Source organism: Streptomyces sp. NPDC055254, from assembly GCF_053606025.1.
On record NZ_JBSGQV010000042.1, the window covers coordinates 6,362 to 59,662 of the forward strand.

The 53,301-nt window shown below is 69.5% G+C and carries 56 protein-coding genes and 4 pseudogenes; 26 read left to right on the forward strand and 34 right to left on the reverse strand.

Annotated features, from left to right (window positions below; all coding sequences use genetic code 11):
• The first annotated feature begins 224 nt into the window (after positions 1-224).
• Both ACWFQ8_RS28315 and ACWFQ8_RS28320 read left to right on the forward strand, forming a co-directional pair.
• Positions 225-887 carry a ParA family protein gene (locus tag ACWFQ8_RS28315; RefSeq protein WP_365268382.1) on the forward strand — a complete coding sequence of 221 codons (663 nt, stop codon included), beginning with the start codon at positions 225-227 and terminating at the stop codon, positions 885-887.
• Positions 887-2,101: a ParB/RepB/Spo0J family partition protein gene (locus ACWFQ8_RS28320; RefSeq protein ID WP_453789119.1), complete on the forward strand. Its 1,215-nt coding sequence runs from the start codon at positions 887-889 to the stop codon at positions 2,099-2,101. Before ACWFQ8_RS28315 ends, ACWFQ8_RS28320 begins: the two co-directional genes overlap by 1 nt.
• A gap of 311 nt (positions 2,102-2,412) precedes the next feature.
• On the opposite strand, the gene ACWFQ8_RS28325 is transcribed toward ACWFQ8_RS28320, so the two are convergent.
• Together ACWFQ8_RS28325 and ACWFQ8_RS28330 are read right to left on the reverse strand one after the other, a co-directional pair.
• Positions 2,413-2,721: a hypothetical protein gene (locus tag ACWFQ8_RS28325; RefSeq protein WP_453789120.1), complete on the reverse strand. Its 309-nt coding sequence runs from the start codon at positions 2,719-2,721 to the stop codon at positions 2,413-2,415.
• Between the two features lie 224 nt (positions 2,722-2,945).
• Positions 2,946-4,197: pseudogene (locus ACWFQ8_RS28330) on the reverse strand (IS701 family transposase).
• Between the two features lie 107 nt (positions 4,198-4,304).
• On the opposite strand from ACWFQ8_RS28330, the gene ACWFQ8_RS28335 reads away from it, so the two are divergent.
• Entirely contained in the window at positions 4,305-5,186 is an 882-nt protein-coding gene (locus ACWFQ8_RS28335; RefSeq protein ID WP_453789162.1) for an IS5 family transposase, read from the forward strand.
• 15 nt (positions 5,187-5,201) lie between these two features.
• Here the strand turns inward: ACWFQ8_RS28335 and ACWFQ8_RS28340 are convergent, their stop codons facing one another.
• Positions 5,202-5,681 carry an SUKH-4 family immunity protein gene (locus tag ACWFQ8_RS28340; protein ID WP_453789163.1) on the reverse strand — a complete coding sequence of 160 codons (480 nt, stop codon included), beginning with the start codon at positions 5,679-5,681 and terminating at the stop codon, positions 5,202-5,204.
• A 634-nt stretch (positions 5,682-6,315) separates the two neighbouring features.
• Between ACWFQ8_RS28340 and ACWFQ8_RS28345 the strand changes: the two genes are divergently transcribed.
• On the forward strand, positions 6,316-7,623 hold the full coding sequence (locus ACWFQ8_RS28345; RefSeq protein WP_453789121.1) for an MFS transporter: 1,308 nt from the start codon (positions 6,316-6,318) through the stop codon (positions 7,621-7,623).
• A gap of 357 nt (positions 7,624-7,980) precedes the next feature.
• Here ACWFQ8_RS28345 and ACWFQ8_RS28350 read toward each other — a convergent pair whose 3' ends face one another.
• From ACWFQ8_RS28350 to ACWFQ8_RS28365, 4 genes and pseudogenes are all read right to left on the reverse strand, one after another.
• Positions 7,981-8,142, reverse strand: coding sequence for a hypothetical protein (locus tag ACWFQ8_RS28350; RefSeq protein WP_453789122.1), 162 nt, complete (start codon positions 8,140-8,142; stop codon positions 7,981-7,983).
• A complete protein-coding gene (locus ACWFQ8_RS28355; RefSeq protein ID WP_453789123.1) occupies positions 8,132-8,461 on the reverse strand; it encodes a hypothetical protein in 330 nt (109 codons plus the stop codon). The genes ACWFQ8_RS28350 and ACWFQ8_RS28355 overlap by 11 nt, the downstream gene beginning before the upstream one ends.
• Before the next feature lie 433 nt (positions 8,462-8,894).
• On the reverse strand, positions 8,895-9,077 hold the full coding sequence (locus ACWFQ8_RS28360) for a hypothetical protein (protein WP_453789124.1): 183 nt from the start codon (positions 9,075-9,077) through the stop codon (positions 8,895-8,897).
• A gap of 680 nt (positions 9,078-9,757) precedes the next feature.
• Positions 9,758-10,189 (reverse strand): annotated as a pseudogene (locus ACWFQ8_RS28365) (hypothetical protein); the annotation flags it as partial.
• 491 nt (positions 10,190-10,680) lie between these two features.
• On the opposite strand from ACWFQ8_RS28365, the gene ACWFQ8_RS28370 reads away from it, so the two are divergent.
• Positions 10,681-11,190 carry a GNAT family N-acetyltransferase gene (locus ACWFQ8_RS28370; protein WP_453789125.1) on the forward strand — a complete coding sequence of 170 codons (510 nt, stop codon included), beginning with the start codon at positions 10,681-10,683 and terminating at the stop codon, positions 11,188-11,190.
• Here ACWFQ8_RS28370 and ACWFQ8_RS28375 read toward each other — a convergent pair.
• Positions 11,162-11,398, reverse strand: coding sequence for a hypothetical protein (locus ACWFQ8_RS28375; RefSeq protein WP_453789126.1), 237 nt, complete (start codon positions 11,396-11,398; stop codon positions 11,162-11,164). The genes ACWFQ8_RS28370 and ACWFQ8_RS28375 overlap by 29 nt on opposite strands.
• A gap of 62 nt (positions 11,399-11,460) precedes the next feature.
• On the opposite strand from ACWFQ8_RS28375, the gene ACWFQ8_RS28380 reads away from it, so the two are divergent.
• The 4 genes from ACWFQ8_RS28380 (at position 11,461) to ACWFQ8_RS28395 (ending at position 17,116) form a co-directional block, all read left to right on the forward strand.
• Positions 11,461-12,393, forward strand: a complete 933-nt coding sequence (locus ACWFQ8_RS28380) for a hypothetical protein (protein ID WP_453789127.1) — start codon at positions 11,461-11,463, stop codon at positions 12,391-12,393.
• Positions 12,394-12,918: 525 nt separating this feature from the next.
• Positions 12,919-14,088: a tyrosine-type recombinase/integrase gene (locus ACWFQ8_RS28385; protein WP_383981771.1), complete on the forward strand. Its 1,170-nt coding sequence runs from the start codon at positions 12,919-12,921 to the stop codon at positions 14,086-14,088.
• Entirely contained in the window at positions 14,085-16,571 is a 2,487-nt protein-coding gene (locus ACWFQ8_RS28390) for a tyrosine-type recombinase/integrase (protein ID WP_383805142.1), read from the forward strand. The genes ACWFQ8_RS28385 and ACWFQ8_RS28390 overlap by 4 nt, the downstream gene beginning before the upstream one ends.
• Positions 16,568-17,116: a hypothetical protein gene (locus ACWFQ8_RS28395; RefSeq protein ID WP_383805144.1), complete on the forward strand. Its 549-nt coding sequence runs from the start codon at positions 16,568-16,570 to the stop codon at positions 17,114-17,116. The genes ACWFQ8_RS28390 and ACWFQ8_RS28395 overlap by 4 nt, the downstream gene beginning before the upstream one ends.
• Before the next feature lie 160 nt (positions 17,117-17,276).
• On the opposite strand, the gene ACWFQ8_RS28400 is transcribed toward ACWFQ8_RS28395, so the two are convergent.
• On the reverse strand, positions 17,277-18,782 hold the full coding sequence (locus tag ACWFQ8_RS28400; RefSeq protein ID WP_383805146.1) for a SulP family inorganic anion transporter: 1,506 nt from the start codon (positions 18,780-18,782) through the stop codon (positions 17,277-17,279).
• Positions 18,783-19,182: 400 nt separating this feature from the next.
• Here ACWFQ8_RS28400 and ACWFQ8_RS28405 point away from each other — a divergent pair, with 400 nt between their 5' ends.
• Positions 19,183-19,596 (forward strand): MerR family transcriptional regulator, encoded by a 414-nt coding sequence (locus tag ACWFQ8_RS28405; RefSeq protein WP_383805147.1) that lies wholly within the window; start codon positions 19,183-19,185, stop codon positions 19,594-19,596.
• A gap of 224 nt (positions 19,597-19,820) precedes the next feature.
• On the opposite strand, the gene ACWFQ8_RS28410 is transcribed toward ACWFQ8_RS28405, so the two are convergent.
• Together ACWFQ8_RS28410 and ACWFQ8_RS28415 are read right to left on the reverse strand one after the other, a co-directional pair.
• A complete protein-coding gene (locus ACWFQ8_RS28410) occupies positions 19,821-20,012 on the reverse strand; it encodes a hypothetical protein (protein ID WP_453789128.1) in 192 nt (63 codons plus the stop codon).
• A 182-nt stretch (positions 20,013-20,194) separates the two neighbouring features.
• Positions 20,195-20,317, reverse strand: a pseudogene (locus ACWFQ8_RS28415) (pRL2-8); the annotation flags it as partial.
• Here ACWFQ8_RS28415 and ACWFQ8_RS28420 point away from each other — a divergent pair.
• The 3 genes from ACWFQ8_RS28420 to ACWFQ8_RS28430 are packed head-to-tail and all read left to right on the forward strand — an operon-like array spanning position 20,267 to position 21,808.
• Positions 20,267-20,467 carry a sigma factor-like helix-turn-helix DNA-binding protein gene (locus ACWFQ8_RS28420; RefSeq protein ID WP_453789129.1) on the forward strand — a complete coding sequence of 67 codons (201 nt, stop codon included), beginning with the start codon at positions 20,267-20,269 and terminating at the stop codon, positions 20,465-20,467. The pseudogene ACWFQ8_RS28415 and the gene ACWFQ8_RS28420 sit on opposite strands and share 51 nt — an antisense overlap.
• Positions 20,468-20,472: 5 nt before the next feature.
• Positions 20,473-21,297, forward strand: a complete 825-nt coding sequence (locus tag ACWFQ8_RS28425) for a hypothetical protein (RefSeq protein ID WP_453789130.1) — start codon at positions 20,473-20,475, stop codon at positions 21,295-21,297.
• Between the two features lies 1 nt (position 21,298).
• A complete protein-coding gene (locus tag ACWFQ8_RS28430; protein WP_453789131.1) occupies positions 21,299-21,808 on the forward strand; it encodes a hypothetical protein in 510 nt (169 codons plus the stop codon).
• Here ACWFQ8_RS28430 and ACWFQ8_RS28435 read toward each other — a convergent pair.
• Together ACWFQ8_RS28435 and ACWFQ8_RS28440 are read right to left on the reverse strand one after the other, a co-directional pair.
• Positions 21,805-22,335: a hypothetical protein gene (locus ACWFQ8_RS28435; RefSeq protein ID WP_453789132.1), complete on the reverse strand. Its 531-nt coding sequence runs from the start codon at positions 22,333-22,335 to the stop codon at positions 21,805-21,807. The genes ACWFQ8_RS28430 and ACWFQ8_RS28435 overlap by 4 nt on opposite strands.
• Before the next feature lie 120 nt (positions 22,336-22,455).
• Positions 22,456-23,001 (reverse strand): DUF3885 domain-containing protein, encoded by a 546-nt coding sequence (locus ACWFQ8_RS28440; protein WP_453789133.1) that lies wholly within the window; start codon positions 22,999-23,001, stop codon positions 22,456-22,458.
• Between the two features lie 256 nt (positions 23,002-23,257).
• Here ACWFQ8_RS28440 and ACWFQ8_RS28445 point away from each other — a divergent pair, with 256 nt between their 5' ends.
• Positions 23,258-23,875 (forward strand): DUF6000 family protein, encoded by a 618-nt coding sequence (locus ACWFQ8_RS28445; protein ID WP_453789164.1) that lies wholly within the window; start codon positions 23,258-23,260, stop codon positions 23,873-23,875.
• 55 nt (positions 23,876-23,930) lie between these two features.
• On the opposite strand, the gene ACWFQ8_RS28450 is transcribed toward ACWFQ8_RS28445, so the two are convergent.
• From ACWFQ8_RS28450 to ACWFQ8_RS28525, 16 genes are all read right to left on the reverse strand, one after another.
• Entirely contained in the window at positions 23,931-24,323 is a 393-nt protein-coding gene (locus tag ACWFQ8_RS28450) for a hypothetical protein (RefSeq protein WP_453789134.1), read from the reverse strand.
• 139 nt (positions 24,324-24,462) lie between these two features.
• On the reverse strand, positions 24,463-24,681 hold the full coding sequence (locus ACWFQ8_RS28455) for a hypothetical protein (RefSeq protein ID WP_453789135.1): 219 nt from the start codon (positions 24,679-24,681) through the stop codon (positions 24,463-24,465).
• A 116-nt stretch (positions 24,682-24,797) separates the two neighbouring features.
• A complete protein-coding gene (locus ACWFQ8_RS28460) occupies positions 24,798-25,613 on the reverse strand; it encodes a hypothetical protein (protein WP_453789136.1) in 816 nt (271 codons plus the stop codon).
• 116 nt (positions 25,614-25,729) lie between these two features.
• Positions 25,730-26,275, reverse strand: coding sequence for a DUF6197 family protein (locus ACWFQ8_RS28465; RefSeq protein WP_453789137.1), 546 nt, complete (start codon positions 26,273-26,275; stop codon positions 25,730-25,732).
• A gap of 94 nt (positions 26,276-26,369) precedes the next feature.
• Positions 26,370-26,513, reverse strand: a complete 144-nt coding sequence (locus ACWFQ8_RS28470) for a hypothetical protein (RefSeq protein ID WP_158071272.1) — start codon at positions 26,511-26,513, stop codon at positions 26,370-26,372.
• Positions 26,514-26,614: 101 nt separating this feature from the next.
• The gene (locus tag ACWFQ8_RS28475; protein WP_453789138.1) at positions 26,615-26,803 is read right to left on the reverse strand and encodes a hypothetical protein; all 189 of its coding nucleotides are present in this window, start codon (positions 26,801-26,803) and stop codon (positions 26,615-26,617) included.
• Between the two features lie 83 nt (positions 26,804-26,886).
• Positions 26,887-29,034, reverse strand: a complete 2,148-nt coding sequence (locus ACWFQ8_RS28480; RefSeq protein ID WP_453789139.1) for a chromosome segregation protein ParM — start codon at positions 29,032-29,034, stop codon at positions 26,887-26,889.
• Positions 29,035-29,113: 79 nt separating this feature from the next.
• Positions 29,114-29,530 carry a conjugal transfer protein TraB gene (locus tag ACWFQ8_RS28485; RefSeq protein WP_453789140.1) on the reverse strand — a complete coding sequence of 139 codons (417 nt, stop codon included), beginning with the start codon at positions 29,528-29,530 and terminating at the stop codon, positions 29,114-29,116.
• Between the two features lie 18 nt (positions 29,531-29,548).
• Entirely contained in the window at positions 29,549-31,348 is a 1,800-nt protein-coding gene (locus ACWFQ8_RS28490; RefSeq protein WP_453789141.1) for an ATP/GTP-binding protein, read from the reverse strand.
• A 557-nt stretch (positions 31,349-31,905) separates the two neighbouring features.
• Complete coding sequence (locus tag ACWFQ8_RS28495) at positions 31,906-32,091, reverse strand: hypothetical protein (RefSeq protein ID WP_453789142.1); 186 nt, start codon at positions 32,089-32,091, stop codon at positions 31,906-31,908.
• 119 nt (positions 32,092-32,210) lie between these two features.
• The gene (locus ACWFQ8_RS28500; protein WP_453789143.1) at positions 32,211-32,687 is read right to left on the reverse strand and encodes a hypothetical protein; all 477 of its coding nucleotides are present in this window, start codon (positions 32,685-32,687) and stop codon (positions 32,211-32,213) included.
• A gap of 115 nt (positions 32,688-32,802) precedes the next feature.
• A complete protein-coding gene (locus ACWFQ8_RS28505; protein ID WP_453789144.1) occupies positions 32,803-34,974 on the reverse strand; it encodes a hypothetical protein in 2,172 nt (723 codons plus the stop codon).
• A gap of 63 nt (positions 34,975-35,037) precedes the next feature.
• The gene (locus ACWFQ8_RS28510) at positions 35,038-35,403 is read right to left on the reverse strand and encodes a hypothetical protein (RefSeq protein WP_453789145.1); all 366 of its coding nucleotides are present in this window, start codon (positions 35,401-35,403) and stop codon (positions 35,038-35,040) included.
• 101 nt (positions 35,404-35,504) lie between these two features.
• The gene (locus tag ACWFQ8_RS28515) at positions 35,505-35,693 is read right to left on the reverse strand and encodes a DUF5999 family protein (RefSeq protein ID WP_360895608.1); all 189 of its coding nucleotides are present in this window, start codon (positions 35,691-35,693) and stop codon (positions 35,505-35,507) included.
• 294 nt (positions 35,694-35,987) lie between these two features.
• A complete protein-coding gene (locus ACWFQ8_RS28520) occupies positions 35,988-36,257 on the reverse strand; it encodes a WhiB family transcriptional regulator (RefSeq protein WP_453789165.1) in 270 nt (89 codons plus the stop codon).
• Positions 36,258-37,100: 843 nt separating this feature from the next.
• On the reverse strand, positions 37,101-37,667 hold the full coding sequence (locus ACWFQ8_RS28525) for a hypothetical protein (protein WP_453789146.1): 567 nt from the start codon (positions 37,665-37,667) through the stop codon (positions 37,101-37,103).
• Between the two features lie 219 nt (positions 37,668-37,886).
• Between ACWFQ8_RS28525 and ACWFQ8_RS28530 the strand changes: the two genes are divergently transcribed.
• The 4 genes from ACWFQ8_RS28530 (at position 37,887) to ACWFQ8_RS28545 (ending at position 41,267) form a co-directional block, all read left to right on the forward strand.
• Positions 37,887-38,216, forward strand: coding sequence for a putative quinol monooxygenase (locus ACWFQ8_RS28530; protein ID WP_453789147.1), 330 nt, complete (start codon positions 37,887-37,889; stop codon positions 38,214-38,216).
• Complete coding sequence (locus ACWFQ8_RS28535) at positions 38,213-39,466, forward strand: helix-turn-helix domain-containing protein (RefSeq protein ID WP_453789148.1); 1,254 nt, start codon at positions 38,213-38,215, stop codon at positions 39,464-39,466. The genes ACWFQ8_RS28530 and ACWFQ8_RS28535 overlap by 4 nt, the downstream gene beginning before the upstream one ends.
• A 197-nt stretch (positions 39,467-39,663) precedes the next feature.
• Positions 39,664-40,701 carry an AAA family ATPase gene (locus tag ACWFQ8_RS28540; protein WP_453789149.1) on the forward strand — a complete coding sequence of 346 codons (1,038 nt, stop codon included), beginning with the start codon at positions 39,664-39,666 and terminating at the stop codon, positions 40,699-40,701.
• Positions 40,698-41,267 carry a phosphotransferase-like protein gene (locus tag ACWFQ8_RS28545; protein ID WP_453789150.1) on the forward strand — a complete coding sequence of 190 codons (570 nt, stop codon included), beginning with the start codon at positions 40,698-40,700 and terminating at the stop codon, positions 41,265-41,267. The genes ACWFQ8_RS28540 and ACWFQ8_RS28545 overlap by 4 nt, the downstream gene beginning before the upstream one ends.
• Positions 41,268-41,274: 7 nt before the next feature.
• Here the strand turns inward: ACWFQ8_RS28545 and ACWFQ8_RS28550 are convergent, their stop codons facing one another.
• A complete protein-coding gene (locus ACWFQ8_RS28550) occupies positions 41,275-42,114 on the reverse strand; it encodes a DUF1932 domain-containing protein (protein ID WP_453789151.1) in 840 nt (279 codons plus the stop codon).
• Positions 42,115-42,118: 4 nt separating this feature from the next.
• Positions 42,119-42,766 carry an HAD family hydrolase gene (locus ACWFQ8_RS28555; RefSeq protein ID WP_453789152.1) on the reverse strand — a complete coding sequence of 216 codons (648 nt, stop codon included), beginning with the start codon at positions 42,764-42,766 and terminating at the stop codon, positions 42,119-42,121.
• A gap of 114 nt (positions 42,767-42,880) precedes the next feature.
• Between ACWFQ8_RS28555 and ACWFQ8_RS28560 the strand changes: the two genes are divergently transcribed.
• The 5 genes from ACWFQ8_RS28560 (at position 42,881) to ACWFQ8_RS28580 (ending at position 49,335) form a co-directional block, all read left to right on the forward strand.
• Positions 42,881-43,186, forward strand: a complete 306-nt coding sequence (locus tag ACWFQ8_RS28560; protein WP_453789153.1) for a helix-turn-helix transcriptional regulator — start codon at positions 42,881-42,883, stop codon at positions 43,184-43,186.
• 840 nt (positions 43,187-44,026) lie between these two features.
• Positions 44,027-45,484 carry a helix-turn-helix domain-containing protein gene (locus tag ACWFQ8_RS28565; RefSeq protein ID WP_453789154.1) on the forward strand — a complete coding sequence of 486 codons (1,458 nt, stop codon included), beginning with the start codon at positions 44,027-44,029 and terminating at the stop codon, positions 45,482-45,484.
• 10 nt (positions 45,485-45,494) lie between these two features.
• A complete protein-coding gene (locus tag ACWFQ8_RS28570) occupies positions 45,495-46,346 on the forward strand; it encodes a DUF721 domain-containing protein (RefSeq protein WP_453789155.1) in 852 nt (283 codons plus the stop codon).
• 124 nt (positions 46,347-46,470) lie between these two features.
• Positions 46,471-47,310, forward strand: a complete 840-nt coding sequence (locus tag ACWFQ8_RS28575) for a hypothetical protein (protein WP_453789156.1) — start codon at positions 46,471-46,473, stop codon at positions 47,308-47,310.
• Positions 47,311-47,754: 444 nt separating this feature from the next.
• Positions 47,755-49,335 carry a zinc finger domain-containing protein gene (locus tag ACWFQ8_RS28580; protein WP_453789157.1) on the forward strand — a complete coding sequence of 527 codons (1,581 nt, stop codon included), beginning with the start codon at positions 47,755-47,757 and terminating at the stop codon, positions 49,333-49,335.
• A 28-nt stretch (positions 49,336-49,363) separates the two neighbouring features.
• Here the strand turns inward: ACWFQ8_RS28580 and ACWFQ8_RS28585 are convergent, their stop codons facing one another.
• Together ACWFQ8_RS28585 and ACWFQ8_RS28590 are read right to left on the reverse strand one after the other, a co-directional pair.
• Positions 49,364-50,260, reverse strand: a complete 897-nt coding sequence (locus ACWFQ8_RS28585; RefSeq protein WP_453789158.1) for a hypothetical protein — start codon at positions 50,258-50,260, stop codon at positions 49,364-49,366.
• 350 nt (positions 50,261-50,610) lie between these two features.
• A complete protein-coding gene (locus tag ACWFQ8_RS28590; RefSeq protein ID WP_453789159.1) occupies positions 50,611-51,639 on the reverse strand; it encodes a hypothetical protein in 1,029 nt (342 codons plus the stop codon).
• A 227-nt stretch (positions 51,640-51,866) separates the two neighbouring features.
• Between ACWFQ8_RS28590 and ACWFQ8_RS28595 the strand changes: the two genes are divergently transcribed.
• Genes ACWFQ8_RS28595 through ACWFQ8_RS28605 form a run of 3 tightly spaced genes read left to right on the forward strand, consistent with a single transcriptional unit; the run spans position 51,867 to position 53,215 of the window.
• Positions 51,867-52,580 carry a hypothetical protein gene (locus tag ACWFQ8_RS28595; protein WP_453789160.1) on the forward strand — a complete coding sequence of 238 codons (714 nt, stop codon included), beginning with the start codon at positions 51,867-51,869 and terminating at the stop codon, positions 52,578-52,580.
• 42 nt (positions 52,581-52,622) lie between these two features.
• Positions 52,623-53,066, forward strand: a complete 444-nt coding sequence (locus ACWFQ8_RS28600) for a hypothetical protein (RefSeq protein ID WP_267829239.1) — start codon at positions 52,623-52,625, stop codon at positions 53,064-53,066.
• A gap of 17 nt (positions 53,067-53,083) precedes the next feature.
• Positions 53,084-53,215, forward strand: coding sequence for a hypothetical protein (locus tag ACWFQ8_RS28605; protein ID WP_453789161.1), 132 nt, complete (start codon positions 53,084-53,086; stop codon positions 53,213-53,215).
• Here the strand turns inward: ACWFQ8_RS28605 and ACWFQ8_RS28610 are convergent.
• A pseudogene (locus ACWFQ8_RS28610) lies at positions 53,185-53,301 on the reverse strand (IS5/IS1182 family transposase); the annotation flags it as partial. The gene ACWFQ8_RS28605 and the pseudogene ACWFQ8_RS28610 overlap by 31 nt on opposite strands.

Genomic DNA, 53,301 nt, shown 5'->3' on the forward strand with positions numbered 1-53,301 from the left:
CGCGTGCGGTCCCCCCCAACACCGGGGGCGTTGGTGAACCCCCCCCTCCCCCCCCTCGGGCCGCCCGCGGTGTTTTACCCGCTAAACACCCCGGGGGCACGACAAAAGCGACACTAGCCTCCATCCCTGCTTGCGCCGACGCAACCCGGATAGTCGAGATCTGGCATCATTCCGTCCAGCCCGAAGTACCGGAACCATCGGGAAGCAAACGGAGCGAGCATCAAATGCCAGCAAGCGTGTACGTCGTATCCATCGACCCCCAGGCCTCAACCGTGTGGTGGGCCAACCGCATCACGGACCTGCCCTTCGACTTCTCGCAGGAACACGAGTCGCCCGAGAACCTGCGGATCCTCCAGGAGACCGGGGCCAGGGTCCACGTGATTGCCAATCAGAAGGGCGGGGTGGGGAAGACCACCACCACTCTCAACCTCGGTGCGGTGGTCGCCGACGTCCTCAAGAACAGCAAGGACGGACTGCAGCACGTCTTCATCGACACCCCGGGCAGCCTCCAGGACGAGAACCTTCTCCTGGAAGCCTTGAAGTACGCGCACGACGTGATCGTGCCGATGCCGCCCGAGGGGCTCGCGTTCGACCCCACCGCGCGCACGATCGCCAAGGTCATCGAGCCCACGGGTCTGCCGTACAAGGTAGTGATCAACAACTGGGACCCGCGCGACGGAACGGCCGACCTCGTGGACACCCAGGAGTACATCGACGCGCAGGGGTGGCCGCGGACCGAGACGGTGATAAGGCGGTACAAGGTCCACACCCGGGCCTCGGTGGAGGGCAAGGTCGTCACCCAGTACGCCAAGAACCGGGTCGCCATGGAAGCACGCGAGGACTTCTTCCGCCTCGCTCTGGAGATGGGTTATGGAGGTCGCGCCTGATGGCCGCCGGACGCCGCACCAGTCTCGCGTCACTCGCCGGCCAGAAGGTCGACGACGTTCCCGGTCGGAGCGATCCGCTCCTGCTGACGTTGCCGCTGTCGCAGATGGTGCCCACCCGCTTCAATCCCCGCCGCAACTTCGGCAGTGAGGAAGAGCTCAGGGAGTTCGGTCTCAAGCTCAAGAAGCGTCAGCTGCAGCCGGCCGTCGTGGTCTCGCGTGCCGCCTACCTGAAGCTTTGGCCTGAGGAAGCGGAGAGTGTCGGGATACTGCCGTACGTCATCGCCAACGGTGAGCGCCGCTTCCGCGGCTCCCTGGCTGCCGGACTGACGACGCTCAACGTCGTACACAACGAGGACGTCGCGAAGTCCCGGGCCGATTTCCTAGACGCGGTGTTGTCCGAGAACGTTGATCGTGAGGACCTGGACCCGATCGAGCGAGCCATCGGTATCGAGACGATGGTCGCGCAGCTCGGGGGAGCTGATCAGGTCGCCAGCCACTACGGGAAGACCAAGGGGTGGGTGAGTCAGCAGCGCAAGCTCCTGAAGCTCACCCCTGCCCTCCAGGCCATTGTCTCCCAGGGCGAGATGCCTGTCCGTGTGGCTCGTGATATCGCCGGGTTGCCTCATGCCGAACAGGAAGAGGCGTGGGAGCGCGAGGTCCAGCGCCGAGCAGCAGCCGAGCGGGCTCCGCGCACCCCCCGGGCTCGTGAAGCCGCAGAGAGGCCCATCACGCAGCCGTCGCCCCAGCCGTCACCGGAAGCAGCCGATCGGTTTACCGCGGTAAACCAGACCACGCCGTCGGCCCCCCGGTCGGATGCAGCTGCGGCTACGACGGGCACCGACTCGTCTCGGTTTACCGCGGTAAACCGGACCGCCTCGGACAACGGAGGCCCACCCGATCCTGAGCAGGCTCTGGGAAGCAGCGATCCGGGCAACGTCCTGCAGAACCTGCCGGACGTACCTGACCCTCGCGCAGAGCCGGTGAACGTCGACGTACAGGACTTCCCGAAGCCTGTCGTGAAGATGCCGTGGGACGATGGCGTGGCCAGCATGGACATCATCTTCGAGAAGCTCGGAGAGACTCAGCGGCGCAAGGCCATCGCCCGCTACGTCGAGCTGCTGGGCACGGCGGAGGCATTCATAGGAGACCTCGCCGCAGCCACCGATCCGTCTTTCCGAGCTCAGGTGGCCGACCTGCTACTCAAGGAGATGTAGCCGGTGGGAGTCGGTTAGTTAGCCAGCCGGGTTCCGCCTGACACTCCGGCGCAGCCGCCCTGCACGCAAAGGAGCCCTTGCCCCGACATACGTCGGACCAAGGGCTTCTTTCGTGCTTCGACAAAATTCGAAAGACGGAAGGAGCCGGACCACCAGGTCCGCCCACGAGCTGGCAGCCGCATCGATCGAGCAGTCCCCGCACAGCGAGTTTTACGGCCGTAAAACCAACCAGGAGCTGACCGCTCCAGAAACGCAAATGCGGTCCCCACCACCCGGATCGAGGTCCGGACGGCGGGGGCCGCTTCGTGTGCTCAGGCGCTGAGGTCGATGCCGAGTGGGAGGCCGCGCCCGGCGACCGCGGCGGCCAAGTGTGCGGTGGCGTCGTTGTCGTACGGGTTGCTGTAGCTCTCGTGGCTGCTCACATCGAAGGGCGCACTCGTCGCAGTGATCGTGAACCCGGGGAGGACGGTGGCCACCCTGCCCCTCAATTCTGTGTTGAGACGGTCGGCGTCGCGGGAGGCGAGCCAGGTCTGGGTGTAGGGGCCGAGGCGGAGCAGGGTGTAGCCGGTGCCGTCGGGCTTACGTGCTTCGACGTGGACGCCGTAGTGCGCGGGGGTCATGCCAACGTCGTCGGGGAGGTCGAGGCCCGCCGCGGTGTGGGTGAGGATCGCGTAGGCCGGCTGCCAGGCACCGAGGATCGCGGCCGTCTCGCAGCGCAGCCAGCCCTTGCTGGCGTAGCGGTGGGCTTAGTACTCCAGCAGCGGATCGTGTCCTGAGCTGGTTCTTCTCAGGTAGTGGCTGCGTTGGGCAGTGGCCTGGTGGCGTCGGCGCCAGTGGGACCAGTTCAGTGCGTGATCTTGTGGGCGAGGTCGGCGGGTTCGGTGGTGGGGCAGGAGATGTTCCATGAGTCGTCGGATCTCTGCCACGGTGAGAGCGACGACGCTGCAGGTGGGGTCGTTTCTGCTGCCCCCTTTACCATCTCGTCGGCGGCGAGGCCGGCGAGGAAGGCGTGGGCGAGCATGGCCAGGGTGATGTGCCGGTACCAGCCGATATAGCGGCGGACCTCGTACTGGTCCAGGCCGCACTCGTTCTTCGCGGCCTGGAAGCATTCCTCGATGGCCCATCGCATCCCGGCCACCCTCGCCAGGTCCGTGACCGTGCAGGCCACGGGCGCGTAGGCGAAGTAGTAGGCGATCTCGTCAGGGCGCTTCAGGCTGCGGCGGGCCAGGATCCAGCGGTGGTGGGTGGGCTCGTCACCGTCGAAGAAGCTGATCGACGGCAGTCGCGCGCTGGCCCAGTCGTAGATGCGCGGGCCCTTCACCCCGTCACCGCAGGAGAGCCGCTGCCAGGCATCCTCCGGCGCCTGGGCTATGAGCTCGTCGATCCGCCAGAACCCGGCCAGGCTCTTGACCTGCTGCGACTTCGGAACCGCCACCACATAGCCCACCCCGAGTTCCTCGAGCAGGCGCCGGAACTTCCATTCCTGGCCATAGGCCTCGTCCGCCGTCACCCACGTAGCGGGCAAGCCCGCGGCCAGACAGCGGGTAACCATCGCCTTCGCGAGCTCGCCCTTGGTCGCGAACTCCCGCTCGTCAGGAATCTTGGCGGCCCGGCAGCGTTCCAGGTCGCCGGTCCAGGCCTTGGGCAGATACAACTCCCGGTCCACAAGGGCCCGCCCACGGCTGGTGGCATAGGCGGCGAACACCCCGATCTGACAGTTGTCGATCTTCCCCGAGGTACCGGTGTACTGCCGGCCCACCCCGGCCGAGGTGGTGCCCTTCTTGATGAATCCGGTGTCGTCGATGACCAGCACACCACCCGGCCCGAGCTTGCCGACGACGTACTCCCGGACGTCGTCACGCAGTGCGTCCGCGTCCCACACGCTGGAGTTCAGAAGCCTCTGGAACCCGTCCGGTGTGCGGTGACCTGCGTACTCGGCCAGCTGCCAGCCGTTCTTCCGGGCCACCGGAGCCAGCAGCCCCCGCAGGTAATCGCATCCGCCACCGCAGATCCGCCCGGCCGAACCGGCCCGCAACCCGAGCGAACACCACATCCAACTCCGCAGCCCACCCCTGGGCCTCAACAATCCCCACCATGCCCTGACAACGACAACAGCCAGCTCAGGACACGATCCGCTGCTGGAGTATTAGGCCGTGTCCGATGGGTCCTGTGACTCGCCTTGCGCTGGATCGTTGCGGTCGGTGTGGGGCGAGGTGATCTTTCAGATGACGAGTGGATGCGGCTGGAGCGGCATCTTCCGCGTAACCGTGGTCGGGGCGGGCGTTGGCAGTGCCACCGCCGAGTGATCAATGGGATTCTGTTCCGGCAGCGGATCGGCCTGCCCTGGCGGGATCTGCCGCCGCAGTTCGGCAAGTGGAAGACGGTTCACGATCGTCATCGCAGATGGTCGGCGGACGAGACGTGGGAGAAGATCCTGCGGGCCGTCCAAGCCGACGCTGATGCAGAGGGCCGAATGGACTGGAGCATGGTGAGCGTCGACTCGACGTCCTGCCGAGCACACCAGCACGCAGCCGGCGCCCTCACCCGCGCGCCACGAATTCCGGGCCGCCGCAGTCGCCCGGCCAGACACCGTTCCGACGAAGGCCTGGGCCGCTCCAGGGGCGGGCTGAACTGCAAAATCCACCTGGCCAGCGAGGGTGGTCGTCGCCCGTTGGCCTTCGTCATCACGCCCGGACAGTGGGGTGACGCCCCGCAGTTCATACCTGTGCTCGAACAGGTCAAAGTCCCAAGGCCGGGCGGCGGACGCCCACGCACCCGACCAGACCACGTCGGGGGAGACAAAGCGTATTCCTCTCGCCGAAACCGCCGATACCTGCGGCGCCGACAGATCAAGCACACGATCCCTGAACCCAGGGACCAGCGGGCCAACCGCCAACGACGGGGCAGCAAGGGCGGCCGACCCACCGGCTTCGACACAACGGTCTACCGGCGCCGCAATGAGGTCGAGCGCACCATCAACCGACTCAAGACGTTCCGCGCGGTCGCCACCCGCTACGACAAGCGGGCCTACGTCTTCCACGGGACAGTCACGATCGCGGCGATCCGACTGTGGCTCCGCCCGTGACCATCGCGTTCGCGGCTATACCTCTTCCGGGACCAAGACGCCGAGCTCGACTTCCTCGAAAACGCGTGACCACCAGGCTTCGTCGTCCTCGAACACCCTCGGATCGCTCCGCCGGGCCCGCTCAAGCACGTCTTCGACGTAGTCCTCGTAGTCGTCGTCCGCATCGCTCTTTCCCGAGCAAGCGAACGCCTCCCACACCTCCAGGACGTTCTGCAGACCAGCCACCGAAGAGCTGACCAGCCCGTACTGCTGATCCCCATCGCCTTCATAGCCGCGGGCCATCCACACTTCACCGCTGTCGATCAGCAGCCAGTACGTGTTGACGCCGTCCTCGAACGCACCGAGGAACGCAGCCCGACCCGGCGGAAGCTCGCGGACATCCAGCTCCCGACCCGAGTCCCGCACGAACATGCGATTGCAGTCGGCTGGCAACCCTCGCTCGACCAGCCCAGACACCGCCTCACCGCCCACACCCAGGCGCGCGAGAGAACTCACGTCATATGGCAGCCACAGCGCGCTCGGCAACCGGCACCCCCTACTCAATCTGTCTATCCGATCCTCTCAGACCGCGTGGACGACCCATCGGACAGGACCTAGGCCGCGGCGTGCGGGGTGTCGGGGTGGACCAGGGCGACGGCGATCGTCTCGGTGCCGTGGTCGTCGCCGGGCCGGGTGTGCGCGCGCTCGATGAACGGGCCCACGCGTACGGCGACGTCCTGGCCGTGGCCGGGTCCAGGGCTGCGGGTCGCGTACGGCGGTGAGCATCGCGCGGAACTGGCCGACGGCGGCCTGGTCCTCGGGGGTGAGTGCGCCGGGGGCGTGGCCGCAGCGGCGGAAGCGTCGGATCATCGGGCGGTCTCCTGCTCGATGGTGGCGGTGCGAGGGCCGGCGGGCGTCTTGAGGACGCGCGGCAGATGAACGTGCAGGTGCTCGACTACGACCTCACGGCCGCGAGCGCGGAGTGCTTGGGCCAGGAATTCGGAAGACCGCTGGCACGGTGCCGGCCGCCAGTTCTCTCGCCGATTGCGAGCTGTTGCTTCCAACGTCAATCGATCACGGCTGTAGGACCGCACTGGAGATCAAGTACCCGGCTGCGGTCATCCACCCGTAGTCACGCAGGATTGTCTGCATGGAAAAGATGGAGTACGGCGGGGTGTTGCGGCAGCGCGACTTCCGATTGCTGTGGTTCGGAGAGACAGCGCGCACGCTCGGCAACAGCGTGACCTCCGTGGCACTTCCGCTGATCGCCGTCGTAGTGCTGGACACGAATGCCACTGCGGTGGGTCTGCTGTCCGCGGCGGTCTGGCTGCCCTGGTTGGTGGTTGGTCTGCCGGCGGGCGCATGGCTGGACCGGGTGCGCCGGCGCCCCGTGATGCTCGCCTGCAACCTGGTGTCGGCGGGTCTGTACGCGAGCGTGCCGGCCCTTGCCTGGCTCGACGCCCTGACCTTCACCCACCTGCTGATCGTCGCGCTGGCCGGAGGCACGGCCGCGGTGTTCTTCAACACCGCCAACCATGTCTACCTGCCCACCGTCCTGGCCGAGCGGGATCTGTTGGAGGGCAACTCCAAACTCCAGGTGAGCGAAGCCGGGACCAGTGTGGCCGGCCCCGGACTGGCCGGTCTGATCGCCCATGCCTTCGGCGCGGTGGCCGGGCTGCTCGTGGACGCGCTCACATTCCTCGTCTCGGCGTGGTGCCTCCGTTCGATCCACGCGCAGGAGACACCGCCCGAGAAGGACGGACGGCACGAAAACCTGCGCAGCCAAGTCGCCGAGGGGCTGCGATTCGTCCTGCAAGACCGCTACCTACGCCCGATGGTGTTCTACGGGGCCATCGTCAACCTGGCTCTGATGGGTTACCAGGCGGTGCAGGTCGTCTTCCTGGTCCGCACCATCGAAATCACCCCGGGAACGGTTGGGCTGGTTCTGATAGCAGGCAGCCTCGGGGGCATCCTGGGCGCGATGCTCGCCCAGTCCATCGGGCGCCGGTTCGGCACCGCTCGCGGAATGCTGGTGATCCAGATGCTCACCGGGCCGTGGGCGCTGCTCATGCCGCTGACGTCTGGCGGGGCGGGCTTGCTGTTCTTCGCGTCCGGCGCCTTCGTGATCGGTGTCGGCATCGTCTCCTGCAACGTCATCCTGGGCAGCTTCCGCCAGATGTACTGCCCTCCCCATCTCCTGGGGAGGGTGGTGGCCACCAGCATGATGCTCAACCACAGCACCATTCCGCTCGGCTCCCTGCTCGGTGGCTTCCTGGGCGACGCCCTAGGTCCTCGAACCGCCATGTGGATCATGACGGGTCTCCTCGCCCCCTGTTGGCTGATCCTCGCCTTCAGCCCGATGCGAACCCAGCGCGACCTTCCCACCAGCTACCGACCCACCGAAGCCGCAAAGGGCACGGTGGGTACAGCGGACATCCCAGACAAGAACAGAAGGTGACGGTGAACCTTCGCGAACACTGAAACCTTTCGTGCAGGCCGACAACGGCTCAGCTGCCGCTCCCGCGTACCAACCAACTTGGGAAACGGTCAACGCCCCGGTCGCCTATCGCTTCAGGTGGTGCTGGTGGGAAGGCTCCGGACGGGGCTGCGCTGGGTGGTGTTGTCGGTGCGCCGGTCCAGCTCGGTGCGGAGTTCGTGGATGACCTGGGCATAGACGGCGACGTGCTCGCGGAGCTGGTCGGTGTCCTCCCGCAGTGCGTGGGACGCGGCTCCGGCGTCGACGGCGCGGGCGTGCAGGTGCTGGAAGGCCGACGGGATGCCATTCGCCTCGGTCTTTCGGCGGCGAATTCTTCTTTCAGGTCAACGTGCTTGTGGGTGAGGACCAGCGCTTGACGCCTGCCTCGACGGCGAGTTGCAGCGTGGTGAGCGCCCCAGTGGACCGGGTTGGATGGCCTTCGCGCAGCCGCTGCATCGCTGCTGTGATGGCGTTGCGCTCGGCGTCGCGGTCAGTGGCCATCGTGGGGTTCTCCGGCGTGGTCGTGGGCGGTGACGATGTGTTCCAGGCGGTCGAGCTCGTACTGTTCGCGGGCGTGTCGGAAGGCGGGGGCCAGCGGGTCGTCGACGAGCGGCCGTAGCCGCTCGATCTGAACGAAGACGTGTTCGATGTCGCGATCGGTCCGCGCGATATTGACGCAGTTCGGGCGGCAATCATCGAGGTCGGGGGTGCGGCGGGCGCCGTCCTCCTCGCTGCGGAGGCGGCAGGCCGCCCGCTTCGGATCCAGGACGCAGGTCATGCCCTTGCCGAGAAAGATCTGCAAGTCGGGGTTGGCGAGCATGGCGTTGGCGGGCCGCTTGGTGCGCCGGACTCGGCCGGCGAAGCGAGTGGCGGCATGGACGCGGTGCCGCCTGCACAGCCGATGGCGATGTGGCTGGGGCCGGCGGGGAGGTCGGCGTAGTTAGCGAGGTTGGCAAGCAGCTCGCGGGCGCCGGGGGTTTCGGGACGACTTCCCGGACGCGGGGGTGGAAGCCGTCGAGGTCGAGGATGTCGCGGGCGGCGGCCGGATCGCGGAGCCGGTCGCGGACGTCTTCGATCCGGCCGGCGGCGGGCGGGACGGGGGAGCCGTCCGGGCCGGTGGGCAGGTGCAGGTAGCCGAACGAGGTCAGACGGATCGGTCGCAAGGCAGTCTGCTGCTCGGTGGTGAAAGAGGGTTGGCGTGCGGAGCTACGCGCCCAGCCGGGAAGGGCAGGGCGCGGAGCTCCGGGGTGGTGTTACTGGGTGGTGGTCTCGGTGACCACGAGGACCTGGTCGGTGGGCAGGTCCATCACGACCTGCGCCTGCGTGCCTTGGGCGCGTTGGGCGGCGGCGTACTCCTCGGCCGGCCAGGAGCCGTGGGGGCCTCCGGCGGGGAACCGCTCCAGGACGGTGCGGGCCTGCGCGGTGATGGCGGCCATCAGGCGTCGCCGCCGTTCACGCGCTCGTGGATGTCGATGAGCGTGGTGATGGCGTCGGGGTTGTCCGCCAGGCCGACCCATGTCCCGTGTGCGGTGAAGACGGGGACCTGGTCGCGGTCAGCGTCGAATATGACGGCGTAGTCGCCGTACCGGTCGAGCATCATGTCCCGCAGGAAGCTGGCCTCCGCCAGGGTCTCGGTGGGGCGAGGGGAGCGGGGTCGGGGGGTGTACTGCGCGAGCACCAGTAGCTCGCGGTTGCGCTTCTTCTCCGCGTCGGTGAGGGGCCGGGCCTGCACGGCGCCGTGGCGGTGCCAGAGCGGGGAGGCGGGCGGCTCAGGGTAGGCGAGAGCGTGGTCGACGTTGCGGTCGGTGCTGCTCATGGGGGCCTCCGGGGGGAGGGGTTCAGGCGTGGGTGGCGCGCTGGCTGCTCTTGGGCTGGGTGTCGGAGGCGAACCGGCCGAGGCGGGCCTCAACCGGGTTCGCGGCGACCCAGTTCTCCGCGCACGCCTTGTGCACGGGCTCCCCTGCGTGGGAGCGCAGCGGCGTGGGCTTGTCGCACAGCACGCAGGGGCGGTCCTGCCAGCGGTCGAAGTGCTGGCTGTCACGCCATTCGAGGAGAGCGCCGGGAGCCGGGACCAGGCCCGGCTCGAACGGCGGCTTCTTGCCTCGGGTAAGGGGCACGGCCGGAAGTCGGGCAGCTGCTGGAACACGCGCTCCAGCAGGTCCGGCGTCGGCTTCCAGGGCACGACCTGCCCGCGTGCGGGGACGGGCAGGGGCAGCTCCTGGACGTCGGCGAGCACCAGGTGCCAGACGCCGGGGAGGACCCAGTCCGAGCAGAGCGGTGCTCCTTCGGGGTCCTGGTGGCAGTCGGTGATCCGGGCGATGCCGACGACCGCGCCGGTGACCAGCTGGCGGTCGCGGACCGTGCGGCCGATCAGCGGGGCGCGCAGGGCGGGCCGGTCGACGGTCTTGCTCGTGTGCAGCAGCACCCAGCCGGTCCGCCACCTGCCGGGCCGGTTCTCCACGGTCTTGGCACCGGCGAGAATGCAGGCCGCGTACGGCTGCCGGATGCTGATGCCGCGGATCCAGTCGCCCGCTGCTCGCCCCCACACGGCTGTCCCCGGCCTGCCCGCCCGGCGCCCGTTGATGGATGGCACCGTGACGTGCTGCCTGGTCGCCAGGACCGCCCGGCCGGAGTGTTCGCCGTCGTAGAGGGCGGCCTCGGCGGCCCTCTGCAGCACGGTCAGGTCGCGGGAGCCGACCGAGGCCGGGGTCGCGGCGCCGACCGAGGCGGCGATGTCGACGGTGCGGCCGTCGTCCAGGGTGACCGGGGTGTGCAGCATCCGGACCAGCTGCTCCAGGCGGTGCTCACGGCGGTCGGCGGTCAGCTCCAGGATTTCGACGTGATCGTCCCGTTGACCGTCTTCGGGATCGACATTGCCGACCTGACGCCGGAGGCCCTGCTCTTGGCCCAGTCTCGCTCGGGCTTCCCGTCGTCCCACATCAGAAGTCGCAGCTCACAGGAGAGTGAGGGGAGCACAGACCCCAGCAGCGCGGGCTGCGTGATCACATTGGACAATCGCTGCCAACCAGGAGGCACAGAATGCTGTTGCGCAATGTGGTGCTTGATGATGTCGACGCTTACATCCGCATGCGATGCGATCCTGACATGATGAAAGATCTCGGGGGTCCACTGCCGCGAGAAGGCATGGATGAGAAGGTGCAGCGCGATGTCCGCCGAGCTGTCGAGGACACCGCCTGGACCAAAATGATCATCCCCGAAGCGGCTGCCCCCTCGGCCGTCGCCGGAACTGTGTCGCTGTGGTCCCACGAAGCCGACGACCATCGCATCTCCGAGATCGGTTGGATGGTCCTGCCCGCCTTCCAAGGCCAGGGCTACGGCAAGCGAGCCGTGCGGACGCTGCTTGAGATGGCCAGGGAGGACGGCCGCTGGGGACTCATCCACGCCTTCCCCGCAACCAGCAACCAGCCTTCCAATGGCATCTGCCGCGCTGTCGGATTCACGTTCGTCGAAGAACAGAGCCTAGAGTTCGCCGGTCGAGTTCTGGACACCAATCACTGGATCATCGACCCACGCACTGATTTGACCTGACCATCACCGAGCCGTTGGTGCAGAGAAGGTCCAGCGCGTACGCGCCGTTGAGGCCGTGATCGGCCAGGCGGAAGAAGTTCTCCTTGCCGGTCGCGGTCGCGAGCCGCTCCAATATCGGCAGGTTCGGATATTCGACTGTGCGGAATAGCGTCTGTGAGCCCACCGCGGGGCAGTCGGACGACGCGGGGGCGGTTCCTGGTTCTGGCATCAATACACTCCTCTCATCAGCACTTACGTTCGGGTGCTGCATCTGAAAGCAGGGGGGATGTGATGTCGACGGTCGACGTGCAGAGGGTCTGGAAGCCGTCCGTAACGGACCTCTGGGCGGGACGACGCCCTCTGTGGTGGACCGTTGGCCCGGCGGGGGAGCTGGCTGTTCTGCTCGTCCATCGGCAGTGCCTACGCCGAAGCCGCTACGTGAAGGGTTGGGTGGGATGGGGCCCGCAGGTCCCCTTCGATGCGGTGCTCGTGATTCGCCAGGCTGACGGGTCGCTTCAACGTCGACTGATCAAGGACGTCCCGGTCAGGCCGAGCCACATCGCTCTTCTCCCGGAGGCCCGGCTTCTCATCGCAAGCGGTCGAGCGGGCAAGGAGGAGTCGGGAGCATGGAGCCCGAACGCCGTGGTGTTCTCTCTGGAAAGTGGTGACCAAGAAGCCACCTTCTGCATCGGCGACGACATCCCTGCTCTGGTGACCGATCGCGAGGGATCGATCTGGACGGCTTACGGAGACGAAGGCATCTATGGAGGGCATCCGGAGTCTGCAGCCGGTCTTGCCGGCTGGAGTGCCGATGGTCGGGCGACCTGGGCTCCGGGAGGTCGCCTTCCTGACGTGCCTTTGGAGGGATGCACCGCTGCCACCGAGGGGGAACAGGTCTGGCTGATCTGGTATTCCGGCAGTCGGCGGGGAGGCACGTTCTTGACGCGGATCACCCCGTCGACCGGTGAGGTGACCAGTTGGCCCAGCCCCGTACGTGACCCGGACGGTTTCGCCGTGCGCGACCATCGAGCGGTCCTGACCAAGCGCGTTCACAACCAGAGGTCAACCGAAGTGGTGCGAGCCGAGTTGGACGGTGATACCTGGAGTGTGACCGAGCGGCGCAAGATTCGAGTGCCCGGACGGGTGGTCATGCGCTGCGGTCAGGGTCGCGACGGTCTTCTATGGCTTCGCGCTGGCGACACGTGGCTTCGCATCGAAGCCTGATAGCGGCCGAGACGTGCAGCTCACGACCGACGGGCCACCTCGGCTGCGTAGGCCATTCTGACCGCGCCGGCAGACCATCGTTCGGCCGCCATAGGGCTGATACCGAGCAGCCGTTGCAGCACAGCTGGCGGCATCTGTGGCAGGTCAGACCACCCAGCGAAACGGACCCTGACGGTGGAGACCGTAGCTCCACTTCGTCCAGCGCCAGGGAATACGGCGCCTCCCCCTCGTGCATCTGATGCAATTCCCCGGGGTCGACGCCGCCCGGGACGCGGCGGTCGGCGATGTAGTGGCTGATGCCCGACAGGGCGAGCACGGCCGCGGCGGCGCCGGGTGCAGCCGGATGCCCAGGACGCGGGCGCCGGCCCCGACCACGACGGCCTGCGTGGCGGTGTAGGTCAGGCAGTTCCCTTGGGTTCCAGTAGGTGTCGTGCACTGTCGTGTCACTCCGGGCGGTGAACCTGTGCCCGACAGTTCCCGAACCGGTGTCGCGGACGTCGCAGTTGTTGCTGAGATGCGGCCGTGATGGAGAACAGGCAGCTGCGGCTGCGGCCCTTTTTGGTGCGGATGCCTTCGGGGGACCGGTACTGGACGGTGCTGAACGAGGACGAGCTGGTCCCGGTCGCCGAGGTGGACGAGTTCCTGCGGCACGTGCGTTTCGGCCGGGACCAGGCCGAAACGACAACCGCGACGTACGCGGGCGCGATGAAGTTGTTCCTGACCTGGTGTGCTCACTCCGGCCGGGACTGGCGGGAGTGCGCCGGCCGGCTCGGATCGTTCATGCTCTGGCTTCGGCATGCTCGGTTGGACGGCGGCACCGTGGTCGCCGGTCCGGGATGCCGGCCGGTGCGGGGCCCGCGTCGGGTGAACACGGTCTTGGCCGCGGTACGGGAGTTCCTCAAGCACCAGGTGGCCGTGGGAAACGCCCCGACGGCGGTGCTGGGCATGCTCTACGACGTGGCTGATGATCGTGGCCTTCCTGTCGAGGTTCGGGGTGAGGCGGTCAGGCCCGGCTACTACGCCAGGGCCCGGCACCGGGCGGCGGTGCCGGACGAGCCGGTTGACCGTGCCAGCGACGAGGAGGTGCTGGCTCTGTTACGGGCCTGTCGGACAGCACGGGATCGGCTGATCGTGCTGCTCATGGCACGGGCCGGGCTACGCCGCGGGGAAGCGGCGGGGCTGCGTCGCGAGGACATCCACTTCCTCGTCGATGCCCGGCATCTGGGGTGCGCGGTGCCGGGTTCGCACCTGCACGTGGTGCGCCGGGACAACGGCTCGGGTGCGTGGGCAAAGTCGCGGCGGTCTCGGGCGGTGCCGGTGGACTTCCTGCTGGTGCAGGCGTTCGATCAGTACGCGGTCGAGCGTGCGAGGTGTGCGGAGGCAGTACTGGGCGACGTGGTGCTGGTGAACCTGGCCCGGCCACCGGTCGGTGCGCCGATGAAGCCCGGCGCAGTCAACGAGTTGCTCGTGCGGTTGTCGGAGCGGGCCGGGCTGGAACGGGTCGTCCATCCGCACGCCCTGCGGCACGCCTTCGCCACCAACGTGGTCGAGGCCGGCGGAGCCATTGACGAGGTGCAGCAGCTCCTGGGCCACGCCTCGGTGATCAGCACCCAGGTCTATCTCCACCCCTCGCCGCAGCGACTGCGGGCCGCGGTCGAACGCGTGGGTTCGCTCATCGAGGAGGTGCGTCGGTGAACGGGGAGCTCGCGCTGGCACCGCCTGCGGACAGCGGACGGGATCCGGCGCAGGCCGAGCGGCTGTTCTCGCTGGTGCGTCCGGATTTCCTGGCGGGGCTGGGCTGGGACGAGGAACTGCGGATCGCGCGGCCGTCGCCCGATCACCCTCTGATCGGCTACCGGTCCTGCGTCGTGCGGAACTGCGTCTCGCCCGCGCACATCGCCGGCGGCGCTCCGTTGTGTCCCACCTGCCGAAAGCGGTGGCTGGCCGGCGGCGAGCCGCTGGAGGATTTCCTGGCTACTGCGGTGCGGATCTTCACGGGCACGGACGGGGCCTGCACGGTGCCCGGCTGCGCACGGGTGTGGAGGTCGTACGACACGCCCGTCTGCCTCAGTCACATGGAGCAGAAGTACCGCCTCGGCATCGGATCGATCGAGGAGTTCGTCGTCGATCCGCGTGTGAAGCCGAAGCCGGCGCTGGAGCCGTGCGGCGTGGTGGCCTGCCACCGGCAGAGCAAGGACTACCAGGGCGGGTTCTGCTCGGGGCATCGGTGGAGCTGGAACGAAGCCCGCAGGAAGGACCCGGGCATCGATGCCGACTTGTGGCGCCGCACCACGGCCTCGGTGCGCGACGGCACCTTGATCAGCTTTCGGGGCCTGCCGGATCTGGTCGTTGCCGAAATCCTCTTCGGGACCCAGCAACGGCTGGACCGGCACGTGCGCCTGCTGCACAACGCGTTCAAGCTCCTGTGCGACACCGCCCTCGCCCAGCAGGTCAGTAGCCTGAGCCGGCTGGTGGTCGAGCGGAACACCCGCCTGGCGGGGATCTGGAAGATCATGACCTGCGACATCCGTGTGGGGCTGGCCACCCCGGAGCTGGAACAGCTCAAGGACGTCTGGGACGCGGAAGTATTCGGGCTGGGACGGGGCCGCACCATGAACTTCACCGGCCTGCACCAGGAGTGGCTGCGGCGAGCGGCCAAGGCGTGGGTCATGGACGCGATCCCCCGCCGCTACGGCCGCAACATCCCCAACTCGCTCATGAGCATGGTCGTCTGCCTGGAACGCCTCTCCGACAGCCTGAACATCAACCGCGAGGACCACGGCCATGTACCCGAGCTGCTGCGGCGCTCCGACATCGAGGTGTTCCAGCAACGCCTGGCCTACCTGGAGCGAACCGGGCAGGTCAGCGCGAACCTGCGGGTGACGATCTGCCGCTGGTGCGCCCGCTTCCTCCGGGAGATCCGCGAGATGGGCCTGACCCGGCCGGCCCAGATGCTGGCCGGGCTGCCGGACGACTTCTCCTTCCGCAAGGGCGACATCCCCAGCCCTCCCCAGGTCGAGGGCGGCGGCAGGGCTCTGCCCCGCGAGATCCTGACCAAGCTGTGCGAGCGGCTCGACTCGCTGGAGACCAGCCGCCGCAACGGCCGGCTCGGCGTTCCCGCCGGGGGCCGACACGCCAGAATCGCGGTCGAGATCCTCATCGACACCGGCCGCCGCCCGGACGAAGTGCAGAAGCTCCCCTGGGACTGCCTGGAGACCGACGAGGACGGCAAGCACGTCCTGGTCTACACGGACTTCAAGAACAACCGGCTCCGATGCCGGCTGCCGATCCCGGACACCACCGCCGCGCTGATCCGCGAACAGCGAGACCGCGTGCGCGCCCGCTTCCCGCAGACCCCAACCGGCCGGCTCGCCCTGTTCCCGAACCCGAACTTCAACCCGGACGGCACCAACCCCTACCGGTCGATGTTCCTCAGCCAGCTCCACCGCGAATGGGTGCGGACCATGCCCGCCCTGCTGACCGTCGTGGGTGAGGAGTTCGACAAGTCGCGGATCACCCTCTATTGCTACCGGCACAGCTACGCGCAGCGGCACGCCGACGCCGGAACGCCGGTGGACGTGCTGCGGGAGCTCATGGGTCACAAGACTCTGGGCACCACGCAGACCTACTACCGGGTGACGGAGAAACGCACCCGCCGAGCGGTCGACCGTCTGGTCACCCTCCAGTTCGACCGGCACGGAGGGCGGCTGTGGGACCAGGCCAAGGCGCTGCTGGACCACGAACATGCCCGGATGCGCGTTGGGCAGGTCGCCGTTCCCTTCGGGATCTGCGCCGAGCCCAGCAACGTCAAGGCCGGCGGGCACGCCTGCCCGTTCAGGTTCCGCTGCCTGGGCTGTGACCACTTCCGCACCGACCCGTCCTACCTGCCGGACCTTCGGGCCTACCTCGACACCCTGCTCCGTGACCGGGAACGCCTGGCCGCCGCCGGTGAGCTCGACGACTGGGCCCGCGCGGAGGCGACCCCCTCCGAGGAGGAGATCACCCGCCTGCGGAGCCTGATCCGCCGGGTCGAGAACAACCTGGACGCCCTCACCGCGGAGGACCGCGAGGAGATCCGCCGGGCCACCGCGATCCTGCGCAAATCCCGCACGGTCCAGCTCGGGATGCCGACCGTACGGCCCGCAGCGGGCGACATCCGGATCGGACGTGACCAGTGAATCGTCGTCCGCTACCAGCGGATCAGCTCGCGAAAGCGCGCGCCGACGACTCGGCCCGCAGACGCCGCCGCGTCCTGGCCGCCCTCGACGACCTGACCCGCGACGGCCTGACGATCACTGTCTCCGCCGTCGCACGGCTGGCCAACGTGCACCGCAGCCTGATCTACCGACACAGCGATCTCCACGCCGCTGTCCTGGCGCGTGCCGCGCAGCCGCAGGAGGGCTCCACGGGCCCCATGGTCAGCTGGCGGTCGCTTCTGGCCGACCTCTCCAACCTCACCGACCGCAGCACTCGCCAGGCCCAGCACATTGTCCAACTCGAACGACGGCTGTCCCACGCGCTCGGCCAGGACGCCTGGCGCGCCACCGGGCTTGGAGCCCCCACCGACATCGACGCCCTTCAGAAGAGGATCGCCCATCTCGAACAACAGGTAGCCGATCTTGCAGCGCAGCTCGGTGAACGCGACGAGGACCTGGTGGCCGCTCGGGCAACCAACCGCGAATTGATGAACCAGCTCAACAACCGCCCTCAGCGGCATCGCTGACCTGCCTAGCCGGGGTCCTGTCCATGTGGATCAGGGGTCTGCTGGCCGTTGGCGACGCATTTCCGGCTGCCGTCGCTCTCGGCTCCGTGCACCTCCAGCTGGCACACGGCGAAGGACCCCGGATGGCAGCCGGGGTCCTTCGGGTTGCACGCGGCGAGCGTCAGTGGCTGGTGAGTTCGCCGGTGAGTTTGCCGTGGAGGTCAGCGCTGGGGTCGTTCAGGCCGATGATCTCGACGGTCTTGCCGCGTTGGGCGTACTTGGTCTCGATGGCGTCGAGCGCGGCGACCGAGGAGGCGTCCCAGATGTGGGCGGCGGACAGGTCGATGACGACCTTGTCGGGGTCGGTGGCGTAGTTGAACTGGCCGACGAGGTCGTTGGAGGAGGCGAAGAACAGCTCGCCGGTCACGGAGTACACCACCGTGCTGCCGTCGGGGTCGGTGACCGGGGTGACGTTGGCGAGGTGGGCGACGCGCTTGGCGAAGATGACCATCGCGGTGACGGAGCCGACGACGACGCCGATGGCGAGGTTGTCGGTGGCGACCACGCAGATCACGGTGATGACCATGACGGCGATCTCACCGGCCGGCATCCGCTTCAATGTCTTGGGGGCGATGGAGTGCCAGTCGAACGTCGCGAAGGACACCATGACCATGACGGCGACCAGGGCGGCCATGGGGATGTCGGAGACGACCGGGCCGAAGACGATGCACAGCACCATCAGGAACACGCCGGCCAGGAAGGTCGACAGGCGGGTGCGGGCTCTGGACACCTTCACGTTGATCATCGTCTGGCCGATCATGGCGCAGCCGCCCATGCCGCCGAAGAAGCCGGTGACGATGTTGGCGATGCCCTGTCCGACCGATTCGCGGGTCTTGGAGGAGTGGGTGTCGGTGATCTCGTCGACCAGCTTGGCCGTCATCAGGGACTCCATCAGGCCGACCAGCGCCATCGCGAAGGCGTAGGGGGCGATGGTGGTCAGGGTGTCCATCGTGAACGGCACGTCCGGCAGGCCGGGCACCGGAAGCGAGGACGGCAGGGCGCCCTTGTCGCCGACGGTCGGCACGGCGATCGCGGCGGCGACGGTGATGACGGTCAGGATGACGATGGAGACCAGCGGCGCCGGGATCACCGTGGTGACCTTCGGGAAGAACACCATCAGCGCGAGGCCGCCGATGATCAGCGGGTACACGGCCCACGGAACGTCGTGCATTTCGGGGACCTGAGCCATGAAGATCAGGATGGCGAGGGCGTTGACGAAGCCGACCATCACCGAGCGCGGCACGAACCTCATCAGCTTCGCCACCCCCAGCGCGCCGAGCGCGACCTGGATGACGCCGGCCAGGATGACCGCCGCGACCAGGTAACCGAAGCCGTGCTCCCGGTTCAGCGGGGCGATCACGAGGGCGACGGCGCCGGTGGCGGCGGAGATCATCGCCCGGCGTCCGCCGACGATTGAAATGACCACGGCCATGGTGAACGAGGCGAACAGGCCGACCGCCGGGTCGACCCCGGCGATGATCGAGAACGAGATCGCCTCCGGGATCAGCGCGAGCGCGACGACCAGGCCGGCCAGCACCTCGGTGCGCCAGACCTTCGGGTTATTCAGCCAGTCGGGGCGCAGGCCACGCAGCCGCGCGGCCGGGGACGTCAGGGAAGCAGAAGACAAGGGATCGGGTACCTGTCGTGCTCGGGCACACCCCACGGGCAGGTTGGGGCGGGCGGGAGAACGCGGAGGGGCCGGACCGGCACTCCGCGGACGGCCCGCCAGGAGCGGGCCGGAAGTGGAAGGGAGGCGGAGCGGAGCCTGCGCGGGCGCGCGGCCGGGCTCACGCCTGGAGGCGAAGCGTCACGGCGGGCAGGCGGCGGCGATCGGCGTCATGGGCTCGCGCACGCTCTCTCCTGCAAGAATCGGATCTCCGCCGGGGGCGCCATCGGCCCCGACACGGCCATGCGGGGCAGCGCAGGCCGCCCTCGCCATCAGCAACTCTACCCTAACGTTAGAGTAGAGATCGGTAGGGCAGTGCTGAACGCTGCCTGCCACGACGAGAAGGGCCAGGACCACCGGCGTGGACGACAAGCACATGCAGATCGGCGAAGTCGCCGCGCGGACGGAACTGTCCCTGCGCACCATCCGGCACTACGAGGAGACCGGCCTGGTCACCCCGTCCGCCCGCTCCCAGGGCGGCTTCCGCCTCTACACCGAGACCGACGTCGCCCGCCTCATGGTCATCCGCCGCATGAAGCCGCTCGGCTTCACCCTCGACCAGATGCGCGACCTGCTGGAGGCCACCGACCGCCTCGACAACGACCCCGGCCTCGACACCGGCGAGCGCGAGACCCTGCTGAAGCGTGTGCGGGAGTACGAGCAGGCCGCCACCGAGCAGGTCGACAAGCTCCGCGTCCAGCTGGCCCGCGCCGAGGACTTCGCCGCCACCCTGGGTGCCCGCCTGGAGCAGAGCGTTCACGCTGTCCGCCGCTGAAACGCGTCCACCAGCTTCACCGACACGTCCACGAACAGGCCTGCCGACAGCTCCAGCCGCCGCACCTGCTGGAGCTTTCCCACCTCCGCGAGCAAGTTCTCCGGGCCCGGCCACCGGGGCCTGCGGGGGGCTACCGAGAGGCCCTATGCGACATCTGTCGCACATCGATCCGCCAGTCCGAGGGGGCCACTGGCCAGTTGGGACACCGATTCGCCGACACACACTTACGCAGCCAGCCCAACAGAAGAAACGTGCCAGGCGCACGCCTTGATCCCATCGCGGGTGCCGTGCGCGACGGGTTCCGCGTCCGGGTCGGCGGCGGGCATCAGGACCGGCTTGGCGTCGGTGGCGGCCTTGACCCGGGCGCAGTGGTCGTTCTGGACCCAGTTTGTCGCTGCTTTCTTGGCGTGTCTCACATTCCTCGACTCCCGTTGATCAGGCGTGGGGGTAGCGGTTGATGAGGATCGTGTCGCGGACCTACCGTGCCGACGCATGTTGGTGCACTTCTTCTCTGCCGAGGGCTGGCAGTCCTGGGGGCTCGATGGCGAGCCGTTGATCCCCGAGCGGATGCCGGTGCTGTTCGACGACGACTTCCTGTGTGGTCCACGCACGCGGGGCAGTCCTCGCGCGGACCGAGGTGCGCGTGGGCCTCGCGGCCGGCGTAGGCGTGGTGCCAGCACTGCCGGCACTCGCCCCAGCGCGGGTTGTTGGCGGTGGCCACGGCTACCACCAACCCGAGCTCTTCTTGGCGGCCTTGGTCTTGGGCCTCTCGCACGACCGCATCGCCCGCCGCCTGGGCAAGACCCGCCAGGCCGTCCAGCAGAACATCCACCGCGGTGCCGACCGCCTCCGTCTCGCCGTGGCCCGGTGATCGCCGTGGACGACGCGAAGCGCCACGGGTGGCCGTCATCACCGCGCAGGTCATGGGCCTTGACCCACGCGCGCGGGGCCATGACCTGGTTGCGGCAGTGGGTCGCCTCGCCCGCCGGGCGACGCATGGGCCTGGAAGCAATTCCCGACGACCCGGTGCACCCCCGCCGTTTGCGGCGGACGCTGTCTGTCGAGATGGCCGCCCGTCCCGATGGCCTGCTGGCCACCAAGGTTCACTTCAAGCATCTGCAGGTGGCGACCAGCGAGGGGTACGCAGGCCGGCCAGGCGGCGCCCAGGCCGTCTTCCACCGCGAGTGGAAGAAGGAGGAGGAGAAGGACAAGGTCAGGCGGACCATCGAGGCGTACCGGCAGTTCGAACAGGGGCAGCTGCCTGCGGGCCCTGGAGCCGACTCCCTCATGGCCGCATTACGCTCCGTCGAAAGTGAGCTCGCCGACCATGAGCCGAGCCCGGCGAAGGTCGTCACCGACCGGCAGATCGAACTGCTGTTGAAGAAGAAGGCATCGGTGTTGCACCTGTCCGTGGCGAACTACTGCTGGTTCGAGGACCCGGCGAAAGCCTTGTGTCTCAAACTCGCCGGCACGCGGTCCGCGGCAGCTCCGCTGACCGGGCTGTATGACAGCTCCCGCTGCCCGCAAGCCACCCACCACCACCTTCACCGCCATGTCTGGCAGACCTCGGCTGACAACGGCGCCGTCCTGCTGGCCAGCCCGCGCATCCCGGCCCAGGAAAGGGACCGGCTGCGAGCCGAACACGAGCGGCCGATGCGAGTTCTCGAAGAGATCGACACGGCAGCCGGAAAGGCCGGATGACATGGCACTCAGTCACCAGCAGCGCGACCAGATTGAACGGCGCGTCCGCGCGGCCATCGACCGGCTGCTGGCTGGGCAGATCCCGCCCGGTGGCGCCTGCGACGTCAAGACGCTCGCCCGTGAGGCGGGCGTCTCCGGCGCATCCCTCTACCGAACCTGGGGCCACCTCAAGGACGAGTTCGAGAAGCGAAGGGCAGCTGCCTGGGCGGCAGGCCGACAGCCCGACCCGCGCGAGGCCCGCATCGCACGGCTGCGTGACCTCAACCAGCGGATCACCGGCAAACTCGCCCGCACCCACCAGGAGCTTGCGCAGCTCAAGGAGCGCCACGGCACCTGCTATCGGTTTTGGCGGCCAAAGACGACGAAGTCCAGCGGCTTCGGCGTCAGCTCAGTACGTCCGCTGCGGTCCCGGATCAAAGGCAGGGGGACGATGCCAAGAGCATCGTTCCCCTGCCCCGCCGTTGACCTGCGCCAGAAGGGGAAGAACGGACGGGCCTGGCCTCCATCCTAGAGATCGCGGAGGGTCCGGCTCGTCAGCGCGGCCACAGAGGTGATTGCCATGATTGCCGCCGCGATCGCGAAGGAGGCAGTGAGCCAGCCGGCTTCGATGCTCCAGCCGGTGGACAGCTGGCCGAGGGGCTGGAGACTGAGGCCCGCGAACACCAGAAGGGACATGACCCGGCCGAGCATGGCGCTCGGGGTGGCCCGCTGAATGATGGACATGTAGATCACGACGGCAATGCCGTTCAGGAACCCCATGACCACGAGGCAGGCAGCGCCTACCGGTAGGGGGCTGACTGGGAGAGCGGCCAGGAGGGGTGCCTGGAGCAGGTGGAGGATGAGCACGGATCTTGCCGGCCCGAGTCGCCCGGGCCGGACCCGGGGAGCGAGCCACGCTCCGATGACGGACCCTCCGCCGAAGCTGGCGAAGAGCACACCGAGGGCTGTTCCGCCGCCCAGGTCTTGGGCGATGGCCGGCAGGCCGACGGACAGCTGGCCGGCGGTGACGAAGTCCATGACAGCGTCGATACCGATCAAGAAGCTGGAGGGTGATGCACCCGCCCGCCTCGTGGCCGTCGCCACCAGGGAACTCGTGGAGCCTCTCAACCCGGTACTTGGGGTGCAGACCGTTCTGAGCGGGGCGGCGATCCGAGCCGGTCAGAGACCCGAGGGATGACTGGAAAGCCAGTCGGCATGCCGATCGCGCATCTGGTCCCGCTCGTCGGATGTGGTGAGGAAGACGTCGGCGCCACCGTCGTAGGGGTGGTGGATGCGCTGCATGCGGGTATCGGTGATGAGGATTCCGGCCACCTTGTCCTCGGCGGTATCTCGGAGCAAGTCGTCGACGCAGCCGCGCTGCCAGGGCCGGCGGGCGGCGAAGAGGTGGCAGTACGTGCGGAACTCAGGGTCGGGATCGTCCTCCACCAGCAAGCTCTGCCAATACCCCGTTCCGGGTTTCACTGACGGAACCTCGGCTTCAGTCGTCCAGGTCGGAGTGATGACGTACACGTCCGCACCAGCGAACAACTCATCAAGGACGGTGTTGTAACGCTCCAGGACGACGGTGTACTCGCTCTCGTCCTCGGGATACCGCTTCGACTCCGGCAGGCTGTGAAAACGTACCCAGACATCCCGATACGGGTCACGGAGCTTGTACCCAACCGGAGGGCAACTGGGCCAATGCTGCTGCCACAGCTCCGTCAAATCAGCCTGCCCGTCTCCAGACACCCGCCGCACTCGTCCCTCTCGCGTACCCACTTACCGACGACCATGATGCCGGGGCTCACCCATGAGAGAAACCGACTTCTCAGCTATCACTTCGCCGGCTGCTGACGTAGCCGGTCCGGTTGCGCTCGACGAAGTTCGTCCAGTCCGTCGCGCTGGCCCCGGTGAGGGCGGCGGACGAGCAGCGCAAGAATGGGATGGCCTCGTTTTGCACCAGCAAGGCAAGATCGGCCGTGTGATACGCGATCCTCGTGACGATGCCGAGTTGCTGGCCCTGGTTCGCCGGTATGTCACGCCCGAGCGGCGTTATCTCAAGCTCGGCGGCAGCTTGCTGCGCATGCAAAGTCCTGAGTGCGACCGATTCATGCGAGATCTCTGTGAAGACGCGGGACTCATCACCACAGATGAGATCGTCACTCTCCTTGAGGGCGGCTGGAGAGAGCGGAGAACTGCTGCTTGGCTCGTAGCTGTCTCCCGCCGGACCGAGTTCCGTGAGCGCCTCGGGGAACTCCTGCTGGCTAGCGAGGTCTGCTGTGCTGGGCTGGCCTATAGCGTGGCCCTGGCCAGTTTCGGAACGGCGCGCGACGCTGATCTGCTCGCCGCCTACCTTGATCGCTACCTCTGCCGCCCTGACCTCGCGTACGACCAGACCGTCGTCATGGGCGCTCTCCAGTTCATCGACCTGAACCTTGGAGGTGGTCAAGCCGACCGCTTCCGGGAACCGGGTGGCCTGTGGCAGCAGTGGCTCCAGGATGCACCTCACATGCAGGACGACTCGGACCCCATCCCCTTCTTCCTGAGCCTCATTCGCCGGCTTTGCGCGTTCGTCGACGAATGCGCCGAGGCGCTATGACTGCCCCTCTCTCGTGGTGGTCTCTCTGGACCATGGTCGCCGCCCGGGGGAGCGGTCAGATTGTGCGGGACGCGATGTAGTCGAGCCAGTCGCGTCTGGCGTATCCGGTCCAGCGGGTGGCGTTGCTGATGCTGGTGCCTGTGAAGTCGGCGAGGACGGACGCCGGCAGGTCTGTGGCCAGTGCGAGACGAGCATTGTTGCGGCCGGCGCGAGGCGCGATGCCGTGTCGGCGGAGTTTCAAATTGAGGTAGGTGGCTCCGAGAGGGCGGGCGGGCTCCTGGCCGGGGAACAGCCACGGTGTTGTGCTGGCTGCCTGATCGAGCTGCCAGCGTGCCTGGCACTGGTCGCGTTGCGCACGGACCAACCGGGCGACTTCGGGCGGCAGCGGGAGACGATGGCCTGCGAGGTTGAGCGCCACCATCGCGTTGTCGTCTATGACGTCGCGCACGGTGAGTTCGAGCAGTTTGGTGTGCTGCAGCCCGAAGAGGAGCGTCAGGGCACCAGCCGTACGAACATCGAGAGGCAGAGAATCGTCGCCGAGACACCGATGCAGCTGCTCGGCGGGCGCGGCGGGTGGTGCGGCTGGGTCATGCGGCGAGGCCGTGGGCCGTGCGTGTGGGCGGCGCGGGCGTGGTGTGGCCGGGCAGGGGCGTCTGCGGCTGCTGGGGGGCGCCGTGCAGGTGGGTGCCGATCAGGTAGCCGATCAGTAGCCCGCTGATGCCGAAGACCTTGTGACGGTTGACCTTCCACCAGGTCGGGGCCAGAGGCTCGGTGAGCACGCCTATGACGGTCGGGGCTTTCGCCAAAACGGGATCTCCTTCTCGCTGGGCGGGGGTGGTGCGTGGCGGCCGGTCGGCCTGTCCGGCCCTCGCCCGGTCCCGCAGCTGCGGGGAGGGCGAGGACCAGGCGGAGCGACCGGGGGTCAGCGCTGGAACGGGTGGACGTTGTCGGGCGCGTCGTCGTCGGGCGCGGGGGCAGGAATGTGGATCTCGGGCCGGATCTCGATCTGGGGCTGGAAGGCCGGGGCGTGCAGGGCGGGCGGGGGGAAGTTGTTGATGACCGGTCGCAGGCTCAGGCCGCGCAGGGCGAGGGTGGAGGCGATGGTCCAGGCGAGGACGGCGATGGCAGTGGCGACGGTGCGCCCGTCGGCGGGGGTCGTGGTCCACACGACCGCGGCGGTCGCGGCGCCCCAGCAGGTCCATGTGAGGCGGGCGCCGGTGGCTCCGATGAAGCCGCCGATCAGGCCGAACAGGCCCGTGATCTGCCAGAAGGTGTAGATGGCGGCGCCGCTGACCGGAAGGCCGGCGGTGTGCTGGGCGATGTAGGTGCGGATCGGGTTGTCGACCACGCCCCAGAACTCGCTTGAGGCGCTGGTGCCGACCTGGGTGGCGGGCACGGCGTCGGCCAGGCGGTTGAGGGCGGCGTCGAAGATGTCCCCGGCGGTGTCGAGCAGGATGATGCCCGCGCACATCCCGGTGAGGATCATCAGGGCCTTGATCCAGTTGCTCATACCGTGCCAGCCGGCCTGCGGGACCTGGCGCAGTTCCTCCCACCGTCCGTGCAGGAAGCCGCCCTGCTCCCAGGAGGCATTCCACGCGGCGCGCAGCTGGGCGAGGTTGGTGCTGGGGTCCTTGTCCGGGCCGTTGGCCGGCTGCGGGGCCGCCTGGTCGAGCAGGTCGAGGAAGCTCGGGCTGTTCGGTACGTGCTGGCCGTTGACGGGCTTGTCGTCGGACTGCATGACGGGGCGCTCCCTTGATCGGGTTCGTGTGACGGGTGGTGGTGTGCAGGCCGGACGGCCTGGCCCGTACCCGACCGCGAGGGGTTCGGGTAGGAGGCAGGTGGTCCGGAGCGGGGTCAGAGGCCGCGGGCGTTGGCTAGGTCGGCGGCCTGGTCGAGCATCCGCATCGGCACGCGGCCGGAGCTGTGCGCGTCGTTGAAGGACGGCACGGAGTCGACGTCGGTGAACTTGCGGCGGATCGCGTCCATCAGGACCTCCAGGCCCCGCGATTCGAGGCTCTGGTCGCCACGGGCTTCGGCGTGGATCGCGCCGTACAGGCAGCGGGCGCCTTCCGCGTCGACCAGGGCGCCGGAGCACCAGCCGCCGGTGAGCAGCCGATGGTGCGCGCGCTGGAGGAGGGCCGCGACCGGGGTCGGGTAGGGCGTGGGCGGCTGGAGGGTCGGGGTGAGCGGGACGGTGAGGACGTCGGCCAGGTCGACGGGCTCGGTGGGGATGTGGGCCGTGTTGACCTCGTAGGCGACGGCCGCCCCTTCCAGTCGGACGGTCATCGCCGCGTTGATGAACGCCATGCGTTCCTCGAGGGACAGTTCCGCCGGTGGCGCGGTGGCTTGGGTGGTCGGGGCAGGGTGGGTTATGGCGGGGGAGGGGGCGGTGGTGGGCATCGGGGCTCCAGGCGGGGTACGCCGAAGGGCGCCGCCGGGGTGGTTCTTCGGCGGCGCCCTTCGGCGTCGTGCAGCGGGGGAGGGGAGGGGCGGGCTAGTCGGGGGTGTAGTTCAGCGCGCCGCAGTTCCAGCAGTCCCATTCGTCGGGGACTTCGACGAGGTCGCAGCAGTCGCACCCGTCGCCGTGCACGACGCAGTCCTCGTCGCAGCTCCAGCAGGTGTAGTGCAGGTGTGCCATGTCCTCGTCTCCCCCTGTGTGGTGGGTGGGGCCCGAGACGAGCATGCGGCAGATACCCGCGCGCTGGTGCGGCCTTGGCGGAACTGGCCGACGTACGGCGATCAGAAGCTGGTGACCAGTCCGGCCAGTGAGGCCAGGGCGCTGTTGATGGCCGGGGCGAGGCCGGTCGCGGCGAGAGTGAAGCCGAACAGCGTGCAGACGAGGGCGGAGCCGATACGGACGTGTCCGCCCTTGATCAGGACAACGACGTTGATGCACAGCAGCACGGTGACGGAGATGGACAGGGCCACGGCGGGGGCCTCCTTGATGGGATCGGATTGGGTGGGGGCCGGCCGTGCTCGGGCAGGCCGGCCCCACCGGGGTCGGGGTCGGGTCAGACGTTGTTGAGGCTCTTGATGGCCTCCAGCGCCTGGCGGGGCGAGGCGATCTGGGGCTTGGAACGGCTGCTGCCGGCCTTCGGCCCGCGTTTGCCGCCTCCGCCCGTGCCACCACCGCCGCCGCGACGGCGGGAGCCGCCGTCGTCGTCGCCGTCGTCGTGGGGCTCGGGCCAGAACTCGCCGGGGCGTACGGGTTCGTTCCAGTCGAACCACAGGCCGCGCTTGGTCAGCTCGCTGATCTCGTGGTTGGTGAGCTGGTTGACGACGTCGGGGAACAGCTCGGCGAGGTCGGTGTCGAAGTCCGCGTACAGCGACCGCATGAGGACGGCGCGACCGTTGTCCATGACCATGATGGCGACGCCGCCGGTGGAGACGCCGTTCTCCGGGTCGGCCTCGCCCTTCATGGCCCGCTCGATCGCGGAGCCTTCCTGCTGGGCGTAGCGGGCGGGGATGGTCGGGACGTCGTAGGCGTTCTCCATCGTGCCTTCCGCCGCCTTGCGGGTGGCGCCGGGCGAGCCCATGTTGAAGATGGTCGGCCGGCTGTTCTGGCGGAGGTTGTCCTTCATCTCGGTGGAGAACCCGTTGTGTGCGAACGGTGACTGCCCGGCGGGGTTGAAGCCGATGCCGTACTTGAGGCCGGTGACGGTGAGGTCGTCGCCGTCGGTCTGGATGAAGTCGCCGAAGGTCGCGTCCTGGGCCGCGGTCATGAACTCGTCCGCGAAGACGTTCAGCTGCCGGTAGGGGCAGCGGGGGTCGCCCGGCTTGTAGTCGTGCGGCTGGCCGTCGTGCGGCCAGGGCATGTCCGCGCGGATCTCGCATAGCGCCTTCGCCGCGCGCAGGGAGCGGGCCATCCACAGGGCGTTGGAGCCCTGCCGGTCGATGTACCGGCCCAGGACGGTGGTCTTCTCGTCCTTGCGGACGGTGGAGAGCCACACGACCTGGCCGGCGAGCGACATCGCGGCCATGTCGATCGCGAAGAACTGTGTCTTCCCGGACCGGGACACACCCAGGATCAGCCCGTGCCGGGCGGCGTTCTTGTCGTGCTGGAACACCATGTTCTTCACCGGTTGGCCGGTGATGGTGTACCCGCACACGTACATGCCTTTGGCGTCCGGGGTCAGCAGTTCGCGGGTGGCGGGGAAGATCGCGGACAGCGGGGGCTTGTCGAAGGCGCTGATGAGGAACTCGGTGCCGTCGATGAGGACGAAGACGCAGGAGTCGTCTTCGGGCAGGCCCAGGCCGCGGCAGACCTTGGCCAGGTCGATGCGCGGGGTGGTGGTGGCGTCGGCCATCTTCGCTCGGTAGAAGGTGACGCCGCGCTCCTCGTCACGGGTGCGGTGGACCAGTTCGGAGCCGGGGGCGCCGCCCTTGGGTCCGCCGACCTTGTCCGTCCAGCGCTCCTCGGGGGTCGGCTTGGTGCGGCGGCGCTGGTTGGCGTCGGGGGTGATGCGGGCCTCCAGCCAGCCCGGCCCGCCCTGGCGGCCGGGCTGGACCGCGACGTCCACGAGGACGACGTCGCTCGCGGGCACGCCGAACGGTGCGGCGACCGCGGTCTCGGACAGGCCGGTGATGGGCCGTCCCAGCTCCGACGCGCGCAGCAGGAGCGTCATGTCGTGCTGCATCCCGGGGTGCCGGGTGGCCTTGACGACGTGGGTGCGGGCCGGGCTTCCGGCCTGCTCCCACATCATCCGCGCGTCGCGGGTGAGCAGGTCGGCGCCGTCGTCGACCAGCTGCGGAGCCTCTTCCGCGACGATCTCGGGCGCCGGGTGCGGGGCGGGGGTGGCGAGGGCGGGGCGGTGGCGGCTGCGGGCGTGCCGGGAGAACGGCATCACCAGGTAGCCGGCGGCCGCCCATCCGGCGGCGAGCAGCCCGTCCATCCACCACGGTCCCCAGCCGGTGGTGGTCTTGGCGGTGACGTCGATGGCGGCGGCCAGGACCAGGGGGGACCAGCGCAGGATCTTGCGCCCGGCGCCGTGCGCGTCGCTCTTGGCGGCCAGGATCCAGCCGCCGATCCCGGCCGCGCCGGCCAGCTGCACGACCTGGTGGACGGAGTTGTCGGGGTAGACGTTGGGGGCCACGGCCAGCATGGGCGCGGCGAGGGTGTAGGCGAGGCGTTCGAGCACGACACTGCGCGGCGTGGACACTGGATTCTCCTTCGGGAACGGGGACGGGCGGCCCCGCGGTGTGCGGGGCCGCCCGTGGCTGGGTGGGGGAGGGGAGGGGTCAGCGGTTGAAGAAGCCCGGCCGGGGGGTCTTCTCGGGCCGGTTGGAGCGGATGTCGTCCAGCGCCCCGTACAGCCGGGAGTGGGTGTGCTTGGTCTCCCAGGTGAGGTCGGCGGTCTCCTGCGCGCTGTCGCACAGCCGCTTGACCTCCACGGCGGCGCCGCCCAGCGCGACCGAGACGAGGTTGGTCACTTCCACGAACTTGGCGTCCAGGTCGGCGTTCTCGATGTCGCCGGCGACGTCGTGGGTGTGGGCGGCGTTGGCCTTCATGCTGCGCCGCAGCGCCTCGAGTTCGAGGCCGGCGTCGTCCATGGCCTTGCCGAGCTTGTCCAGCTTGCTCTGGACGGACTTGTAGCGGTTGTCGCCGTCGGCCGGGGCCGCGGCCGTGCCGGTACTGCGGGGTGCGAGGTCGCTCATCAGCGGGTGTCCCCTTTCCTAGTCGTGGTGGGCGGCGGCCGACACGGACGTCAGGCCCGCGTCTTCCTTGGCGTCCATGTCCTCGCCGTAGACGCGGGCGACCTGGGTGGCCGCGAGCTTGGCGGCCTCCTTGGCGATGCCGCACTGCTCGGCGCACCGCTGGGCCTGCCCCTTCATCCGGCCCGCCGTCTCGGCGAGGTCGGCGATCAGTTCGGTGACGGCGGCCGACACGTTGTGGTCATCGGCCAGGTCGGCGGCCATCTCCGCCAACGCGTCGGCGACCCGGCCGAGCGCCTCCCTCAACGCCTCAGCGCGCTCCTCGTCGGACGCGGCCTTGATGGCGATGTTCGCCATCTCCACCAAGAACTCGTCGAACGAGATGTCCGTCCGGTGCTGGGCAGCCAAATTGCCCTGCGCGGACGGCCTGCTGACCTGTGCGCTGCTCACGCTGCTCCCTTCCGTGCTGGTGGGTCGGCTGGTGCCGGGACGTGCGGTGTGTCGTTCCGGCGCGGGCGGCAGGCCCTTGACGCCGGTCGTCACGGAGGCCGGACCGTCGGGGACGATGTCGGCGTCGACGACGTCGTCCCCGGCGTCGGCTCCGGCGGGGCGCGGCGGGCGGCTGGGGTGATCGGGCCACTCCACCGTCGGCGTGGGCGGCGGTCCGAACCGGCCCTCCGAGGACCGCCGTCCGCGCCGGCCTTCACGACCAGGACGACCGGCACCCCGGGTGCGGCCCCGCCGCCGGGCCCGGCCCGAGCCGTCTGAACTGCGCCGGAACCGGCGGAACCGGCGGCGCTTCTTCGAGCCGCCAGACGGCTCGTCACCGGCCTTGGAATCCTTGCCGGACTCATCGCCCGCCGGGTCGGCCTTTCCGTCGCCAGAGGCGCCGTCGGGGCCGTCCTTGGGGTCCTTCTTGGTCTTGTCGTCGGCGTCCGTGCCGGTGCCCTTGGCGTCGGCGCCTTTCGCCTTGTCGTCCTTGGTCTTGTCGTCCTTGGTCTTGTCCTTGGTCAGGTTCACCTTCTCCGTGCCGGCCTTGTCGGCGGTCGCGTCGGCGCGGCGCTTGTCCCAGCGGCGCTGGGCTTCCTCGCCGACGGCCTTGCCCAACGTGGTGCGGCCCGCGTCGGCCGCCGCCGCGGCTTCCCGCTTCGCCTTCCGTGCCGCCCCCCGCTCCGCCATTTTCGCCCGGCGGTCCTGCCATTCCTGCTGCCGGTTGGCGCGCGCCTGGTCCCGGTTCTTGCTCCGGTCGGCGACGCCAGCGGTGTGACCGGCGCTGCGCCGTTCCTGACGTCCGGCCTGCCGGGTCGCGGCGCGATCAGCGCGGCCGCGGGCCCGCTCCGCACGGGCGTTGGACGCCGGGCTGTGGTGTTGGGCCCGGCCGCCGTCGCCCTTGTGGCTGCCGCTCCTGCCGGAGCCGCCAGAGCCGCTGTGGGAGCCCTTCGACCCCCCGCGGGACCCGACGTGCCTCGAACCGGCGGAACGGCCGCCAGAGGACCGGTCAGGGCCCTTCGCGCCGCCCTTGCCGCTCCCGGCCGCCCCGGACCCCGAACGCCCAGCGGATCCGCGGGAGTTCGAGCCGCGCGACCCGGGCCCCTTCGAGCCGGGCCCCGTTCTGGCTCCCGAGCTGTTGCGGGACCCGCCGCCACCGCTGCCGCCCCCGCCGCGCGGGGACCCGCCGCCGGCCTTCGAGCGGCCCTTGTCCGCGCCCAGGCCGGAGCTGGGGGACTTCATGCGGTCGGCGTCGGCCTTTCCGCGTGCCGCCGCCTTGTCGCCCTTCGCTTTCATCATCGCGGTGTGGAGCTTTCCGTTCTGCTCCATCATCGCGACTTCCTGCGCGGTGCGGCCCTCCAGCAACGCAGCCTTCCGCCCTATTTCAGCCTCACGGAAAGGCGCTTCGCTTTCGTGGTTGCACCGCGCCATTTCCAGGCGGAGTTCCAACCAGTCACCGAGACGATCGGCGAGAGAACGAGGCTGGACGTATTCGCCTTCCTCATATTCGCCTTCTTCTTCCGCGTATTGCGGCGGGGCGAATCCGTCCGAACGCAATGCCGTGGCCGGGTCCGGCGCTGCCGGAATCGCCGGAAGTTCCATCGTGGTTTCTTCCGAGGACTCCGGCGGCGCGGCGGGAATGTCTTCCGGCGCCGGAATGGTATCGGCGAAGTCCGGGATCGGCGGCGGGGCGTACGAGGGTTCACCGCTCCAGGGGCCACGGACCAGGATCCCGTTCGGGTCGTCCACGTCGGACACGGTGCACCTCCCTCCAGGGGGCTTGACAGCGGGTGGGGTCTCGTGTGCACGCGTGTGCACGTGCACGTGTGCACGCATTACGCGAGGCGAAGGCCCCGCCGGAGTCCGGCGGGGCCTTCGTTGGTGGGTGTTCAGCGGCGCGGGTCGTGCTGCTCCAGCACCTGGTCCGCGTACTGCATGAGGTGGTTCCACAGCCTCGGATCGCCCTCGGCCCGCTTGTCGATCGCGAGCTTGAAGAGGCGGCAGACACTCGTGAAACCGCGGACGACGTCGGCGCGTCCGGCCCTGACGTCCTGGGTGATTCGGGTTCGAGTCACGCGGAGCCAGAATTCCATCCGGCCCAACTCGCCGCGACTTTCGATTGCCCTGCGCTCTTCATCCTTCAGCCAGCCGTTCCGCCCCTGAATGGAGCGCTCCGTCCTGCTGAGGGGGCGCGTCACGCCGACTCCCTGTCACCCATGTCGTAAATCGACGTGGGGCCACCATAGCCGGAATTCCGGCTGGGCGCACCCTGCTGCGGCGGATTCTGCGGGGCGGCCTGGAGCGGCGGGGCGTTCTTGCGCCTCTTTTCCAGCTCCTTTTCCTTCCTTTTCTTGGCGGTATTCGCGACCGCCTCGTCGTGGGCGCGGCGCTTGAATGCGCTCTTTTCCAGGCCCTTGGTGACGCCCTCGACGTGCTTGAGCACGTCCTTGAGGGCCCGCTCCACGGGCTGGGCGCGCACCCAGGCGTCGAACCAGCGGTCGCCTTCGACGTGGGTGTCGCGGCAGTGGACGCGGGTCTCCAGGGCCAGGGCCTCCAGGTTCCTGCCGATGTCCAGCAGGACCCGCTGAACGTCGGCCAGGTACCGGGCGGTTGCCTCCGGGTTCTGCGCCACATCGCGCAGGGGTGCGTGATTCGGGTCGTTGCTGTTCACGGCGGGATCTCCTCCTGCTGTACTGGGTGGGCTGTCGACTGCTTCCGGCAGTCGCAGCGAGGGCCAGCCCGATTCCCGCGGGCTGGCCCTCACTGGTGTGTGCCGGACGGCGGGGTCAGGTCAGGTGCTTGTCCGCGTCCTCGGGGCGCAGCAGGCCGGCCTGGGCGAGCAGGCGTACCGCGCGGTTGTTGTTGACGGAGAGCTTGGTGCGGGCCTGGTAGAGGGTGACGAAGCCGTTCTCGTCCCGGGGCAGGTTCTGTACGAGCGCGAGGAGTTCCTCGTCCGTCCGTACAGCCGTACCTGTACGGTCCGCGCCGCCTGTACCGCTGGTTCCGGTTGCGGGAGTGGACGCGGTGGCCGTACCTGTACGGGCCTGCGGAACACCGTCGCCGCCGGGCTGGGTGCGGACGCTGATGGCTCCGGTGCGTCCCTGTACGGCCGCGCTGGCCGTACCTGTACGGCCCGGAGCCGCCGCACCTGTACGCCACGGCTCATCAGGGGTGGTGTGTACGCCGTATGTACGGTCGCTGTACGCCCTGGTCACCGCCGCTTCGGCCCCGGCATCGTGCGGCGGGGACGAGGCGGGGCGTACTGGGTCCGTACCGTCCCATCCGGCGCCCGTGCCATCCGGCTGAACCGCGTTCTGCGCGGCGTACAGGTCGTGGCTCGCGGCCTCTGTACGGCTGGACGACACGGCGTCTGTTCCGTCGGTACGCCGGTGCGTACCTGTACGGGCGGGCGTTCCGTTTCCGGTGTCCTTACTGTCGTCGTGCATGAGCGTGTGGACGCGCCAGATGACGGCCACGAAGATCAGCACGACGAACGTCGTCAGCTGCCACGGTGCGGACTGGCCGTCCTGGACGAGGTGGGCCTGCTCGGACAGGTGGTAGGTGACGTTCGCCGACGCCATCAGCAGCAGCGCGTAGGGGATGTCCTTCTTGGCCCGGAACGCGGTGACGCAGTAGACGTCGATGCTGACCGGGAGCAGCGGGGCGACGTAGGGGTGGATGCCGACCATGCGGGCCAGCTCGTACTCGCCGGAGGCGGCGAGCCCGACGCCGGCGGCGAGCGCGATCCACGGCGCGGTCTTCCACGCCTTGCGGCTGACGTTCTGCTGCCAGCCGTTCCAGCGGGAGCTGGCCTTCTTCGCCTCGCGGGCCTCGTCCAGCAGCCGGCGGGCGCGTGCCTCGTCGGCCTTCGCCCGGTCGGTGATGCCTTTGGCCTTGCGCTCCGCCTCGGCGGTGATGCGGCTCGCTTCCTTCTGGGCGGCCTCGCGCAGCTGTGCGGTGACGGTCTTGGCTTCGTCGCGCAGGCGCTCGCGCTGCTTGTCGCACGCCGTCTTGAGGCCGGCGAGTTCGTCGGCGAGGGCCTTGCGCTTGGTGGCGGCCTCCGTGTCGAACTGGTCGGTGAGCTCGCGCAGCTTCGTCCGCAGCTCGGTGCGGGCCGCCTCCGCCTCGGTGTGCGCGGCGGCGACCCGGTCGTCGGCCTTGCGGCGCCGGTCGTCGGCGGCCTTGACCGCGTCCGCGTACAGCGCCTCCGCCTCCGCCCGGCGGCCGTCGTACTGTTCGGCCGCCGTCGCCGCGAGTTGGGCGAACCGCTCGCGGGCCTGGTCGACCTCCCGCTGCGCCGCGGCCACCAGTTCGTCGGCCTGCTCCTGGGCGCGGGCCAGGATCTGGCCGGCATCGAGTCGGCGCTGGTCGACCAGGGTGCCGATCTCGGTGAGGTCGGCCTCCGCCAGACGCCGCAGCTCGGCGACCGCCGTGGCGGTGGCCACGCGGTCGGTGGCGGCCAGCTCGGTGAGGTCGGCGACCTGCGCGCGGGCCTCGCCCACCAGGGCTTCGGCGCGGTCGCGGGCCTCCGTCAGGAGTCGGTCGGCCTCGCCGCGCGCCGCCTGGAGGTCGTCCTTCGCCGCCGTGCGGTGGGCGGTGGCCTCCTGGTCGGCGTCGGCGGTGATGCCCGCGGCGCGGGTCTGCGCCTCGGACATCAGCACGGCGACCTGCTCGTGCGTGTCGGCGACGGTGCGCGCGGCCGCCGTCTCGGCTTCGGCCTGGAGGGCGGCGGCCTGCTCGCGCGCGGCGTCCATGACGTCGGCGGCCCGGTCCCGGGCGTCGGCGACGCGGGCCAGCGCCTCGAAGTCGACAACCGCCGGCTCCGGCTCCGTCGTCTCGGCCGGGGCCGGGGAAGCGTCGGGGGTGGTGGGGGAGGCGGTGGGCTGCGAAGCCGGACGGGGGGTCGACGGCTTCTTGCGGGCGGGGGTCCTCTTGCGGGCGGTTCGTGTGGCGGCCACGCCGCCTCCTTCCGGGTCGAATGCCGCCCCTGGGTGGGGGCGGCGGTTCAGGGGGGGGTTCGGTCAGTCGCGCTGGGCGGGCAGCTCCGCCCGCTGGTTGGCGGTCGCGTGCTGCTGGGTGAGCCAGGCGATGGCGGCCGCGGTCATGTCCTCGGCCGCGCCGTTGGTGTTCAGCGGGGCGGTGTCGATGTCGCGCATCGCGTCGAGGGACGGCAGCAGCCGCATGTACTCCGCGCTGGCGTAGTGGACGTAGCGGTCGGAGGTCAGGGCGATCAGGTCGTACTTGCCGTCCATCCAGGCCCGCTCGACCTTGCACACGAAGGTGTGGCCGGTCTGCCCGGTCCAGAACATCTCCGGGTCGCGGAACAGGACGAACTGGCCCCGCTGGAACTTGATCGCGGGGGTGGTGCTCTGGGCGCTGTTGCGCATGGTGACTCCTGGCGGGTGGGTGGTCCGGGCTGTCCGGCTCCCCGTCACCGCCCGACCCGGCCGCCGGGTCGGGCGGCCGGTGCGAGCGGATCGGGCAGCCGTCAGGCCGTCGCGAAGGGGCGGTGCGGGGCGACGACCTGGCCGTCGGGAAGCAGCTCCCCGAGGTCGTCGAAGACCACCAAGGCGTTGCAGAGGAGCGACCAGCCCTGTTCCGGGTGGGCCGCCACGACCTGCGCGGCCTCGCGGTCCGAACTGGCGGCCGTCGGGCACTTCGGGGTGTGCTTGCACAGCGAGTCCGGCATCCGGGAGGAGCCGGTGAGGGCCGTCGCGGTGTCGGACTGGGTGCTGGTACGCATGGGCTCTCCTGCGGGGGTGCGGGCCCGAGACTCTCCCGGGCTGGAGGCGTGCGAAAGGCCGGCCGCCCGTCGTGCGGGCGGCCGACCTGGTAGAGCGGCTTGGGGCGGGAAGGAAGTTGGGTTGGCGTCCTGCAGGGCGGGCCGGTCAGCCGCGGCTGCGCCGGCCGAAGTCGTGCTCTTCTTCGGTGCGGCGGCGCCAGTCCTTCAGGCGCTGCTGGTCGGCGTCCGTCATGCCGCCGCCCGCTTCCCCGCCTGGAGGCGGTTGCGGGCGGCGCGGCGCTTCATCGCGCGGCGCTCGTCCTCGGACAGCCCGCCCCACACGCCGGTGTCCTCGCCGGACTCCAGCGCCCACCGGAGGCAGCGCTCCATGACCGGGCAGCGATTGCGGCAGACGGCCTTGGCTTCCTCGATCTGCAGGAGTGCCGGGCCGGTGTTGCCGATGGGGAAGAACAGGTCGGGGTCCTCTTCGCGGCACGAAGCCTGGTGGCGCCAGTCCATGGCGGTCACCGCCCCTCGCGGACGCGGCGCAGGGCCTCGTCCATGATCGGGTCGGAGTCGCCGTCGTTCCGTGCAATGCTGGGCTGCATCAGGTCCTCCACGTAGGTCCTGGACAGCCCCGGAGGGTCTCAAGTCGCCGGGGCTGTCGTGCTGTTCAGGCTGTTCGTACGAGCAGCCACGGACCCGGCCGCCCCCGTCTGCGGGGCCGGCCAGGGCCGTGGTCGATCGTCCGCGCTGGTCAGCGGGAAGTGGTCTGACGCATCCGGTGCAGAGGCGTCGGCGGCTGAAAGTGGCTCCGCTTGACCCTGGTGGCCCGTCGGGCGTCAGGCGAGATCGCGTCGAGGGAGTCGATGACCGGCGCGTTCGGAATGGACACTGCGGGAAGTAGGGCCTGCCACTCTTCGACCGTGAGGTCGGCGGTCACCCTCCTTCCGGACCCGGGGCAACGGGGCACGTACTGCTTCGGGCCTGCGGTCACACGGGGCTGGGTGCGGGGTGGGGGCTGCAGGGGGCGAATCCGGTGGGGCTGAACCGTGGCGCGGCGGATGGGCTGCCACTGATCGCAGTCGGGGCAGATGAGCGAACGACGCTCGCCAGTGAGCGCGAGGCGCTCAGGATCGAACTCACTGAGCAGGAGCGGGGACAGTAATACCGGTCGTCGCATGAGAACTCCCTGGTCGGAGGGTTGTTGTAGGTGCGATGCGTTCTCGGCTCGCCACAACCGATGACCGGAATGGTCATGGTGGTGCCGAGCAGGCAGCGCATGCACTGCGAGGTGGTGCCGACAGCCTGTGCAGGAGGCGGGGACCTCATGGATCGTCAACCCGGTCATGCACCTGCTGTCTATGAAGTTCTCAAGGACCGGCCGCTTCCTTTCCCTCTCGCTCTCGCGCTCAGGTCCGGGCGGATGGTGTCGGGGCCGCTTTCGGCTCCCACATCCGGCGCCGCCAGGGGCGGTTCCGGGTGAAGGAGCCGGGTCCGAAGACCCGGCGTGGTGCGGAGGACGGTCAGGCCGCGAGAGGCAGCGGCGCCGCGGCGGCCGGCCTCGTAATGCGCAGCTGCGCGGCGTAGGGGAGGAGCACGTCGACCAGGCGCTCGCGCCACCAGCTCGGTGATCGACGGGTCGGCCGCGAGGATGTCCCGCGCCGCCTCGCGGCGCGCTCCGGACGCCGCGATGACCTCGTCGCGCGCCCTGGTCTTGTCCTTCGTCACCGCGGCTGCGGCGTCCCATCGGGCCAGCTCGTCCGCGGTCACCAGGTCGTACATCTCGAGCGGCGTGCCGAAGGCGGCGTCCAGGTCGATGTTGGCGAAGGCAGGGAGCGGCACCTCGACCGCCGCCAAGAGGGCGAGCGTCTCGGCGTCGAAGTGCTCGGTGGCGAGGCTGGCGGAGGGGCGGCGGGTGACGTTCATGGGGTGGTGCTCCCTTCGGTAGGAGCCCGCGCAGAAGCGGGTCAGGTGCGTTCGAGCAGGCCAAATAAGCGCCTTCTGGCGGTCCATCCCTTGCGGGGTGGAACACCTTGGACAGTAGTAGCACTGTGAGTGCGAGTCAACACTATGAATGCGACCTAGCACCCTGGCTTTAGGTGTGAGAATGTGTGCATGCATACGCGACGTGGAGAGGAAGACTTCGTGACCAGCGGATACGCACTCGTGGTGCGGTTCACCCTCCGAGACACCTCGGCAGCCCGGCAGTTCGACGACTTGGTCGCCCTGGCTATCGAGGGCATCCGGACCGAGGCCGGCACGCTCGTGTACGCGGTGCACACTCCGGTGGACGAGCCCCTGGTGCGGGTCTTCTACGAGCTGTACACCGACCGCGATGCGTTCCAGGCACACGAGGACCAGGCCCACACCCAGCACTTCCTCGCAGCCCGGGAGGCCCTCCTGAGCAACGTCGAAGTGACGTTCCTCAACGAGCTGGAGGGTCTGAGCAAGCACCCCGGAACGGAGCAGGCGTGAAGCCGAGCGGCAAGGACGTCGATCCGCAAGACCGCGCCTTCGGGCAGCGCGTCCAGAGATTCCGGAAAGACCGCGGCCGCACGCAAGCCGAGTTCGCGGCGGCTCTCGGGAAGACCAGCAGTTGGCTCTCCCAGGTCGAACGCGGTGTGCAGCCGGTCCAGCGAATGGACCTGCTCCAGCAGATCGCGGACGAGCTTGGCGTGTCCGTTCAGCAGCTGCGTCCCAACGCTCCGGCAGACGGGCCATCACAAGCACCCACCGCTCAGTCGCTCTCCAACGATCTGGACGAGACCCGCCGACTGCTGTCCGGCCACCCGGCGCTTCAGACCTTGCTGGCCGACGCGGACGACTCCGGGCCGACGCGAGCCCTGGACCTTCTGCAGAGCGACGTCGATGACCTCTGGGACCTGACCCACGCCGGGCACCTGGCGCAGGTCAGCACCCTTGCGGTGCAGCTGCTCCCCGAACTGGAGCGGACGGTCCGAACCGATTCCGGTGAGCACCAGGCGGAGCTGTACCTGCTGCTGTCCCGGGCCTACCAGGCTCTGTCCGCGGCGTTCGTGCGACAGGACGAGGCTGATGCCGCCTGGGTAGCCGCCGACCGCGCGGTCCTCGCAGCCGAGCGGTCCGGCAATCCTCTGCACGTCTGCGCCAGCGTGTTCCGCATGGTGCAGGCGTTCGTCCGTCTGCGCAGCCTCGGACAGGCCGAACACGCTGCCCAGACCGCGATCACCGCTCTGGGAGAGCAGAGCAGCCAGTCGCCAGAGTCCTTGTCTGTCCTCGGCTCCCTCCATCTGGCCCTGGCGCTCGTTCGGGCCCGTGCCAGCGCGCGAACCGAAGCCAAGGAGGAGATCGCCAAGGCCCGCGTCATCGCCGCGCAGCTCGGTGAGAACCGCAACGACTTCAATCTGGAGTTCGGCCCGGTCAACGTCGAGATCCAGGCGGTCAGCACCGCCGTGGATCTGGGCGACGCTGGCGAGGCGCTGGACATCGGCCTCACCATCGACGCCGCCGAGCTCTCGCCCGAACGCCAGGGCCGGCTCCTGATGGACCTGGGTCGTGCCCACGCCCAGAGGCGCCACGGCGGCGAGGCTCTCGACTGCCTGCTGCGCGCTGAGACCATCGCCCCCGAGATCATCCAGACCCACCAGGCCGCCCGCGCGGCCATCCGAGAGCTCGTCCTGGTGGCAGGGCCGAACGCATCGCGTGAGCTGCTGGAACTCGCTGAAAGGGCGGATGCCCTGGACTAGTTCGGACTCGCTGTGGTGGTCGATAGCCACTGGTCTGCACCCCCGCCAACCGCGTCGTTGTGTGGGGGCAATCACACCGGCGGCGGCCGAGATGGAACATCACAGAGGCTTGTCGAAGCTCGTGCACACTCCCGTTCACGGGTTTTCAACATCCACGTACACATGGGATTTGGAGCCCGAGCCCTAGGCTCGCGGGCATGACGATGACGGAGGGGCAGAGGGTGGGGAAGCAGCGAGCAGGGTGGAGGCCGGACCGGCTTCGCGAGCAGCGGGAGGCTCACGGTCTGACCCTGGAGAAGGCCGGCGAGCGGCTCCGCGAAGTCGCTGAGCGGGCCAAACTGAAGGGGATCCCGGCCGCGAATCCGCAGACCTTGTGGCAACACGAGCAGGGCGAGGTCTTCCCCGGTCCGCACTACCGACGCGCCTACTGCCTCCTCTACCGTGCCACCGAGCCCGACTTGGGTTTCCGCACCGCCCTGCCGGGCGAGGAGACGTCCTTCAAGATCACACCGATGGATGACCGACTCAACGGCGCGCACGTCCTGGCTGTCGAGCGGGCGATTCATCGGATCGCGCCGGGCAGCGGTGAAGCCGATCACTTCAATCTCCAGCAGCGCATCATCGACGCCTGGAAGCGGCGGCACACCGGCGGCGACCCGCACCGCCCGGTCCTGATCCTGGTCGGCGGATACGCCGGGAGCGGCAAGACGGAACTGGCGAGGTTTTTCGTCCAGCTCACCGGCTGGCCGCTGCTCGACAAGGACCCGCTCACCCGGCCGCTGGTGGAACGCCTCCTGGGCGCGCTGGGCGGCGACCCGAATGACCGGCACACCGACCTCTACAGGGAGCGTGTCCGGTCGGTGGAGTACGACTGCCTCATGCAGTCAGCCATGGCCAACATCAAATGCGGGATCAGCACCGTGCTCTCCGCGCCGTTCATCGCGGAAATGACCGACCCCGCCTGGATGCAGCGCCTGACCAACCGGGCTGGGGCGATGGGGGTCGACGTCTTCCCGGTGTGGGTGAGCTGCGACGAGGAATCGATGAAGGAGTACATCGGATTCCGCAGCGCTGCCCGGGATGCGTGGAAACTTCAGCGCTGGGACGAGTACATGGCGACCATCGACCTGGACCTGCGCCCTGCGGTGCCGCACCTGGTAGTGGACAACCGGCTGGGCACCGCCGTGAGCCTCGCGGATCAGGCTCGTCAGGCGCTGGGGGCGATGTACGCATGACCGCGAAGCAGGGCGTAATCCTATACGGCCCGCCGGCGTCGGGCAAGGACACCGTCACCGCCGCACTCACCGAGCTGAACTCGAAGTACGCGCAGTTCGCGCGGCTCAAGGTCGGGACGGGCAAGGCCGCCGGCTACCGGATGGGCACAGCGGAGCAGCTGCACGAGCTGGAGGCCGCGGGCGATGTCGTCTACGCGAACGCGCGGTACGGCAACACGTACGTGATCGACCGGCCCGGCGTCGACGCAGCGTTCGCGGCCGGGGTGCCCGTAGTGCACCTAGGGCAGGTCGACGGCATCCGCGCGCTGGTCGACGGCTACCCGGCCGATTGGTCGTTGGTGCTGCTGTGGTGCCCGCGCGAGGTGACCGAGCAGCGGTCGGAGGGGCGCGGCGACAGCGACACCGCGGCGCGCCTGGCGGCGTGGGACGCGACCCGCGAGGACCTGGACGCGCACCCGGGTACGGCCTGGGACCTGACCGTCGACACCACTGCGGCGGCCCCGCAGGACGCGGCGTGGCTCATCGACCAGCTGCTGACGCAGCGGGCGGGAGCGGCGACGGCATGAGCGCGGGCTACGGCAGGGCGAGTCGGTCCAGGGCGTCGGTGAGCGTGAGCTCGCTGTCGTCCTTGACCTCGTTCCACCGTGCCAGCGTGGACGCGGCCGCGCGCAGCATCTCCGGCGGAAGGCCGGCAGCCGCGAGCGCGTCGGCGGCTTCCTCCAGCTCGGGGCCCCAGCGCCACGCGCGGGCCGCGGTCTTGGCGACGTACTGCGGCTCGGACAGGTACGACTCGGTGCGCTTCGAGGCGACCTCGATGAGCTCCTGGTCGACGCCGTGCTCGCGCGCCATCCCGACCGCGAGCGCCACCAGCACCCGCGAGGTCTTCTGGAACGCGGCGTACGACAGCTTCAGCGCGGATGCCTTCCCCACCTCCGTGCCCAGCACCGAGGTCTGGACGGCGGTGTCCGCGAACAGCGCCTCGACGTGGGCGGTCGCGTCAGCGGGCCCGGACAGGTACAGGGTCGGCGTCTTGCCGCCGACCGGCGGGGAGCCGACGACGCCGCCGTCCACGACGGTCGCGTCCGGTTCGAGCAGGGCGGCGATCCGCTGCGTCCGCACGGGGTTGATGGCGTTCGCCTCCACGTACACCCCGGCGAAGCGGTGCCCGGCGACGTCTCGGGCCAGATCCTCGGCAGCGGCCGGCGGGCAGAGGCTGATGACGATGTCGCTGCGGTCCACCAGCTCGGCCATCGTGGCCACGGGCTTCAGCCCGAACCGGGCGGCGCGCTCCTTGGACGCGGTGCTGCGCCCGGTCTCGCACCACAGGACCGCGGCCGCGTTGGTCTCGGCGCAGGCGGCGACGGCGGCGCCCATGCTGCCGGGGTGGAGGATGCCGACGGTCGGCTGGTCCACGGTGCTACTCCGTCTCGTTGAGCAGGATGGTGATGGCGTCGGTGACGTCGTCGACGACGTGGTGCGCGGCGGGCAGGTCGTCAGGCCAGGGGCGGCCGCGCAGCCAGATGGTGCGCAGGCCGGCCTGGTGGCCGCCGCCGATGTCGCCGGCCGGGTTGTCGCCGATCATCCAGCCGCCGTCCGCGAGGTTCACTCCGCACCGGGTAGCCGCGAGTTCGAAGAGGCGCAGGTCCGGCTTGCGGATCTCCAGGTCGCCCGAGACCGCGACACCGTCAACCAGGTCCACGAGACCGGTCGCGGCGAGTTTGGCGCGCTGGATGTCGCTGGCCCCGTTCGTGATGATGCCGATCGTCCAGGCAGCCGCGCGCAGGCGGGCCAGGCCCTCGAGGATCTCGGGGCGGCAGGTGACGGCGGCCGACATGAGGTCGACGTACTCCTGCCACATGTCCGCGGCCGACGCCTCCAGCCCGAAGGTGTCCCGCAGCCGGGCGAAGTCATTGACGGTCGCGCGGTCGGCCAGCTCGATGCGCAGCCACTGCTCAGCACCTGGGGAGAGCGCGCGGGAGCGGGACAGGCACGTCAACGCGTCGCTGAGCGCCGACTGTCGGTCGGCCAGCGTGCCGTCCAGGTCGAAGAATGCGAAGCGGGACACGAGCACGGACCCTACCGGGCGCTTAGCGGAACTCAGTTCGCGGCCGCCGCTTCACCCAAGCGGAGATCGGATCGTGTATCTTTCATGGTTACAACGATCATGGAAGGCTTGACTATGCCCGACCCGGACCGCTCACAGCAGGTCGACGCCCTGCTGAACGGCCTGCCCGAGGTTCTGCCGCCTCCGCACGTGTGCGCGAAGCTGCGCCTGGCGGCTGGCCTCACGCAGCAGGACGTCGCGGACGCCGTGGGTGTGAAGCGGGTCGCGGTCACACGCTGGGAGTTGGGCCAGACCAGCCCTCGACGCCCGCAACGCGAGAACTACTTGCGTCTCCTCAAGGGCCTTGCGGAACGCTTTCCCGAGGCCGCGAAGGCGGATCAGGGTATGCCGACGCCGGCCTCCGAAGGGGGGTCGGGATGACCTAGTGGCCATCGGCCGCGCGCGCCAAGAAGCGGACTAACCTCCCGCTGGCCTCGCGCGGCCCGTCTACCGACCGGAATAACCACCCGTGTCGGCCGCTCAAGTCCCGGCTGCTACCGGTCCTGAGCTGCGGCTTATCAAGCCGCTCATTTCAATCCCGGCCCCTTATCAGGGCCTCTGCACCACCGGCCACTAACCACGGCCACCACAGCCAGATCAGTACCGACCCGCGTTACCCGCGGCGCCCCCACCACAGGGGCCACGCGGTTCAGCAGGACCGGGAGGGACGGAGAAATCTCCCCCCACCCGGTCGGTGTCTGCCCCGCTTCTCACGAAGGGGGGCTTACCCGTCACATCCACACATCCGGTGGGCCAGCCCCGAGGGGCGCGGTCGTCCAGCTATATGGAGAGCAGGTCGTTTCTCATAGTGCACGACGTGGTGTCCCCTTGTCAGCCTGACCCTGTCCGTTTCACCCCGGTTCAGGTTCGGCGGTCGTCCCGTGTGACGGGATCGACGTACGTTTCATACCCCTTTTCCCGGTTCGTACAGGAAGAGGGATTTCCGGTAGGAAGCTACAAGAGCGGCGTCTTCGGGACAGGTTCGATGGGCGTGGTCGCGGCGTCTGCCGCCCCGCTCGTGCACTCGCTCTCGGAGGCCGTCGGCAACTCCGTCGACGGCGGCGTCCGCGAGGACGTCGTCCCGTGTGGCGGGACGGGTTCCAAGATTGTCACCCGCCGGGCGGGAGGGGTCAGGGGTCTCGCCGCTTCGCAGGCTCTGTCCACAGGCTGCCTGCGCCAGGCTGCTGAGATGATCTCTTTCTCGTCCGTCCGGGCGGGCCGGTGAGCGCCGTGGCGGCGCCGGCCGCCGTGATGCTCCCCGCTCCGCGCCGTGCCGTCGACGACACCGGCACGGTCCCTGTGATGCCCGAGCTGTTCGTGGCCGAGGCGTCGCAGTGGCTGTCGTCGTCTGCGGGCCGGGTCGCGGGCGAGGGCTACTCCTGGATGCAGGTGGTCCACTGGGTCGCCGGGTCCGGTCTCTACAAGCCGCGGCGGCACCGGTCGCACGGACCTCGCTCGTTCGGCGTGACGACCGTCTTCATCGCGCAGCTGCTCAGCGAGCTGTCGCCGTGCCGTCCGGGCATCGGCTACCTGATGAGGCGCACCAGCCTGTCCAAGCGGGCTGTGCAAGATCATCTGCGCATGCTTCGGGAGACCGGGCTGCTCGCGTACATCGTCAAGGGCACCCGGGTGGCGGAGGAGGGCAACCAGGCGTCGGAGTTCGCGCTGATGGTCCCGCCGGCTTTCGACCAGGCGCTGGGTATCAGGACGGTTCAGCGTGACCAGGACGCGCCCACGTACACGCGCGCGATGACCGGGGTCGCGGACGCCGGCCGGGAGCTGATGGCGAAGCTGGCGCGCAAGGCGTCCCGGAAGCCCCGGAAGGCCGTCGGCACGAAGCCCGCTCGGAACGGCCCCGTCGGGGTGGCTGAGGCGGCTGTTCCCAATGAGGCCCGTTGCACCCCAATGCAGGTGGGTAGTTGTAGTTCTTCTCCTGCGGCTACTACCTCGCTTCCCTCTGAGACGACAGACATCGCCAGCGGGAAGAGCGAGTCGCCCACCAGGAAGAAGTCCGGCAAGCAGGCTCGTCGCGGGATCAACACCGTGGGGCGCCGCTACCAGCTGGCCGCTGAACTGATCCGTGAGATCCCCTGGCTGGGCCGGGCCTCCACGCCCCGGATCGCCTGGGTGGTCCGGCACGTCGCCGACGCCGGCTGGAACGCTGCCGAGGTCCAGGCATGGCTGCACGCCCGCGGCGAGGTCGACACCGTCCACCGCGCCTCCGGTCTCCTCGCGACACTGCTGCGCGGCGCCGAGCAGATCGCACGGACCCCCGAGGCCCGGGCCGGGCTAGTCTCCGACTGGCGTGACTCCCGTATCGCGGCCGCCCGCCGCCACCAGGAGCTCGAGGCCGTACCCCAGGGCCCCCGCAGCCAGGCGGCCAATGCTGAGTGGATGCCCTACCTCAGCGCCCGCCGGGCCCTGCCCGCCGACTACGACAAGACCGCGGGCACCGTGGTCGACCGGAACGTCGGCTCGGGGCTGAGCGCGTCGGAGGTCGCGGACATGCGGGCCCTGGCCAAGGCCGAGTACGCGAACGGCCAGAGCAGCCTGGTCCGCTCCATCATCACCAGCTCCGGCCGCGCGAGCGCCGAGCTGATCTTCGGCAGCGAGCTCGTCCACCGCGCCTTCAACATCCCCCGCCCCACCCGCCCCATGGCCGCTGCGCACCGCCGGTAAGGAGCCCTCGATGACCGACGCGATCAACACCCCGCAGGCCCCGGCATCCGGATCAGGTGTGGACCTCGCCCGCCAGGCCCTCGCCGCCGCCCGGGCCACGGCCCGTCAGCGAGGCGAGCGGCCCAGCGGTTCCCGCAAAGCCCACCGTGCCCGTACCACCCGGCAGCCGGACGGCCGTGAACCGATCGGGTTCGCAACCCTCCTCACCAACCTCGTCACCGACCGGGCCTGGGAACTCCCCTCCGCTGGCGGATCCCTGGTCGACGAGTGGCCGGCCGTGGTCACCGACCTCACCGGCCACGTCGCCCTCGCCGGCTACGACCCGAACACTGGTGAACTCGCCGTACGGCCCGCCTCATCCCCCTACGCCACCGCTGTCCGGCTCCGCACCCACCAGCTCATCGACAACGCCAACCAGGTCATGGGCTCCGCCACGGCTGTACGCACCATCCGGATCCTCCCGCCCGGCACCGCCCCCGCCGTCCCCCGTTCGGCCGACACACACCCGGCCACCCCGACCCCGGCTCCGGTCCTGACCTGGACAGAGCCCTACCAGCAGCCCGCGGGCTACCACGAGGCCATCGCCCAGCACCGTGCCCACCGCTACACCCACCCCACAGACACTCGCATCGCCCAGGCCGCGCGCGAACAGATCCGCACCAGGATCCGCGAGCCCGAGACCGCGTTCGCCCAGGCGCAGGCCGAGGCCGAACGCCTTCGCGAGCAGAGGGAACGGGAAGAGTCCAGAGGAACCGCCGAGGCCCGCGCCCTGGCCCGGGCCCGCGCCGAGAAGGCCGGACTCACCCGCCTCCCGCACCAGGCCACGGCAGCCGCACCCGAGCTCCTCGACCGCACCGCCTGAACACCGTGGCCAAAGTCCAGAGACCGCACGCCGAACGGCCGGCCGGCACAAGTGCCCGGCGGGCAGCTGTCGGAGTTGCCGCAACACCTGTCAGTACCGAGGTCCGATACGAGAGGGTGGTCCCATGGCGAAGAAGAACACCAGCAGCCGACACAAGCGCGTCCAGCGCCAGCGTGCAGCAGCTGACCGCAGGTCCGAAGCGGTGGCGTACGAAGGAGTACCCGAGGAGATCGTCCAGTTTCTGAAAGACCCGGATTCCCTGCCCCACTGGGAGACGTTCTACCGTGCCTACCCGACGGTCACCAAGGCCGTGGAGGCAGCCCGGCAAGGCGAGACGGTAGAGCTTCACTGCGACGAGCACGAGCAGCTCGAGATGCGGGTGATCATGCACAACGGTGATCCCGTGATCGAGACCGTCGTGTACGTGCCCTACGGGACGCGCGACGCCCTGTGGAGCGGCCTCCTCAACAGCGATGACCAGGAACACGCCCTGCAACAGGCAGTCAAGGCACTGCCCGCCCTCCTGTCCGACGAGCTCCGCGCAGACGTCCTCGAATACTTCGCCGACACGCCTTCCGGCGCCCGGCTTCCCCGCTTCGGCTACCGCTACCGCACTCCAGCCGCTGAGCTCGACACCTGGAAAGCACACGCCGAGGCGACCCGCGGCTTCAACGCCCTGCACGAAGCGGCGGCAGAGTGGTCGGACCCGAGAATTGCCGCACACGCCGACGCAGTCGACATCCTGCGTCGCCACGGTGTACCCGCAGCAGCCTGTGAGATGTGTGGGTTCGCGGTAACCAACCGGCACCCCGCCTGGCCGGGCATCTGGGTGGAGTTCGAAAAGGCCGAATCCGGGCCCCGGTGCTCCGAGTACGACGACTCCGCTCTGGAAACCGACCGAGAGCTGGACTCACTGGCCATCGGCGGCCCCCACCAGATCAACGAGGCCATGCTCAACCTCTGACTCCGCCCGCAGCATCGGTGAGCGCCGGGACACAGCGCCGCGAGCGATTGCCGGGCGCTTGCGGCCCACCAGGGCGTCCCACGCACGCCAGAGATAGCCCTGGAAACTGCGCAGCCGACCACCCGACAGGCCCGTGCTGCGCGAGCTCAGCCAGTGGGCCTTCCCTGACCCGGAGGAGCTCGCTGCCACCGTGCCCTCCGACGTCCAGCAGGGCCGGAGGACCAGGCGGCAGCGTTGCTGAGGGCGTCAGTGCCCAGCAGCGCCAGAGAGGGGGGTGAGTGCCCGGTAGCTGCGAAGGGTAAGTCAGCCGTGTGATCAGCTGCGGACCGACCCCGTGGGTGTGGTGGCACGCTGAGTTAGAACGAAAGGCGGGGGGTCGTGCGGAGTGACAGACGGCAGATACAGACGGCGGTTCTGGGCGGCGCGGACTCGGAAGAGCCTCTGATGCTCCCGCTGGAGGCGATCGAGCTGGACGCCTTCCGCCGGCAGCACGAGCACGACACGTTCTGGTGCGGCCTGTTGCTCGGAGGCTGTGGTCTGCAGCTGACCACCAAGCTGTATACCGACCGGGTCTGCCACTTTGCGCACTACCCAGGTCCCGACGGGCACCCTCACCTCTGCGGCCGCAGCGCCCGCGGCGTGGCCAGCGCCGACCACCTGTACGTGAAGGCCGCGACCGACGCCTGGCTGCGCGCTCGCGGTACGCAGGCCGGCTTCGACTTCGTTCAGCCGGACGGGGTGCCGATCGGGTCGGTCGTCGACATCCAGCTCCCGCGCAGGAAACTCCGCGTGCACCTGGATCAGGAGGTGGCACCGGACTGGGACGCCGAGCATGAACCGATTCTCGGGGTTTCCGTCCCGGTGGACTCCGACACCCTGATCGACCGCTGGTACGTGCACCGCATCCGCCTGGAGAGCGAAGGCACCGCCCGCCGGGTCCGGATCGGCACCGAGGCGTTCGCCCGGCCCACCGAATGGTTCGCCCTGGACGAATGCGAGATCACCGACCGGGGCCTGTCCACCCCGGCGGTCGAGCGGATCGTCCAGGCCCGGAGCGCGCCCCCTTCCACCCGGTGGACTCCGGGCAAGAAGCAGGAGGAGTCGGCGCAGGACGTGCAGGCGCATGAACTGATGCGCCGGGTGCTGTACGCCCGCCGGACCGTGTCCACCGACCTGGCGGAAGAGGTGTGCCGCGAGATTGCCGAGTTGGCCGGCGTGAGCCCGCAGCTTCGGCGCCGGTTGGATGCAGCCCGGCGCAGCGCCCTGGCCTGGGTGGAGAAGGAGACGGAGGCCCGTCGGGAGCTGTTCGCCCGTCTGAGTCAGGCCGTGGCTGCTCAGAAGACCGGGAGCGTCAAGGCGGTCCTGGCGGAGATCAAGGCGGGCACCCACCGGGGCGGCCGGACCGAGGAGGAGGAACACACGGTCCGCGAGGCCGCCGCCTACCTGGCCGCGGTCGAGGCGGCCAGGCTCGCGCGCCTGGACACGCTCCTCGAGGACGTCAGCCGTCTTCCGGCGAATGAGGACCCGTGGCTCCTCAAGTCCAAGGTTGAGCAGTTGTTCCAGGTGGCCAACGGGGCGGGCAAGCTCGGGGAGTACCGGCAGGCTCAGCTCAGCCTGTGGAGTACGCGCCTTCGGTACCTGCCCTTCCCGCCCCGGCCGGCCCAGCCGTTCAGGCCGCAAGAACGTGTGCCGCTGCACGAGCAGGTTGGCCGGGCGTACTGGACGACGGGGCCGTGCCCCCTGTGCGGGGTGGACCGTGGCCAGCAGTGCGTGGTCGACGGTGGGCCGCATGCTGGCCGCGTACGGCAAGTACCGCACGTCGATCGGCTGCGGCCCGTCGTCGACGAACTCCAGGAGCAGCAGAAGAAGCACGGGGTGGTCCGGACCGTGTGGCGGGCGTACGACGTGCCCTGCCCCCAATGCGGTCAGGAAGCCGGCGCCTGGTGTCTCACGCCTGGCGAGCCCCACTCCGCGCGCTCCAAGGAGGCCAGGAAACTCAACGCGCAGCAAGAGCCCCGTCTCTGAGGGGGTCCGGCCCCGGCCCGACGTGCAGCTACTGCCGTCCTGCGGCGGCCGCGCACGCGGCCGAGCAGAACTGGGGCGGCACCTTCGGGCCCGCTCCGATCTGGAGCGTCGCACCGCAGGCACAGTGCCCGCCGGCGAGCTTCTGGATGCGGCGGCGGGCGGCCTGGGCCACCCGTACCAGCCGGAAGTGCTCGGTATCCATCGCGTGCTGCACCTTCATGGCCTGCTCGCCGAAGTACACGACGTCGACCATCTCGGGCTCCTCGTAGGCCGCTTCGATCAGAGCGGTCTTGACCGGGATGAAGGCGCATTGGGCGATGGAGGCTTCGATCAGCTGGTCGCCTTCCTTGCCCAGCGGCACGGCGGCGGGGTCACCGGCACTGAACTCCTCGCGCTGGGCGTTTCCCCACGCCCGGGCCATCTCGACGAGCTCGTCCTCGGAACGCTCGGCAAGGTGCCGGTGGGCGCAGTAGGGGATCGTGTACGCGGCGACCGGTCCGGACTCGCAGCCCGAGACGCGGCACCGCTCGGTGACGTAATCGTCCTGGGAGAGGACCATCTCGAAGCGGCGGCCGCCGCAGGCCACGATCAGGGAGTGGAAGCCGTTACGGGACTCCAGCTCCAGCTCGGTGGACCTGCTGGCGGGCGCCAGCAAGCCGAGGAGCAGCAGGACGGTCGAGTACGGCACCGGCCCGCCCAACGGGGCGAAGTCGAACATCTCCGGTGCCCAATCGGGGTCGACGACCGGGTGCTCGCCGGTCCAGTCGGGCGAGGTCCCACACGCGGTGAGCAGCTCCCCCAGGGTGAACGGCCCCGGCTGGCCTTCGGCCTGGGTGGACTTGCGGAGCTCGGCGGTGTACTTGCCCCCGGTCTCGCGCTGGGCCTGCCGGGCGCGCTGGGCGGCGGTGTTCTGGTGACGCGGCATCGGTCTTCTCCGGACTCGCCGGGCATGCCCACGCTGCCCGGCGACGAAGAGGAACAGTGTCGGGGCAACGCGGGCCCCAAAGGACCTTGGCCGATCGCGGGACGACGGCGTGGGCGTCGGCCTGCGGCGGGTGGCGGTGCGCGTCCAGCCGAAGGCACCGTAGCGCAACAACCGGAGGTCACGCGGCGAACCGCTGCACCTGGTCGCCGTGGCAGCTGACCGACCGCCACTCCCACCGGTCGTACGGAGAGCATCGACAGCGGATCGCGACGCGGACGCCGATGCCGCGGGTCCACCGCATCCGGTACAAGGCGGCGGCAGGTGAGCCGCCCCTGCACCGAAGCGGTCCGTCAGGACTTCTGCGTGCTGGCGGGTACGGAGTCCAGGGAGTCGAGGAGCTCTCCGAAGGTGATCTTCTCTTCGTCGTACTCGAAGGTCATGGCGGCGGCCAGCGCCGCCCACCGGTCTGCGTTTCGGCCGCAGCGGTCGAGCAGGGTCTTCAGCGCGATCTCGGGTTCGTTGCGGGAGAGGATCTCGTCTGCCGGGATCTGGAGCAGGTGCTCGGGGGTGTGGTGACGGGACTTGATGACGGCCCGGTAGATCTCGGAGCGGGAGAGGATCTCACCGGCGGCGGGGCCGCCGGCCCGCTCGGCGATCCAGGCCAGCTCCGCAGGGTGCAGCCCGTCCAGGACGTCGGTGACGGCGGCGTGCGGGGTGTGCGGGTTGGCGGCGAGGGCGGTCAGGGCTTGGACGCGGCGGTGCTCGGAGTGTCGTTCCAGGAGCCGGGCCGGGCGGTCGTGGTCGGGGTCGACGTTGGCGATGATGCGGATCAGGGTCCGGCTCGGCGCGGGGGAGACGACGGCCGGCTGATCCAGGCAGGCGAGCTGGGCGCAGGCCCCGGCGAGATGGTCGGGGTTGGCGCTGAGGAGGGCCAGGTCCTCGGCGAGGCGCAGGATGCGGCCGTCGAAGTCGCGGTCCTCGTCCTGCTTCTCGGGCGGGCTGAGCAGTTGGCCGTGGGTCACGAGGGCGTCGGTGGCCGCGTGCAGCTGGTCGGCGGCCAGGGCCTCCAGGCGAGGGTTCTTGTGGACGCGGTGGGCGATGTGGTGCAGGGTCCTGCGGGCCGTCACCTGCGGGTTGGGCAGTTCGGCCAGCTCGGGCAGGCACAGCGCCGGAAGGCAGGCGAGCAGCAGGTCTTCGCTCAGGGCAGGAGCCGGGTCGTCGGGGAGCTCCTCGCCGTCCGGGTCGGCGCCGGCGGCGCGGAGCCGGGCGTCCTCGAGGGCCTGGGTCTCGGCCTGGTCCAGCAGTAGGTGCTGGACGGCCGGCCCGAGCGTGGGGTGCGCGGCGAGCTCCGCCCACCGCTCGGGACGCCGGGCCAGCATCGCCCAGCCGCTTTGGCCGGCCAGGTCCAGCGACCAGTCCTTACGCCCTGGCCGAGCTCCTCACCGCGATCGCCCGCCGCCAGCACGAACACCGCGCCCGCACCGCCGAACGACTCACCAACATCCTCGACACCGGTCTGCTGCCCGCGGAGCTCACCGAGCTGGCCCTGTACTACCGGGCCAAGGCGTACAAGGACCTCAGCGACAACCAGGCCGCCCGCGCCGGGATGCAGCAGGTCGCAGACGGGGGCGGGCGTCTGGCTCCCAAGGCCCGCCGGGGCCTGGCCAACTTGTCGAGGCTGTCCGGAGACTTCCCCACCGCCTTCGCGGCTGTCCCCTCCCTGGGCTGGAAGGGCCGCCACCACCGCGTCCTGGGCGACATCCACTGGTCCCACGCCAACACCGACCAGGCCGTCGCCGCGTTCGAGGCCGGCCGCGCCGAAGCCGAACAGCGCGGAGCCGCCGGCGAGCGGGCCATGACGCAGGTTCGCCTCGCCCTCGCGGTGTCGTTCGCCGACCCCGACCGCGCCGAGGACGAACTCGCCTACGCCCACCAGCTCCTCGAAGGACTCGACCAGCGCTCCAACCGGCTCCTCGCCGACGTCGTCGGCCTGATCAAGGACGCGGGAGCCGACGGCGTCACCGGCCGCGCCGAGGACCTGCGCAACGAGGTCGAGAGTGCCGGGCTGCCCTTCCTCCTCCGGTTCATCGAGCTCGCCTGCGCCTTCCACCACGCAATCCGCGACGAAGAGCAGCACGTGGCCACCACCATCGACCGCCTGCGCGTGCTCACCGCGAGCGGCGACTTCGCGTACTTCACCGATATCGCCCACTACATGGCTGGCCTCCCGCTCCCCACCGCCACGACCACCCAGTGGATCGACGGCGAAGAACCCGTACGAACCGCCTGGCGGGCTCTGGTCGCTGCCCGGCAGGCGTAACACCATCCGCACACCAGAACAGGGCACCAGAGAGGCAGGGCCATGACAGACGGCACGTCGCACAGCACTGAGGAGTCCCCGTCCAGCTGGGTCTTCCACGCGGGGAACTGGAGCACCATCGCGGATCCGCTGACGCACGTAGAGGGAGGGAGCTTCGACGACGCCGTCAAGGCCGCCCACTACGAGCGCTGGACCGGGGCTGGAGAGATATACAACGTGCCGCTGATCCTCGTCGTCTCCATGCGGCCCCAGGAACCTTGCTTCCTGTTCGATCTCGAGGGAAGCGTGGCCTCCCAGCAGTTCTACGCCCGGACATTGCCCGACGCACTGGAGCTGCTCAACCAGCTGGCCCCGACGCTTCAGGCGCTGGCAGTAACCGACCAGATCGCTCGGGCCGAGCCCAAGAGCATGTCGGTACTCGGAGACCTTCTCGACACCCTGCACGGGCGCCGCCGGGACACCGCCGGCCGCATCGTCGAACACTGACAAGGAGGGAAGCGCACGTGAGCCAGCACGCCATCAAGTACGTACACAGCCAGAACATCACCGACGAGACGGCGCGGCGGGTGTTCCTGGCCGTCGCCGAGCAGGCTAAGACCGTGTCCTACATGGTCAGCTTGAGGAGTCGTTTGTAGCAGCAGAGAGCGGCTGCCAGTCCGAGAAAGGCCAGGTAGTTGCCTGGTTTCCGCTCGTAGCGGTGGTTGAGCCGGCGGTAACCGGT

What these genes read in the sequence shown, in the direction of transcription:
- ACWFQ8_RS28385 (WP_383981771.1), top strand. Translation starts at nt 12,919, where the DNA reads ATGGAGAACAGGCAGCTGCGGCTGCGGCCCTTTTTGGTGCGGATGCCT.
- ACWFQ8_RS28375 (WP_453789126.1), bottom strand. Translation starts at nt 11,398, where the DNA reads ATGCCAGAACCAGGAACCGCCCCCGCGTCGTCCGACTGCCCCGCGGTG.
- ACWFQ8_RS28370 (WP_453789125.1), top strand. Translation starts at nt 10,681, where the DNA reads ATGCTGTTGCGCAATGTGGTGCTTGATGATGTCGACGCTTACATCCGC.
- ACWFQ8_RS28585 (WP_453789158.1), bottom strand. Translation starts at nt 50,260, where the DNA reads ATGCCGCGTCACCAGAACACCGCCGCCCAGCGCGCCCGGCAGGCCCAG.
- ACWFQ8_RS28460 (WP_453789136.1), bottom strand. Translation starts at nt 25,613, where the DNA reads ATGCAGTCCGACGACAAGCCCGTCAACGGCCAGCACGTACCGAACAGC.
- ACWFQ8_RS28560 (WP_453789153.1), top strand. Translation starts at nt 42,881, where the DNA reads ATGCCCGACCCGGACCGCTCACAGCAGGTCGACGCCCTGCTGAACGGC.
- ACWFQ8_RS28520 (WP_453789165.1), bottom strand. Translation starts at nt 36,257, where the DNA reads ATGGACTGGCGCCACCAGGCTTCGTGCCGCGAAGAGGACCCCGACCTG.
- ACWFQ8_RS28345 (WP_453789121.1), top strand. Translation starts at nt 6,316, where the DNA reads ATGGAAAAGATGGAGTACGGCGGGGTGTTGCGGCAGCGCGACTTCCGA.
- ACWFQ8_RS28595 (WP_453789160.1), top strand. Translation starts at nt 51,867, where the DNA reads ATGCAGCAGGTCGCAGACGGGGGCGGGCGTCTGGCTCCCAAGGCCCGC.
- ACWFQ8_RS28485 (WP_453789140.1), bottom strand. Translation starts at nt 29,530, where the DNA reads ATGAGCGACCTCGCACCCCGCAGTACCGGCACGGCCGCGGCCCCGGCC.
- ACWFQ8_RS28355 (WP_453789123.1), bottom strand. Translation starts at nt 8,461, where the DNA reads ATGCTCGCCAACCCCGACTTGCAGATCTTTCTCGGCAAGGGCATGACC.
- ACWFQ8_RS28540 (WP_453789149.1), top strand. Translation starts at nt 39,664, where the DNA reads ATGACGATGACGGAGGGGCAGAGGGTGGGGAAGCAGCGAGCAGGGTGG.
- ACWFQ8_RS28315 (WP_365268382.1), top strand. Translation starts at nt 225, where the DNA reads ATGCCAGCAAGCGTGTACGTCGTATCCATCGACCCCCAGGCCTCAACC.
- ACWFQ8_RS28490 (WP_453789141.1), bottom strand. Translation starts at nt 31,348, where the DNA reads ATGATGGAGCAGAACGGAAAGCTCCACACCGCGATGATGAAAGCGAAG.
- ACWFQ8_RS28600 (WP_267829239.1), top strand. Translation starts at nt 52,623, where the DNA reads ATGACAGACGGCACGTCGCACAGCACTGAGGAGTCCCCGTCCAGCTGG.
- ACWFQ8_RS28575 (WP_453789156.1), top strand. Translation starts at nt 46,471, where the DNA reads ATGGCGAAGAAGAACACCAGCAGCCGACACAAGCGCGTCCAGCGCCAG.
- ACWFQ8_RS28320 (WP_453789119.1), top strand. Translation starts at nt 887, where the DNA reads ATGGCCGCCGGACGCCGCACCAGTCTCGCGTCACTCGCCGGCCAGAAG.
- ACWFQ8_RS28470 (WP_158071272.1), bottom strand. Translation starts at nt 26,513, where the DNA reads ATGGCACACCTGCACTACACCTGCTGGAGCTGCGACGAGGACTGCGTC.
- ACWFQ8_RS28430 (WP_453789131.1), top strand. Translation starts at nt 21,299, where the DNA reads ATGGCACTCAGTCACCAGCAGCGCGACCAGATTGAACGGCGCGTCCGC.
- ACWFQ8_RS28545 (WP_453789150.1), top strand. Translation starts at nt 40,698, where the DNA reads ATGACCGCGAAGCAGGGCGTAATCCTATACGGCCCGCCGGCGTCGGGC.
- ACWFQ8_RS28465 (WP_453789137.1), bottom strand. Translation starts at nt 26,275, where the DNA reads ATGCCCACCACCGCCCCCTCCCCCGCCATAACCCACCCTGCCCCGACC.
- ACWFQ8_RS28580 (WP_453789157.1), top strand. Translation starts at nt 47,755, where the DNA reads ATGCTCCCGCTGGAGGCGATCGAGCTGGACGCCTTCCGCCGGCAGCAC.
- ACWFQ8_RS28380 (WP_453789127.1), top strand. Translation starts at nt 11,461, where the DNA reads ATGTCGACGGTCGACGTGCAGAGGGTCTGGAAGCCGTCCGTAACGGAC.
- ACWFQ8_RS28325 (WP_453789120.1), bottom strand. Translation starts at nt 2,721, where the DNA reads ATGACCCCCGCGCACTACGGCGTCCACGTCGAAGCACGTAAGCCCGAC.
- ACWFQ8_RS28590 (WP_453789159.1), bottom strand. Translation starts at nt 51,639, where the DNA reads ATGCTGGCCCGGCGTCCCGAGCGGTGGGCGGAGCTCGCCGCGCACCCC.
- ACWFQ8_RS28350 (WP_453789122.1), bottom strand. Translation starts at nt 8,142, where the DNA reads ATGGCCACTGACCGCGACGCCGAGCGCAACGCCATCACAGCAGCGATG.
- ACWFQ8_RS28525 (WP_453789146.1), bottom strand. Translation starts at nt 37,667, where the DNA reads ATGAACGTCACCCGCCGCCCCTCCGCCAGCCTCGCCACCGAGCACTTC.
- ACWFQ8_RS28570 (WP_453789155.1), top strand. Translation starts at nt 45,495, where the DNA reads ATGACCGACGCGATCAACACCCCGCAGGCCCCGGCATCCGGATCAGGT.
- ACWFQ8_RS28510 (WP_453789145.1), bottom strand. Translation starts at nt 35,403, where the DNA reads ATGCGCAACAGCGCCCAGAGCACCACCCCCGCGATCAAGTTCCAGCGG.
- ACWFQ8_RS28360 (WP_453789124.1), bottom strand. Translation starts at nt 9,077, where the DNA reads ATGGCCGCCATCACCGCGCAGGCCCGCACCGTCCTGGAGCGGTTCCCC.